General features: G+C 72.6%; 33 protein-coding genes, 6 tRNA genes and 1 riboswitch (1 of these 40 cut by a window edge). Of the genes, 23 read left to right on the plus strand and 16 right to left on the minus strand.

The window, feature by feature from the left end:
- Together purF and purM are read left to right on the plus strand one after the other, a co-directional pair.
- On the plus strand, nucleotides 1-418 hold the 3' portion of the coding sequence (purF, locus tag ACFWV2_RS23540; RefSeq protein ID WP_384407325.1) for an amidophosphoribosyltransferase. The gene continues 1,109 nt to the left of window position 1, outside the view; the window shows 418 of its 1,527 coding nt (coding positions 1,110-1,527); its start codon lies off the left edge, out of view; it ends in the stop codon at nucleotides 416-418.
- A 46-nt stretch (nucleotides 419-464) separates the two neighbouring features.
- Entirely contained in the window at nucleotides 465-1,532 is a 1,068-nt protein-coding gene (gene purM / locus ACFWV2_RS23545; RefSeq protein WP_384407327.1) for a phosphoribosylformylglycinamidine cyclo-ligase, read from the plus strand.
- A 162-nt stretch (nucleotides 1,533-1,694) separates the two neighbouring features.
- Here purM and ACFWV2_RS23550 read toward each other — a convergent pair whose 3' ends face one another.
- On the minus strand, nucleotides 1,695-1,949 hold the full coding sequence (locus tag ACFWV2_RS23550; protein WP_030221379.1) for a DUF3073 domain-containing protein: 255 nt from the start codon (nucleotides 1,947-1,949) through the stop codon (nucleotides 1,695-1,697).
- Nucleotides 1,950-2,272: 323 nt separating this feature from the next.
- A complete protein-coding gene (locus ACFWV2_RS23555) occupies nucleotides 2,273-3,364 on the minus strand; it encodes a Leu/Phe/Val dehydrogenase (RefSeq protein ID WP_384407329.1) in 1,092 nt (363 codons plus the stop codon).
- A gap of 155 nt (nucleotides 3,365-3,519) precedes the next feature.
- Between ACFWV2_RS23555 and ACFWV2_RS23560 the strand changes: the two genes are divergently transcribed.
- Both ACFWV2_RS23560 and bldC read left to right on the plus strand, forming a co-directional pair.
- Entirely contained in the window at nucleotides 3,520-4,380 is an 861-nt protein-coding gene (locus ACFWV2_RS23560; RefSeq protein WP_384407331.1) for a hypothetical protein, read from the plus strand.
- Nucleotides 4,381-4,961: 581 nt separating this feature from the next.
- On the plus strand, nucleotides 4,962-5,168 hold the full coding sequence (bldC, locus tag ACFWV2_RS23565; protein WP_003949541.1) for a developmental transcriptional regulator BldC: 207 nt from the start codon (nucleotides 4,962-4,964) through the stop codon (nucleotides 5,166-5,168).
- 331 nt (nucleotides 5,169-5,499) lie between these two features.
- On the opposite strand, the gene ACFWV2_RS23570 is transcribed toward bldC, so the two are convergent.
- The 3 genes from ACFWV2_RS23570 to hrpA form a co-directional block, all read right to left on the minus strand.
- Nucleotides 5,500-5,709: a DUF6274 family protein gene (locus tag ACFWV2_RS23570; protein ID WP_384407333.1), complete on the minus strand. Its 210-nt coding sequence runs from the start codon at nucleotides 5,707-5,709 to the stop codon at nucleotides 5,500-5,502.
- A 127-nt stretch (nucleotides 5,710-5,836) separates the two neighbouring features.
- Nucleotides 5,837-5,910: transfer RNA gene (locus ACFWV2_RS23575), tRNA-Asp, on the minus strand.
- Nucleotides 5,911-6,017: 107 nt separating this feature from the next.
- Nucleotides 6,018-9,956, minus strand: coding sequence for an ATP-dependent RNA helicase HrpA (gene hrpA / locus ACFWV2_RS23580; RefSeq protein ID WP_384407335.1), 3,939 nt, complete (start codon nucleotides 9,954-9,956; stop codon nucleotides 6,018-6,020).
- Between the two features lie 164 nt (nucleotides 9,957-10,120).
- Between hrpA and ACFWV2_RS23585 the strand changes: the two genes are divergently transcribed.
- The 3 genes from ACFWV2_RS23585 to ACFWV2_RS23595 are packed head-to-tail and all read left to right on the plus strand — an operon-like array spanning nucleotide 10,121 to nucleotide 12,093.
- Complete coding sequence (locus ACFWV2_RS23585) at nucleotides 10,121-10,468, plus strand: hypothetical protein (RefSeq protein WP_384407337.1); 348 nt, start codon at nucleotides 10,121-10,123, stop codon at nucleotides 10,466-10,468.
- 57 nt (nucleotides 10,469-10,525) lie between these two features.
- Nucleotides 10,526-11,254, plus strand: a complete 729-nt coding sequence (locus ACFWV2_RS23590) for a DsbA family protein (RefSeq protein ID WP_384407339.1) — start codon at nucleotides 10,526-10,528, stop codon at nucleotides 11,252-11,254.
- Nucleotides 11,251-12,093: a cytochrome c biogenesis CcdA family protein gene (locus ACFWV2_RS23595; protein WP_384407341.1), complete on the plus strand. Its 843-nt coding sequence runs from the start codon at nucleotides 11,251-11,253 to the stop codon at nucleotides 12,091-12,093. The genes ACFWV2_RS23590 and ACFWV2_RS23595 overlap by 4 nt, the downstream gene beginning before the upstream one ends.
- 98 nt (nucleotides 12,094-12,191) lie before the next feature.
- On the opposite strand, the gene ACFWV2_RS23600 is transcribed toward ACFWV2_RS23595, so the two are convergent.
- The 3 genes from ACFWV2_RS23600 to ACFWV2_RS23610 all read right to left on the minus strand — a co-directional run bounded on the left by ACFWV2_RS23600 (nucleotide 12,192) and on the right by ACFWV2_RS23610 (nucleotide 12,473).
- Nucleotides 12,192-12,265: transfer RNA gene (locus tag ACFWV2_RS23600), tRNA-Phe, on the minus strand.
- Nucleotides 12,266-12,287: 22 nt separating this feature from the next.
- Nucleotides 12,288-12,361: transfer RNA gene (locus ACFWV2_RS23605), tRNA-Asp, on the minus strand.
- A gap of 39 nt (nucleotides 12,362-12,400) precedes the next feature.
- Nucleotides 12,401-12,473: transfer RNA gene (locus ACFWV2_RS23610), tRNA-Glu, on the minus strand.
- Nucleotides 12,474-12,577: 104 nt separating this feature from the next.
- Here ACFWV2_RS23610 and ACFWV2_RS23615 point away from each other — a divergent pair.
- The 7 genes from ACFWV2_RS23615 (at nucleotide 12,578) to ACFWV2_RS23645 (ending at nucleotide 22,179) form a co-directional block, all read left to right on the plus strand.
- Nucleotides 12,578-12,928, plus strand: a complete 351-nt coding sequence (locus ACFWV2_RS23615) for a metallopeptidase family protein (RefSeq protein WP_033208941.1) — start codon at nucleotides 12,578-12,580, stop codon at nucleotides 12,926-12,928.
- A gap of 165 nt (nucleotides 12,929-13,093) precedes the next feature.
- The gene (locus ACFWV2_RS23620; protein WP_384407343.1) at nucleotides 13,094-13,816 is read left to right on the plus strand and encodes a hypothetical protein; all 723 of its coding nucleotides are present in this window, start codon (nucleotides 13,094-13,096) and stop codon (nucleotides 13,814-13,816) included.
- Nucleotides 13,817-14,014: 198 nt separating this feature from the next.
- Nucleotides 14,015-16,174, plus strand: coding sequence for a DEAD/DEAH box helicase (locus tag ACFWV2_RS23625; protein ID WP_384407345.1), 2,160 nt, complete (start codon nucleotides 14,015-14,017; stop codon nucleotides 16,172-16,174).
- Nucleotides 16,175-16,380: 206 nt separating this feature from the next.
- A complete protein-coding gene (locus ACFWV2_RS23630; protein WP_384407347.1) occupies nucleotides 16,381-19,506 on the plus strand; it encodes an FG-GAP-like repeat-containing protein in 3,126 nt (1,041 codons plus the stop codon).
- Nucleotides 19,507-19,646: 140 nt separating this feature from the next.
- Nucleotides 19,647-19,719: transfer RNA gene (locus ACFWV2_RS23635), tRNA-Lys, on the plus strand.
- Nucleotides 19,720-19,927: 208 nt separating this feature from the next.
- On the plus strand, nucleotides 19,928-21,577 hold the full coding sequence (locus ACFWV2_RS23640) for a diacylglycerol/lipid kinase family protein (RefSeq protein WP_384407349.1): 1,650 nt from the start codon (nucleotides 19,928-19,930) through the stop codon (nucleotides 21,575-21,577).
- Nucleotides 21,574-22,179: a phosphatase PAP2 family protein gene (locus ACFWV2_RS23645; protein ID WP_384407351.1), complete on the plus strand. Its 606-nt coding sequence runs from the start codon at nucleotides 21,574-21,576 to the stop codon at nucleotides 22,177-22,179. The genes ACFWV2_RS23640 and ACFWV2_RS23645 overlap by 4 nt, the downstream gene beginning before the upstream one ends.
- Before the next feature lie 127 nt (nucleotides 22,180-22,306).
- Here ACFWV2_RS23645 and sigJ read toward each other — a convergent pair whose 3' ends face one another.
- Nucleotides 22,307-23,212, minus strand: coding sequence for an RNA polymerase sigma factor SigJ (sigJ, locus tag ACFWV2_RS23650; protein ID WP_384407353.1), 906 nt, complete (start codon nucleotides 23,210-23,212; stop codon nucleotides 22,307-22,309).
- A gap of 263 nt (nucleotides 23,213-23,475) precedes the next feature.
- Between sigJ and ACFWV2_RS23655 the strand changes: the two genes are divergently transcribed.
- The 5 genes from ACFWV2_RS23655 to ACFWV2_RS23675 all read left to right on the plus strand — a co-directional run bounded on the left by ACFWV2_RS23655 (nucleotide 23,476) and on the right by ACFWV2_RS23675 (nucleotide 27,919).
- Nucleotides 23,476-23,970 (plus strand): rhodanese-like domain-containing protein, encoded by a 495-nt coding sequence (locus tag ACFWV2_RS23655; RefSeq protein WP_360787710.1) that lies wholly within the window; start codon nucleotides 23,476-23,478, stop codon nucleotides 23,968-23,970.
- 181 nt (nucleotides 23,971-24,151) lie between these two features.
- Nucleotides 24,152-24,225 (plus strand) — tRNA-Met (locus ACFWV2_RS23660).
- A 121-nt stretch (nucleotides 24,226-24,346) separates the two neighbouring features.
- Nucleotides 24,347-25,087 (plus strand): MerR family transcriptional regulator, encoded by a 741-nt coding sequence (locus tag ACFWV2_RS23665; RefSeq protein ID WP_384407355.1) that lies wholly within the window; start codon nucleotides 24,347-24,349, stop codon nucleotides 25,085-25,087.
- Nucleotides 25,088-25,212: 125 nt separating this feature from the next.
- The gene (locus ACFWV2_RS23670) at nucleotides 25,213-26,424 is read left to right on the plus strand and encodes a PP2C family protein-serine/threonine phosphatase (RefSeq protein WP_384407357.1); all 1,212 of its coding nucleotides are present in this window, start codon (nucleotides 25,213-25,215) and stop codon (nucleotides 26,422-26,424) included.
- A 201-nt stretch (nucleotides 26,425-26,625) separates the two neighbouring features.
- Nucleotides 26,626-26,771: riboswitch (cyclic di-AMP (ydaO/yuaA leader) on the plus strand.
- An 11-nt stretch (nucleotides 26,772-26,782) separates the two neighbouring features.
- A complete protein-coding gene (locus tag ACFWV2_RS23675) occupies nucleotides 26,783-27,919 on the plus strand; it encodes a M23 family metallopeptidase (protein WP_384407359.1) in 1,137 nt (378 codons plus the stop codon).
- Between the two features lie 110 nt (nucleotides 27,920-28,029).
- Here the strand turns inward: ACFWV2_RS23675 and ACFWV2_RS23680 are convergent, their stop codons facing one another.
- From ACFWV2_RS23680 to ACFWV2_RS23695, 4 genes are all read right to left on the minus strand, one after another.
- On the minus strand, nucleotides 28,030-29,361 hold the full coding sequence (locus ACFWV2_RS23680; RefSeq protein WP_384407361.1) for a PrsW family intramembrane metalloprotease: 1,332 nt from the start codon (nucleotides 29,359-29,361) through the stop codon (nucleotides 28,030-28,032).
- A 67-nt stretch (nucleotides 29,362-29,428) separates the two neighbouring features.
- Complete coding sequence (trmB, locus tag ACFWV2_RS23685; protein WP_384407384.1) at nucleotides 29,429-30,193, minus strand: tRNA (guanosine(46)-N7)-methyltransferase TrmB; 765 nt, start codon at nucleotides 30,191-30,193, stop codon at nucleotides 29,429-29,431.
- 73 nt (nucleotides 30,194-30,266) lie between these two features.
- Nucleotides 30,267-31,451, minus strand: a complete 1,185-nt coding sequence (gene lhgO, locus ACFWV2_RS23690) for an L-2-hydroxyglutarate oxidase (protein WP_384407363.1) — start codon at nucleotides 31,449-31,451, stop codon at nucleotides 30,267-30,269.
- Between the two features lie 100 nt (nucleotides 31,452-31,551).
- Nucleotides 31,552-32,994: an MFS transporter gene (locus ACFWV2_RS23695; protein WP_384407365.1), complete on the minus strand. Its 1,443-nt coding sequence runs from the start codon at nucleotides 32,992-32,994 to the stop codon at nucleotides 31,552-31,554.
- Between the two features lie 537 nt (nucleotides 32,995-33,531).
- Between ACFWV2_RS23695 and ACFWV2_RS23700 the strand changes: the two genes are divergently transcribed.
- Entirely contained in the window at nucleotides 33,532-35,853 is a 2,322-nt protein-coding gene (locus ACFWV2_RS23700; protein WP_384407367.1) for an asparagine synthase-related protein, read from the plus strand.
- A 38-nt stretch (nucleotides 35,854-35,891) separates the two neighbouring features.
- Here the strand turns inward: ACFWV2_RS23700 and ACFWV2_RS23705 are convergent, their stop codons facing one another.
- Complete coding sequence (locus ACFWV2_RS23705; protein WP_384407386.1) at nucleotides 35,892-38,027, minus strand: sigma-70 family RNA polymerase sigma factor; 2,136 nt, start codon at nucleotides 38,025-38,027, stop codon at nucleotides 35,892-35,894.
- 255 nt (nucleotides 38,028-38,282) lie between these two features.
- Nucleotides 38,283-39,074, minus strand: coding sequence for a TetR/AcrR family transcriptional regulator (locus tag ACFWV2_RS23710; RefSeq protein ID WP_384407388.1), 792 nt, complete (start codon nucleotides 39,072-39,074; stop codon nucleotides 38,283-38,285).
- A gap of 353 nt (nucleotides 39,075-39,427) precedes the next feature.
- Here ACFWV2_RS23710 and ACFWV2_RS23715 point away from each other — a divergent pair, with 353 nt between their 5' ends.
- Complete coding sequence (locus ACFWV2_RS23715; protein ID WP_384407369.1) at nucleotides 39,428-40,792, plus strand: NAD(P)/FAD-dependent oxidoreductase; 1,365 nt, start codon at nucleotides 39,428-39,430, stop codon at nucleotides 40,790-40,792.
- A gap of 106 nt (nucleotides 40,793-40,898) precedes the next feature.
- Complete coding sequence (locus ACFWV2_RS23720) at nucleotides 40,899-42,611, plus strand: SpoIIE family protein phosphatase (protein WP_384407371.1); 1,713 nt, start codon at nucleotides 40,899-40,901, stop codon at nucleotides 42,609-42,611.
- Here the strand turns inward: ACFWV2_RS23720 and ACFWV2_RS23725 are convergent.
- Nucleotides 42,608-43,876 (minus strand): MFS transporter, encoded by a 1,269-nt coding sequence (locus ACFWV2_RS23725; RefSeq protein ID WP_384407373.1) that lies wholly within the window; start codon nucleotides 43,874-43,876, stop codon nucleotides 42,608-42,610. The genes ACFWV2_RS23720 and ACFWV2_RS23725 overlap by 4 nt on opposite strands.
- Nucleotides 43,877-44,031: 155 nt before the next feature.
- Here ACFWV2_RS23725 and ACFWV2_RS23730 point away from each other — a divergent pair, with 155 nt between their 5' ends.
- On the plus strand, nucleotides 44,032-44,598 hold the full coding sequence (locus tag ACFWV2_RS23730; protein ID WP_360787673.1) for a MarR family transcriptional regulator: 567 nt from the start codon (nucleotides 44,032-44,034) through the stop codon (nucleotides 44,596-44,598).
- Nucleotides 44,599-45,056: the final 458 nt, after the last annotated feature.

A 45,056-nucleotide genomic window follows, 5' to 3' on the forward strand; every position in this document is an offset into this window, starting at 1 on the left:
CAAGCGCCTGGTGGTCGTCGACGACTCGATCGTCCGCGGCAACACCCAGCGCGCCCTCGTCAAGATGCTCCGTGAGGCCGGCGCGGCCGAGATCCACATCCGCATCTCCTCGCCGCCGGTGAAGTGGCCCTGCTTCTTCGGTATCGACTTCGCCACCCGCGCGGAGCTGATCGCCAACGGCATGTCGATCGAGGAGATCGGCAAGTCGCTGGGCGCGGACTCGCTCTCGTACATCTCCATCGACGGGATGATCGAGGCGACGACCATCCAGAAGCCGAACCTCTGCCGTGCCTGCTTCGACGGCGAGTACCCGATGGAGCTCCCCGACCCGGAGCTGCTCGGCAAGCAGCTCCTGGAGACCGAGCTGGCAGCGGGACCGGCCGCCACCGCGGCCGCCGACGCCCTCCGTCGCCCGTAAGAACCCGCTGCGACCCGCAGTACGACGACACGAAAGCTCTGAACCCATGTCTCAGACCACCGGTGCCAGCTACGCGAGCGCGGGCGTCGACATCGAAGCGGGCGACCGCGCCGTCGAACTCATGAAGGAGTGGGTGAAGAAGACGCAGCGTCCCGAGGTCCTCGGCGGCCTCGGCGGCTTCGCCGGCCTCTTCGACGCCTCCGCCCTCAAGCGCTACGAGCGTCCGCTCCTCGCCTCCGCCACCGACGGCGTCGGTACGAAGGTCGACATCGCCCGCCAGATGGGCGTGTACGACACGATCGGCCACGACCTGGTCGCGATGGTGATGGACGACATCGTGGTCTGCGGCGCCGAGCCGCTCTTCATGACCGACTACATCTGCGTGGGCAAGGTCCACCCGGAGCGGGTCGCCGCCATCGTCAAGGGCATCGCCGAGGGCTGCGTCCTCGCCGGCTGCGCCCTGATCGGCGGCGAGACGGCGGAGCACCCGGGCCTCCTCGGCCCGGACGACTTCGACGTCGCCGGCGCGGGCACGGGTGTCGTGGAGTACGACCGGCTGCTCGGCGCCGACCGTATCCGTACGGGGGACGCGGTCATCGCGATGGCGTCCTCGGGTCTTCACTCGAACGGGTACTCGCTCGTCCGGCACGTGGTCTTCGACCGCGCCGGGATGACCCTCGACCAGCAGGTCGAGGAGCTCGGCCGGACCCTGGGCGAGGAGCTCCTGGAGCCCACGAGGATCTACTCGCTCGACTGCCTGGCCCTCACCCGGACCACGGACGTCCACGCGTTCAGCCACATCACGGGCGGCGGCCTCGCGGCCAACCTGGCCCGGGTCGTCCCGGACGGTCTGCACGCCACGGTCGACCGTTCGACCTGGGCGCCGGGCGCGATCTTCGACCTGGTCGGCAAGGCCGGCCAGGTCGAGCGCCTGGAGCTGGAGAAGACGCTGAACATGGGCGTCGGCATGATGGCCGTCGTGCCGGGCGACTCCGTGGACGCGGCCCTGACGACGCTCGAGGACCGGGGCGTCGAGGCCTGGGTCGCGGGCGAGATCACCGAGCGCGGGGCGCACACGACCGGCGCGGAGCTGGTCGGGGACTACGCCCGGTAGGACCGGCGACGCGGACAGTACGACGGCGGGCGCTCCTGAGGGGGCGCCCCGTCCTCGTCCCGCCGTCGGCGCGGTCCGCGCGCGGACAGCACAGAAACCCGGCCGGGAGATCCCGGACCGGGTTTCTGAGGTGCGCTTCAGAAGGTGATGCGATTCAGAAGGTCAAGCGCGACGGGGGGACGACGCGGGACCGGACTCGTCGTCCTCGTCCTCGTCGTCCGTGTTGTAGAGATCCGCGTACTGGGCGTACGGGTCGTCTTCCTCGTCGTCGTCCTCGAACGGCTCGCCATTAGGCGGCTGACTCGAAGTCGAAGCGCCCAGCTCATTGGCCAGACGCGTCAGGTCCGTCCCGCCGCTGCTGTACTTCAGCTGGCGGGCGACCTTGGTCTGCTTGGCCTTTGCCCGGCCGCGCCCCATGGCTCGACCCCCTCGGTGACGGGGCTCGATGGCCCCAGAGTCTTGACACGCGTTCATGAGTCGGAACGGACTCTCGACAGAGAGACCGGTCCGTAGAGCTTCAACGGTACCTGTTTCCGCGGGTCTACGGTACGCCGCGCGCATCACATACCCCGGTACAGAACCATCGAGGTGCCCTTTCCTCGCTGGTCAACCGCGATTTTAACCTCTTCTGGGGGGCCGACCCGCCGAGGGGCGTGAGCGAAGTCTCCCCGTGGGGCGCCACCGGGGCGCCCACGTGCTCTCCGCGCTCACCCCTTCGGCGGCCCGTCCCCCCGCACGGCTCAGCGGCGCCGCGCGTCCGCCATCCGCTGCTCGGCGATCCGGTCGGACGCCGCGGCCGGCGGAATCCCGTCGGCCTTCGCACGTGCGAAGATTTCGAGGGTGGTGTCGAAGATCTTCGTGGCCTTCGCCTTGCAGCGGTCGAAGTCGAAGCCGTGCAGCTCGTCGGCGACCTGGATCACGCCACCGGCGTTGACCACGTAGTCGGGCGCGTAGAGGATGCCGCGCTCCACGAGGTCCTTCTCGATGCCCGGGTGGGCGAGCTGGTTGTTGGCCGCGCCGCAGACGATGCTCGCGGTGAGGAACGGGACGGTCTCCTCGCTGAGGGCGCCGCCGAGCGCGCAGGGCGCGTAGATGTCGAGCCCCTCGACGCGGATCAGCGCGTCGGTGTCGGCGACCACGGTGACCTGCGGGTACTTCTCGGTGATCCGGCGCACCGACTCCTCGCGCACATCGGTGATCGCGACCTCGGCGCCGTCCTTGAGGAGGTGCTCGACGAGGTAGTGGCCGACCTTGCCGACGCCCGCGACGCCGACCTTGCGGCCGCGCAGGGCGGGGTCGCCCCACAGGGTCTGCGCGGAGGCGCGCATGCCCTGGAAGACGCCGAAGGCCGTGAGGACGGAGGAGTCGCCGGCGCCGCCGTTCTCGGGGGAGCGGCCGGTGGTCCACCGGTTCTCGCGGGCGACGACGTCCATGTCGGCGACGTAGGTGCCGACGTCGCAGGCCGTGACGTACCGGCCGCCGAGGGAGGCGACGAAGCGCCCGTAGGCGAGGAGCAGCTCCTCGGTCTTGATCTTCTCCGGGTCGCCGATGATGACGGCCTTGCCGCCGCCGTGGTCGAGACCGGCCATGGCGTTCTTGTACGACATCCCGCGGGCCAGGTTCAGCGCGTCGGCGATCGCCTCGGCCTCCGTGGCGTACGGGTAGAAGCGGGTGCCGCCGAGGGCCGGGCCCAGGGCGGTGGAATGAAGGGCGATGACGGCCTTGAGGCCGGTGGCGCGGTCCTGGCAGAGCACGACTTGCTCGTGGCCACCCTGCTCCGAGTGGAACAGAGTGCGCAGTACGTCAGCAGGAACGCCGGTCACATCGGTCACGGTGGTGACTCCCAAGTACGAAGCGGCGGTTTCGGGCCCCCCTGCGGGTGGGGGAGGACCAGTTCGGCACGAGGGTAAGTCCTACCTGCGCGTAGATCGGGCGCAGTGCTCAGGATCACCCCCTCCTGGAGTACCTCCGTGGAAGGATTCGCGACATGTCGGTCGCCTCCTCGGTCCCCATCCCCTACGCGTCCTATCTGCGGGTGTACGAGCCGCTGACCGCGTTCCCCGAGCCGGAGCGGACCCACTGGGCCCGGTACGCGCGCCGGCCGCGGACTCCCGGGGCCCAGGAGGAGCTGCGGCGTTCGCTGGCGGACCTGCTGGCGACGCCCCCGGTCCCGGTGCCCGTCCACGAGAGCGGGGACGCCTTCGTCGCCCATGTGGACGGGGTGGTGGTGATCTGCCCGTGGCGGACCCGGCTGCGGGCGTGGCTGGCGCTCCAGGACCTGTCGGAGCAGTTCCCCGAGCCTGTGCTGGACGCGATGCTGCCGCCGGTGGTGCGCGTCCAGGTGGCGAGCGACTACGAGCGGTGGCTGAGCGCCAACCCGGACGCGCGGCCGTGGATCCGTACGGCGGTCTGGCAGGTGCCCCTGCGCTGGTTCGCGCTCTTCGGGGACGAGGACCGCCATTACGAGCCGGGAGAGGCCGGGAGCGCGGAGGGGGCGGGCCGGGCGCCGGTGCTGCGCTACCGGACGACGATGGCGCAGGCGCGCCGGCGGCTCGCGCGGGCGCTGCGGGCGCTGCGGGAGTCGATCGACGAGGGTCCGATGACGGAAGGGCTGGTCGAGGTGGGGCGCTGGCTCGAGGAGTTCCATCCGCGGGCGCTCGTGGAGCTGGACTTCGGCGGGCTCGTGCACGCGGTCACGGAGGAGTGGCTGGCCGAGGACCGGTCGGCGGCGCAGATGGCGGAGGGGATCGCGGCGCTGCGGGCCGGCGACGGCGAGGCGGCGGGTGACACGTACGGGCGGCTCGCGGAGCGCTGGCGGGCGGTCAGGGACCTGCGCTTCGCGAATTGACATCAGTCCGGCATCTTCGTCAGGTCGGTATCGACAAGACATGTCCGACCGGTGTAAATGATCTTCATGGGTGTCCGGATCTCGCCTGCCCGAATCTCGGCGCTGGGGTGGGCGGGTCTTTCGGCACCCGTCGGGCGGGGTCATAGGTCCCGATCCGGGCCTTTGGCTCAAGCGTGACGGACAGCACGTAACGCACCCTTGCGCCCATCGCCCATCCTCGTGCCAAAATAGGACAAGGAGTCCGGGGAGGGTTCCTTCCGTCCATCTATGGGCGGATCGCTCGACATTGCACTCTATGGGGGGTCTGGGGACTCCTGATCGCTCTGTGACTGATCGTCACAGACGCGTGACTGTCCGTTATGGCATGGTCCATCGACTTCCGCCGCTGATGAACACCTGCGAGGGCAATTCCATCGGTTTGGCCGACGTGGCTGGACGGATGGTGTAGTTGTAGTGCCGAGGACAAGCCGTTCGTCCTATAACCGACTCGGCCCGCTTCTGCCATTTCGGGCAACGCGGGTCAAGGTGCAGAATTTAGAGGAAAGAACCGAGAAGGTTCGGTTCTCCCGAGGAGGCCGCTCATGACCGCTCGCACCCCTGATGCCGAGCCGCTGCTGACCCCTGCCGAGGTTGCCACGATGTTCCGCGTGGACCCGAAGACGGTGACCCGTTGGGCGAAGGCCGGGAAGCTCACGTCCATCCGCACGCTGGGTGGACACCGCCGCTACCGCGAGGCTGAGGTTCGCGCGCTGCTGGCGGGTATTCCGCAGCAGCGCAGCGAGGCCTGAGGTCGCGCTGACACCCCGCAGTACCCCGTAACACCGGGTCTGTCCGGATCCCCCAATCCGGTCGCCCACCCCTAGCTCTGCCGACGGATTCCTGCCCCAACAGGCCTTCGTCAACGATCGCGCTGGACTCCGCCGGGTCTGGCGCGATCTTCTTTTGTGTCCGGCGCCACTCGTCGCCCGGTGGTGCAATTGCACATATTAAATTGGCCCGGTGTAGGGAGGGTGTAAGTGAAGCGGTTTCTGAAACCACCTCAGTGACTCCCGTCACACCGGTGAAGTCTTGCCAAGGAACAGCCTGCCACTTCCCGGAACGCTCCCAAGCCGCCGTTGGTCATGGGTCGGTGGGACTTTCGTCCTCCGGGGCCGCGGCGGGCTCGTCGGGCCCCTGGAGCTCCTCGGGCTCCGGGAACTCCATGGCGAGCCGCAGGAGGCGATGGCAGACCACGCAGTGGCGCGTGAGGTGCCCGTAGCGCGACGCGGCCGCCAGATGGGCGCGCAGCAGTGCTCGTGTGTCATGCCGTGCTGCGGACGCCGCGGCCATGCGCGACCACCTCCGGTGTGGGCCCCCGATTCCCTGATGTCCGGGGTACCGGCGGACGCGTGGCCACGTCAAGACACGGGAACACAACGAAAGGCCCGCATCTCGCGATGCGGGCCTTTCGTGGAGGCGATCCTGACGGGACTTGAACCCGCGACCTCCACCTTGACAGGGTGGCGAGCTAACCAACTGCTCCACAGGACCTTGCTCGCAGCCCCGTTAAGTGGCTGCGAGGAAGACTGTACAGCAGGTCAGCGGTCGGGTCGAACTCACCGGCGGCCGGGCCCGCCAGGCCCGTTCGAGAAGGCCCGTCAGGGGGCCGCCGCGTCGATGGCCTTCACGATCCGCTTGTCCGACACGGGGTACGCCGTGCCCAGCGCGTGCGCGAAGTAGCTCACCCGCAGCTCCTCGATCATCCAGCGGATGTCGGTGACCTCGGACGGCACCGGGCGGCCCTTCGGGAGCTGTTCGAGGAGCCAGGCGTACTCGTCCTGCATCTCCTGGACCTTCTCCATCCGGGTGGTGTCCCGCTGCACCCCGCTCGGCATCTGCTGGAGCCGCCGGTCCACCGCCACCAGATAGCGCATCAGGTCCGGGAGCCGCTTGAGCCCCGTGCGGGTGACGAAGCCGGCCGGCATCAGCCAGGCGAGCTGCGCGCGCACGTCGGCCAGGTTGGCGATCAGCGCCGGGCTGTTCGTCGACTTCAGCCGGCGCTCGCAGGCCTGCCAGGCCGCCAGGATCTGCTGCACCTGGCCCACCGTCCGTACGGTCGTGTCGACGAGGTCCGCGCGGACCTTGTCGTACAGCTTCCGGAAGGACTCCTCGTCCCACGCCGGCCCGCCGTGGTCCGCGATCAGCCGGTCGGCGGCGGCCATGGCGCAGTCGTCGAAGAGGGCCTGGATCGAGCCGTGCGGGTTCGAGGACAGGGCCAGCTTCTGCTGGTTGGTCAGCTTGTCCGAGGCGAACTTCGCCGGATTCACCGGGATGTTCAGCATGATCAGCTTCCGGGTGCCCCGCCACATCGCCCGCTCCTGCTCGGCCTCCGTGTCGAAGAGCCGTACGGCGACGGTCACGCCCTCGTCCACGAGCGCCGGGTACGCCTTGACCGGCTGGCCGCCCCGCTTGGTCTCGAAGACCTTCGTGAGACTGCCGATCGTCCAGTCCGTGAGCCCCGTGCGCTCCAGGGAGGGCCCGGAGCCGTCCGGGCCGCCCGTGGCGGCCGCGGCGGCCTGTGAGAGGGCCTTACGGGCCTTGGGGCGCAGCTGCAGCCGCAGGGTCTCCAGGTCCTTGTCCTCGGCGAGCTTGCGACGTCGCTCGTCGACGATCCGGAACGTCACCTTGAGGTGGTCGGGGACCTTCGCCCAGTCGAAGTCCTCGGCGGTGAGCGGCACGCCGACCATCCGCTGGAGCTCGCGGGCGAGCGCCCCCGTCAGCGGCTCCTGCACGGGCACGACCGCGTCCAGGAAGCGGGACGCGAAGTTCGGCGCGGGGACGTAGTGCCGGCGGATCGGCTTCGGCAGGGAGCGGATCAGCTCCGTGACGACCTCCGCGCGCAGCCCCGGGATCTGCCACTCGAAGCCCTCGTCCGTGACCTGGTTGAGCACCTGGAGCGGGACGTGGACGGTCACGCCGTCGGCGTCGGCGCCCGGCTCGAACTGGTACGTCACCCGGAACTTCAGCGCCCCCTGCCGCCACGAGTCCGGGTAGTCGTCCTTGGTGACCGCCCCCGCCTTCTCGTTGATGAGCATCTCGCGCTCGAAGTCGAGGAACTCCGGCTCCTCGTGACGCTTGTGCTTCCACCAGGAGTCGAAGTGGGCGCCCGACACGACGTGTTCGGGGACGCGCCTGTCGTAGAAGTCGAACAGCGTCTCGTCGTCGACGAGGATGTCCCGGCGGCGGGCCCGGTGCTCCAGCTCCTCGACCTCGGTGAGGAGCTTGCGGTTGTCCGCGAAGAACTTGTGGTGGGTGCGCCAGTCGCCCTCGACCAGCGCGTTCCTGATGAACAGGTCGCGGGAGACCTCCGGGTCGATCCGCCCGTAGTTCACCTTGCGGTCGGCGACGATCGGCACGCCGTACAGCGTCACCTTCTCGAAGGCCATCACGGCCGCCTGGTCCTTCTCCCAGTGCGGCTCGCTGTACGTCTTCTTCACCAGGTGCTGGGCGAGCGGCTCGATCCACTCGGGCTCCACGCGCGCGTTGACCCGGGCCCACAGCCGCGAGGTCTCCACCAGCTCGGCGGACATGACGAAACGCGGGGGCTTCTTGAAGAGCGCCGAACCGGGGAAGATCGCGAACTTGGCGCTGCGGGCGCCCAGGTAGTCGTTCTTCGCGCCGTCCTTGATGTCCTTCATGCCGATGTGGCTGAGGAGACCCGCGAGGAGGGACACGTGCACGGACTGCTCCGGCGCGTCCTCCTCGTTGAGGTGGATGCCCATCTGCTTGGCCACGGTCCGCAGCTGGGCGTAGATGTCCTGCCACTCGCGGATCCGCAGGAAGTTCAGGTACTCCTGCTTGCACATCCGCCGGAAGGAGCTGGAACCGCGCTCCTTCTGCTGCTCGCGGACGTACCGCCAGAGGTTCAGGTACGCGAGGAAGTCGCTGGTCTCGTCCTTGAACCGGGCGTGCTGCTGGTCGGCCTGCGTCTGCTTCTCCGCCGGCCGCTCGCGCGGGTCCTGGATGGAGAGCGCGGCCGCGATCACCATGACCTCGCGGGCACAGCCGTTCTTCTCGGCCTCCAGGACCATCCGGGCGAGCCGGGGGTCGACGGGCAGCTGGGACAGCCTCCGGCCCTGCGGGGTGAGGCGCTTCTTCGGGTCCTTCTCGTCCGGGTCGATGGCGCCGAGCTCCTGGAGGAGCTGCACGCCGTCCCGGATGTTCCGGTGGTCCGGCGGGTCGATGAAGGGGAACTTCTCGATCTCGCCGAGGCCGGCGGCGGTCATCTGGAGGATGACGGACGCCAGGTTCGTCCGGAGGATCTCGGCGTCCGTGAACTCCGGCCGCGAGAGGAAGTCGTCCTCCGAGTACAGCCGGATGCAGATGCCGTCGGACGTACGGCCGCACCGGCCCTTGCGCTGGTTGGCGCTGGCCTGGCTGACGGGCTCGATCGGCAGCCGCTGCACCTTGGTCCGGTGCGAGTAGCGCGAGATGCGGGCGGTGCCCGGATCGATCACGTACTTGATGCCGGGAACGGTCAGGGAGGTCTCCGCGACGTTCGTGGCGAGGACGATCCGGCGGCCCGAGTGCGCCTGGAAGACCCGGTGCTGCTCGGCGTGGCTCAGCCGGGCGTAGAGGGGGAGCACCTCGGTGCCGCGGAGGTTGCGCTTGAGGAGCGCGTCCGCGGTGTCGCGGATCTCGCGCTCACCGGAGAGGAAGACGAGGACGTCGCCGGGGCCCTCCGCCTGGAGCTCGTCGACGGCCTCGCAGATCGCGGTGATCTGGTCGCGGTCGGACTCCTCGGAGTCCTCTTCGAGCAGGGGCCGGTACCGGACCTCGACGGGGTACGTGCGTCCGCTCACCTCGACGATCGGGGCGTCCCCGAAGTGCCGGGAGAAACGCTCCGGGTCGATCGTCGCGGAGGTGATCACGACCTTCAGGTCGGGGCGCTTCGGCAGCAGCTGGGCCAGATAGCCGAGCAGGAAGTCGATGTTGAGAGACCGCTCGTGGGCCTCGTCGATGATGATCGTGTCGTACGCGCGCAGCTCGCGGTCCGTCTGGATCTCGGCGAGCAGGATGCCGTCCGTCATCAGCTTCACGAAGGTCGCGTCGGGGTTCACCTGGTCGGTGAAGCGGACCTTCCAGCCGACGGCCTCGCCCAGCGGGGTCCGCAGCTCCTCGGCCACCCGCTCGGCGACCGTACGGGCCGCGATCCGGCGGGGCTGGGTGTGCCCGATCATGCCCCGGACGCCCCGGCCGAGCTCCAGGCAGATCTTGGGAATCTGGGTGGTCTTGCCGGAGCCCGTCTCACCGGCGACGATCACGACCTGGTGGTCGCGTATCGCCTCCAGGATCTCGTCCTTCTTCTGTGAGACGGGCAGCTGCTCGGGATACGTGACCGGGGGCACGCGGGCGGCGCGCCCGTCGACCCGCTCCTTGGCCTTGGCCGCCTCGACGGCGATCTCGTCCAGGACGGCCGCGCGGGCCTCGGGCTTGCGGATGCGGCGGGCGCCTTCGAGACGGCGGCCGAGCCGGTGGGAGTCCCGCAGCGAGACCTCGGCCAGGACGGACTGGAGGGCGGCGAAGGAAGTAGACATACGGGATCCAGGATCGCACCTGTGGCCGAGAAGCGGCGAACCGATTTACGAGTGGCCGCTCCGGAGCCGATGACGGCCGGTCTCCGGGACGGCTTCCACGGGGCCGCCGGACTCGCGGAGTGCGTACTATTTCGGGCACGTCGTCCGGACCGGAGAGGTCTCGCATGTTCCGCACCACCCGCGCGCTCGCGGCGTTCGCCGCGCTCGCGGGACTGGTGCTGGGCCTCCTGGTGTGCGGAGCGGCGGCCCAGGCCGCGCCCGCGCCGGGCCCGCTCCTGGTGGGGGCCGCCGTCCCCGGCTGCGATCCCGGTCACCCCGCCGACGAAGGGGCCGCGGGTCCCGCCGTACCGCCGCGGGCGCACGGCGTCGCGGAGCTGCTGCCCGCGCTCGCCGCCGACCGGACGCCGTGCGGGGCCCGGCCGGACCCGGACGTGCGGGCCGCGGCACCGGGGCGGGAGCCACCCGCGCGCGTACCGCCGTCTCCCGTGGAGCTGTCGGTCCTGAGGGTGTAGACGGACGGCCGCCCTCCGTCCCTCTTCTCCGTACCGCCCTTCCAGGAGCACGTCCGCATGCCCAAGTCCAAGCCGGTCGTCATCGTCTCCGGCGTCGCCGTCGCCGCCGCGCTGCTCGGCTTCGTCTCGTTCACCGCCACCAAGCCGTCGTCACCCGGCGCCTCCGGCTCCCCGGCCGTCGCCGAGGTGTCCGTCGACCCGTCCGCCGGCGTCTACCCCGAACTGGAGGCCTACGCCCGCCGCGACGCCTCCGACAGGCTCGCGATCGGCCGGGCCGACGCACCCGTCGTCCTCATCGAGTACGCCGACTTCAAGTGCGGCTACTGCGGGAAGTTCGCCCGCGACACCGAGCCGGTCCTCATCGACAGGTACGTCGCCGACGGCACGCTGCGCATCGAGTGGCGGAACTTCCCGATCTTCGGCGAGGAGTCGGAGGCCGTCGCCCGCGCCTCCTGGGCGGCCGGGCAGCAGGGCCGGTTCTGGCAGTTCCACAAGGCCGCCTACGCGGAGGGCGCCAAGGAGAAGGGCTTCGGCAAGGACCGGCTCGCCGCCCTCGCCGAGGAGGCGGGCGTCCCCGACGCGGCCAGGTTCGCGAAGGACACCGACGGGCCCGCGGCCCGCGCGGCCGTCCGAGAGGACCAGGAGCAGGGGTACGCCCTCGGCGCCACCTCCACCCCGTCCTTCCTCGTCAACGGCCGGCCGATCGCCGGCGCCCAGCCCCTGGAGACCTTCACGGAGACGATCGAGGCGGCGGCCAGGAGCGCCGCCGCGAAGGGCAGGCCGTGACCTCGGGCATCGGCTATTTCGCCGCCTTCCTCGGCGGGCTGCTCGCCCTCCTCAGCCCGTGCAGCGCCCTGCTCCTGCCCGCCTTCTTCGCGTATTCGATCGACACGCGCGCGAAGCTGACGGCGAGGACCGCCGTCCTCTACGCGGGCCTGGCGACCACCCTCGTCCCGCTCGGCGCGGCCGGCTCCTTCGCCGGCCGCCTCTTCTACGGCCACCGGGACCTCCTCGTCACCGCCGGCGGCTGGCTGATCATCGGTCTCGGCGTCCTGCAGATCCTCGGCCTCGGCTTCGCCTCCCGCCGGATCGCCGAGGCGAGCGGCCGGATCCGCCCCACGTCGGCGCTGTCCGTCTACGCCCTCGGCCTGGTCTACGGACTCGCGGGCTTCTGCGCGGGCCCGATCCTGGGCAGCGTCCTGACGGTGGCGGCGCTGAGCGGCAGCCCGGCGTACGGCGGCCTGCTCCTCGCCGTGTACGCGCTCGGCATGGCGGTCCCGCTGTTCGTCCTGGCGCTGCTGTGGGAGCGGTACGACCTGGGCCGGCGGTCCTGGCTCCGCGGCCGCCCGGTCCGGCTCGGCCGGCTCACGCTCCACTCGACCTCACTGCTCTCGGGCCTGTTCTTCGTCGCCCTCGGGGCGCTGTTCCTGGGCTTCGACGGGACGACCGCCCTGCCGGGCCCGCTGTCGGTGGACGACTCGTTCGCGGTGGAGCAGCGGGTGGCCTCACTGGGCCGCGCGGTCCCGGACTGGGCGCTGCTGGTCGCCGTGGTGGCCGTGGTGGCGCTGGTGCTCACGGTGCGGGGCAGGAGGGGGAACCGGACGCGGGAGGGCGAGGAGGTGTGACGGTACGGGGGAGGGGCGCGGGCCCCTCCCCCGGAGACCCGCCTTCTCTCCGGACGCACGACGAAGGCCCCGCTCTTTCGAACGGGGCCTTCTGTTTGTGGCTGGGGCCGGGGTCGAACCGGCGACCTATCGCTTTTCAGGCGATCGCTCGTACCAACTGAGCTACCCAGCCACGAAGCCGTTTCCAGCTTCAGCGATCCTGACGGGACTTGAACCCGCGACCTCCACCTTGACAGGGTGGCGAGCTAACCAACTGCTCCACAGGACCTTGCTATGTGCGAGCACTAGTCTCGCACACGGTAATGCGTACCCCCAACGGGATTCGAACCCGTGCTACCGCCTTGAAAGGGCGGCGTCCTGGGCCACTAGACGATGAGGGCTGGAGACCCACCTTCGTGCTTCTCAGCGCGTCGGGGACGTGAGAAGCATATGGGATCCCGGCCGCTATCGCCAAAACGGTTTCCCCCCGGGGGAGAATGGGCGCGTGCTGGAGATGACGCGTGAGGAGTTCGAGGAGCTTGTCGCCGAGGCCCTGGACCGGATCCCGCCGGAGTTGACGCGGCTGATGGACAACGTGGCCGTGTTCGTGGAGGACGAGCCCGCCCCCGACGACCCCGAGCTGCTCGGGCTCTACGAGGGGACGCCGCTGACCGAGCGCGGTGAGTGGTACGCCGGTGTGCTGCCGGACCGGATCACGATCTACCGGGGGCCGACGCTGCGGATGTGCGAGTCGCGCGAGGACGTGGTCGCGGAGACGGAGATCACCGTGGTGCACGAGATCGCCCACCACTTCGGCATCGACGACGAACGGCTCCACGCGCTGGGCTACGGCTGAGCCGGCACGGCCCCGGGGCCGTGACCCCCGGGGCCGTGCGGCCGCGCGTCGCGGGTCGCGGTCGGGCCGAGCGCCCGGTGGGGGGCCGTGTCCCTTGCGACGCCGGGGGAGTTGGGCAGTGTGACGCGTTCCGTTCCTGCCTGTTGTGTCCCTGGAGGTGCCCCCGTGCGCCATTTGCCCACCCCGGTGAGATGGGCCGCCACCGCGCTGGCCGTCGCGGCCTGTGCCGGTCTGAGCGGCTGTATGAGTGTGAGTGACGACGCGAAGCCGACGCCCGGCGCGTCCGGCGGGAAGCGGGGCGTGGCGACCGAGTCCGGTGGCGGTGACGCCGGAGCCCCCGGCGGCGACGGCGGCTCCCGGGGCGGCCGGCCCGACGCGGGCGGACCGGACGCGGCCGGCGCGGGTACGGCGTCCCCGGTGCCGAGCGGCTCGTCCTCGGGCACCGCGAAGCCCTCCCCGGGCGCCGTCCTGCCCGTGGAGGGCCCGGACGGGCGCGGTGGGCCGTCGAAGCCGCAGCCGACCGGCGGTGGCCATCACGGTCCGGGCGGCGGCGCGGGCGGTGCCTCGGGGGGGAACGGGAGCGGCGGCAGCGGCGGCGGGAACCACGGCGGGGGCGGCGACGGCGGGAGCGGAGGCGGTGGCGGCAGCGCCGGCGGCTCCGGCGCTCCGGGTGGCGGGGTCACGCCCACGCCCGAGCCGACCGAACCGAGTCCGGAGCCGACGCCGGAACCGACCGTGCCGACCCCCGAGCCGACGCCGGAACCGACCTCGAACCCCACCGATCCGCCGACCCCCGGGCCCGAGCCCCAGCTGGGTGCGATGCGGGCGGCGGAAGGGCTGGAGATGCACCCCGAGCCGACGGCATCTCCGCAGGTCGGACCGGTGTGACGGAGTCCGGTTTGCCATAGGCGGGGGAGGGTGCGTATGGTAGTAGATCGTTTGATCCCATTGCCCGGCGCCGACACAGAAGAGCGCCGTGTGGCGCGTACTCTCCCTAGCCGTGGCTGACCGCATTGAGGCGGTCGATTTGCGAATTCACGGAGTTGACGGGCGCGTGCCGAGACTCCGGAAGGTTTCGCATTTCGCATGTCCATTTTCAGTTCTGACCACGCCGTCATGCTCGAGAACGACGAGATCGTCGAGGCCGTAGAGGTCACCGAGATCGTCCAGTTCGAGGCCGACGACCTCGTCGACACGGTCGACACCCTCGACGCGCTCGACACCGACGCCGACCTCGACGACTCCGTCGAGGAGCCGGCCGAGCCCACCGTCACCTTCGGCGACCTCGGTCTGCCGGAGGGCGTCGTGCGCAAGCTCGCGCAGAACGGCGTCAGCACCCCCTTCCCGATCCAGGCCGCGACCATCCCGGACGCCCTGGCCGGCAAGGACATCCTGGGCCGTGGCCGCACCGGCTCCGGCAAGACCCTCTCCTTCGGTCTGCCGCTGCTCGCCACCCTGTCCGGTGGTCACACCGACAAGAAGAAGCCCCGCGGCATCATCCTCACGCCGACCCGTGAGCTCGCGATGCAGGTCGCGGACGCCCTCCAGCCGTACGGCGACGTGCTCGGCCTCAAGATGAAGGTCGTCTGCGGCGGTACCTCCATGAGCAACCAGATCTACGCTCTGGAGCGCGGTGTCGACGTCCTCGTCGCCACCCCGGGCCGACTGCGCGACATCATCAACCGCGGCGCCTGCTCCCTCGAGAACGTCAAGATCGCCGTCCTCGACGAGGCCGACCAGATGGCCGACCTGGGCTTCCTGCCCGAGGTCACCGAGCTGCTCGACCAGATCCCCGGCGGCGGTCAGCGCATGCTCTTCTCCGCCACCATGGAGAACGAGATCGGCACCCTGGTCAAGCGCTACCTCACCGACCCCGTCACGCACGAGGTCGACAGCGCGCAGGGCAACGTCACGACCATGACGCACCACGTCCTCGTCGTGAAGCCGAAGGACAAGGCGCCGGTCACCGCCGCCATCGCCGCCCGCAAGGGCCGCACGATCATCTTCGTCCGCACCCAGCTGGGCGCCGACCGCATCGCCGAGCAGCTCCAGGACACCGGCGTCAAGGCCGACGCGCTGCACGGCGGCATGACGCAGGGCGCCCGCACCCGCGTCCTCGAAGACTTCAAGAAGGGCTACGTCAACGCGCTCGTCGCGACCGACGTCGCCGCCCGAGGCATCCACGTCGACGGCATCGACCTGGTCCTCAACGTGGACCCGGCCGGCGACCACAAGGACTACCTGCACCGCTCGGGCCGTACCGCCCGTGCCGGCCGCTCCGGTGTCGTGGTCTCCCTGGCCCTGCCGCACCAGCGCCGCCAGATCTTCCGTCTGATGGAGGACGCGGGCGTCGACGCCTCGCGCCACATCGTCGGCGGCGCCGGCGCGTTCGACCCGGAGGTCGCCGAGATCACCGGCGCCCGTTCGCTGACCGAGGTCCAGGCCGACTCGGCGAACAACGCCGCCAAGCAGGCCGAGCGCGAGGTCGTCGACCTGACCAAGCAGCTGGAGCGCCTCAAGGGTCGCGCCGTCGAGCTCCGCGAGGAGGCCGACCGTCTGGTGGCCCGCGCCGCCCGTGAGCGCGGTGAGGACCCGGAGGCGGCCATCGCCGAGGTGACCGAGGCCGCCGAGGCCGAGGTCGCGGCCGCCGCCGTGGAGGCCGAGCGTGCCGCGCGTGCGGAGGAGCAGCGCCGCGAGGAGCGCCCGGCCCGCGACGACCGGGGCAACTACGAGCGTCGTGACCGTGGCGGCTTCAACCGCGACGACCGCGGCGACCGCGGCGGTGACCGCGGAGGCTTCCGTGGCGGCGACCGTGGCGGTTTCCGCCGTGACAACGACCGTCCGTCCGGTGGCTTCCGTGGCGGTGACCGTCCGTCCGGTGGCTTCCGCCGTGACGACCGTCCGTCGGGCGGCTTCAACCGTGACGACCGTGGCGGCCGTTCCTTCGAGCGTCGCGACAACGACCGTCCGTCCGGTGGCTTCAACCGTGACGACCGTGGCGCGGGCCGTTCCTTCGAGCGCCGTGACAACGACCGTCCGGCCGGCGGCCACCGCGGCAGCGACCGTCCGTTCAACCGTGACCGTCGCGACGAGCGCCCGGCGACCGGCGGCTTCCGCTCGGGCGGCGACCGTCCGTTCGCCCGTCGTGACGACCACCGTGGCGGCGACTCCCGCGGCACCGGCTCGACCGGCGGCTCCTCCTTCGGCCGCCGCGACGACAAGCCGCGCTGGAAGCGCAACGGCTGATCAGGCCTGAAGCACTGAGCAGGGCCCGTACGACACTTCGGTGACGTACGGGCCCTGTCCCGTTCCGGCCCCCCTTCCCCGTCTCGTACCGCCGTTCGACCGGATACGCTCAGCCGGTCGACGTGGGCGAGAGGTGCCGGCCAGGGGGCCCGGCGCAGGTCTCTCCCCGCATCCCGCACCTCAGGTTGCCTCGGGGAGGGACCTCTTTGTCTCGTTTCACCCGCGCGCGGTATCCCCGCGCGCGTATCGCCGTCCTCGCCACCGCGCTCGTCGCCACGGCGGTCGGCCTCTCACCCGCCACGGTGGCCCAGGCCTCGCCGGTCGTCGGCATCGACCAGCTGGACATCACGCCGAACTGGCGGACCGTCCCGCGGCAGGAGACCGTTCTCGCGGTGGGGCCCACGGGCTATGCCCACCGCACGGAGGACTCCGACGAGCACAGCGGTGAGGAGCCGCTGTGGACCGACTTCGCGAGCGGAGCGACGGTGCCGCTGGGGTACGGCAGCGGTAACGAGGCCTTCGGTGAGCGGGGGACCGGCGGGCGGTACGTCTACCTCCAGCACGGCATCGGCACCCACTACCTCCGTGACGTGGAGACCGGTGAGGAAAAGCCGCTGACCATCCCCGAGGACACCGGCTACCGGGGGATCCTCGGCGAGACGCTGCTCTTCCAGCAGTACGAGCCCGGCTCGTCGTACGGCACGACCACCGGGTACCTCCTCCGGCGCGCCGGAGACCCGGACGGGACGCCGATCCCCGTCACCGGCTGGCCCGAGGGCGCCGACCTCCACACGGCGCGGCTCGTGGCCGGCGACGGCGCCACGGCGGTGCTCCGCTTCAAGAGCTCGGCCTCGTACGCGTACACCGACCTCGCGGTGGTCGACCTGCGGACCGGCGCGATGCGGGTGATCGCCTCATCCACCCCGTCGGCAGGCGTGCTCGTCGGACCGGTCGCGGTGACCTCGGAGCGGATCGCCTGGGTCGACAGCGCCCGCACGGTCCACATCCGGCGACTGTCCGACCTGGACACCCCCGGGACGGTCTACCCACTGCCCGAGGGATTCGCGGCCGGCCGCATCGGGCTCGCCGGCGAGTGGGTCATCGCCGTCGGAGAGGCCGGGGGTACGGATGCGGCTCTGCACCGTCGTCTCGTCGCGTTCTCCCCGACGGGGGCGCCGCACCCGCTCCTGGAGCGGGCCGAGGGGGAGATCAACCAGATCGGCGACGGCTCCGGCGTCGCCGTGGTCGGCGGGACCTCCGCCACCGACTGGTCCCTCCTCAAGGTCGTCCCGGGCAAGGGCGGCGGCGCGCCCGCCCTGGAGAAGCTGCGTCGGCTCGAGCCGCTCCCGGCGAAGATCGACGGGCTCGCCCTGGGCGCCGGCCGGCTCACCACCCTGGAGTACGACGGGCCGAAGGGGCCCGGGTTCTACGGCAGGACGCTTCCGGTCGGCCCGGTCCACACCGGGCAGGGCACGCCGGCGTGGCAGGGCGTCGAGACGAACGCCGAGTGGAGGAGGACGCCGCTCTTCGACAGCGGCGACGGCCGCACGGTCTCCCTCCCCCGGATCCCGTACACGGCCCGAGCGGTCGTCTCCCGCGCCGGCACGGGCCGGACGACCAGGGTCGCCGTCGACCAGGACGGCCGCATCGGTGACGCCTTCGGCCGATGGGCGGTCTTCCAGAGCGGGACGCCCACGTTCCCCGGGACGCTCGTCTCCGGCGGCGAGACGGTCGTCGTCAACCTCGACGCGTCGACGGTCGTGTCGCGGCAGTCGCAGACCGCCGCCGCCCTGTGGGGCGACACGCTCTTCACGGGTACGGCGACGGTCGGCGAGGTCGCCCGCAAGGACCTGGCCTCCGGCAAGGACCTCGGCAAGGTCGCGACCGGCTCCGGCTGTCCGCTGACGGAACTCCAGACGGCCGGCGGGCGCTGGCTGTACTGGGCCTGCGGCCAGTTCGCCCAGCAGGGCGTCGTCGATCTGAAGAGCGGCGCCAGGATCGCGCTGCCCCGTTCGTACGGGGAAGGCGGGCTCCTCGGCGACGGCTACTACGTGGACCAGTACAGCTCGTACCTCCGCATCACCGACTTCTCCGGCGGTACGGCGAAGGCGGCACGGCCCCTCGTCGACACGCGGCCGGTGTACGGCGCCCGCCGCGAGGCCTGGACCGTCGACCGCTTCGGCGGCGCCGTCGCCTACCAGGACGCCGAGCACCGCGTCCATGTGGTGTGGCCCGGTGTCCCCACGTCCGACCTGGCCGCGGCCTCGGCGAGCGTGCCCGCGTCGATGCGGATGCAGGAGGGCTGGAAGGCGTCCTGGGCGCTCTCCAAGCCCGCGTCGATCTGGCGGGTGACGGTCCGCGACCGGCACACGGGCAATCCCCTCCGCAGTTTCGGGGCCGACGAGACCCGGGGCCGTATCGACGCCTCGTGGGACGGCAGGACGGCGGCCGGGAAGCCGGTGGCGAACGGCACGTACAGCTGGCACCTGCAGGCGAACTCGGCGGACGGGCAGGGCCGGGACCTCAGTCTGACCGGCACCGTCACGGTCACCGGCGGCAAGCCGGCCTTGCGGGACATGGCCGGGAACGACACACAGGGCGACCTGCTGGCGATGGACACGGCGGGCCTGGTGTCCATGTACCGGGGCGACGGGTACGGCGGTCTTTCGGGGCGGTACGCGGGCACGGGCGCGAAGTTCGCAACCACGTCCGTCCTGGTGCCCTTCGGCGACGTGAACGGCGACGGCTGCGCGGACGTCCTGGCCCGGGTGGGCGACCAGCTGCGGGCGTACCGGCCCGGGTGCGGAAAGGTGGTGTCGGCCTCGTCGCCGTACACGCTGATCGGCTCGGGCTGGAGCCAGTACGACGTCCTGACGTCCCCCGGTGACGCGAACGGCGACGGGTTCACCGACCTGATCGTGCGCCAGGCGTCGAGCGGGGACATGTACTTCTACGCCGGCACGGCCGATCACCGGATGAAGTCCCGCGTCCGGATCGGCACCGACTGGAAGCTGTACAGGAAGATCACCGGCGTTGGTGATCTGAACGGCGACGGCCGCGGCGACCTGCTCGGCGTGGACGCGTCCGGCGCGCTGTGGCGGTACCACGGCACGGCGACCGGCGGCGTGACGGCCCGGGTGAAGCTCGGCCACGGCTGGAACATCTACTCGTCCCTGGTCGGAACAGGCGACATCTCGGGCGACGGCTGCCCGGACCTGGTGGCGCGCGAGACCTCGGGCACGCTCTACAGCTACCTGGGCACGTGCCGCGGCACGTACAGCTCCCGCATACTGATCGGCGGCGGCTGGAACATGTTCAAGGCGCTGTTCTGATCCTCGCGGCGGATCCCCCGCCCCACGCGCCGCACCGCGGGCCACGACGGCCGCGGTGCGGCGCGCGGCCCGGCCCGTGTCGGATACCCGATCGGTTCGGTGGATCTCTCGGGCTATGCTGCACGGGTGTGCTTGTCCACGGGCCGTTAGCTCAATTGGCAGAGCAGCGGACTTTTAATCCGTTGGTTGTGGGTTCGAGTCCCACACGGCCTACGTGTGGCAGGGGAGGGAAACCCCTCTGACCTGCTGCGGAGCGCCCCGACCGGTTTCGGCTGGTCGGGGCGCTCCGTCGTTCCCGCCCGGCGGGTGCGGGGGCACGCACCGGGGGACGGGTCGTACTGTGACGTGACGTCAGGCCGGGCGCGTGGTGCGGCACCGTGGCGCGTCCGGAACGAGGGCGCCGAGCGTGGAGGTGGGGACGGTGACGGAGAACGGATCCCGTGATCCGATCGGGCAGGCCCGGCTGCTCGCCCGGTGGGCGCTGGTCGCCGCCGCGGCGACGGTCGTGCTCCTGCTGACCGGACTCGGCGCCGGGGGGCTGCTGATCCTGTTCAGCGGGCTCGTCGGGATCGCCTGTTCGGCCGTGGGGATCTGGTGGTTCCTCGCCCACCGCGGGCCCCTGCGGCTCCTCGGGGGGCTGCTCGCCGTCGGCGCGCCCCTCACGGTCCTCAGCCTTTACATCGTCGGCGGCCTCTGGCTGACCGCGCTCCTCGCTCTCGGGCTGTGGGCGGTGGCCCTGCTCTGCGCGCGAGCCGCCCTCCGCCGTCTCCGCGACCTGAACGGGGGCGGCAGGGGCCAGCGGACCGACCTGGCGCGCGGCGAGCGGAGGCCCCGGCCCCGGCGGGCCGTGCTGATCATGAACCCTCGGTCCGGTGGCGGTAAGGTCGCCCGCTTCGGCCTCGTCGAGCGCGCCGAGAAGCTGGGCGCCCGGGTCATCCTCCTCGACCCGGCCGTCGAGTCCGACGTCACCGCGCTCGCCCAGGCGGCCGTGGCCGACGGCGCCGACCTGCTCGGAGTGGCCGGCGGCGACGGTACGCAGGCGCTCGTCGCCGCCGTGGCCGCCGAGCACGACCTGCCCTTCCTCGTCATCTCGGCCGGTACCCGCAACCACTTCGCCCTCGACCTGGGCCTCGACCGCGCCCACCCGGCCACCTGCCTGGACGCCCTCGTCGACGGCGAGGAACTCCGGATCGACCTGGGCTCCGTCTCCGGGCGCGCCTTCGTGAACACGGTCTCCTTCGGCGTGTACGCGGACGTCGTCCAGCACCCCGAGTACCGCGACGCGAAGGCGGGCACCGCGCTCGACGTCCTGCCCGATCTGCTCCAGGGCGGCGAGGGCGACCGCCTCGACGCCATCGCGGACGACGTACGGCTGCCCGCGCAGCAGGCGATCCTCGTCAGCAACAACCCGTACGCGGCGCCCGATCCGTTCGGAGCCGCCACGGCCCGCAGACCGCGGCTCGACGGCGGTCGGCTCGGGGTGATCGGCGTCCGCGTCGACGGCGCGGCCCGGGCCGCCGAACTGGCCGTACGGGGAACCCAGTCGACCGGCCTGAACGTTCTGACGGCGGCGCGCGTCGAGGTGACGGGGAAGGCGGTCGGTGGGGTTGGCGGGGCTGAGGGGGCCGATGGGGTCGATGGGGCCGATGGGGCTAATGGGGCTAGCGGGTCCGGTGGGTCTGGGGACCTTGGTGGGTCCGGGGCGTCCGGTGGGTCCCGTGGGTCCAGTGCGTCTCATACATCCAGTGCGTCCGGTGGGTCCGGTGGCTCTCCTGAGTCCGGTGAGGCTGATGGGGACAGTGGGGTCAGCCCTGCCAGGGGGTCCCGCAATGACCCCGGATTCCCCGCCGCCGGCGCCCTCGACCCCGACTCCATCGCCGTAGCCGTCGACGGCGAGGCGCTGATCCTGCCCACCCCCGTCGTCTGTACCCTCCGACCCGGTGCCCTGCGGGTCCTGGTGCCCCGCGACCGGCCGGGAGCCAGCGACCCCGTGCCACCGATGAACTGGCGGCGCGTCATCGAACTCGCCTTCCACCATCCTTCCCACCCCTACCCGAGGAGCGGCGCATGACCGGGACGACCACCCAGACCCCCTTCCAGGCCGTACTCCGGGACCTCCGCGCGATCGACGGCGCCGTGTACGCCGCCGTGGCCGCCACCCCCAGCCCCGCGCTCGACGCGGGACTGCGCAGGCTCTCCCACACGGCCGACCACTCCAAGATCTCCTTCACGGTGGCGGCGGCCCTCGCCCTGGTCCCCGGCCGGCCGCGCCGGGCGGCCCTCGCCGGGGTCGGGGCCATCGCCGTGGCCTCGGCGGCGGCGAACCTCCTCGGCAAGCGCCTGGTGCGCCGGGACAGGCCGGACCGCGAGGCGGCCCGGGTGGTCGCGGGCCGCCATGTGCCGATGCCGGACTCGGCCTCGTTCCCGTCCGGGCACACCGCGTCGGCGGTCGCCTTCGCCACCGCCGTCGGAGTGGTGCTGCCCCCGGCCGCGGTGCCGCTCCAGGTCCTCGCGATGGCGGTGGGCTACTCCCGGGTCCACACCGGCGTCCACTACCCCGGCGACGTCGCCGCCGGCGCCGTCCTCGGCATCGCCAGCGCCGGCCTCGCCCTGGCGGCCGGAGCCTCCTGGTCCGCCGCCCGCGGATCCGCCGCCCGGGGACCGAGCGCCTGAGGCTCCGCCCGGCGGCCCCAGGCCCGCGGCCGGTCGGGGACCGAGCGCCTGAGGCTCCGCCTGGCGGCCCCAGGCCCGCGGCCGGCCGGGGGCGGACCGCCCGCCTGAGCCTCCGCCGGCCCGGGCGTCAGTACCTCGCTCGGCCGAGGTCCTCCTCCGAGAGGTCGAGCGCGGCGAGGCGCTCCGGGTCCGCCAGGATGTGCAGCTCGACGATCCGGTCCCCGGCGATCGTGAACACCATGAGGGCCGCCGGGCGTCCGTTCGCGACCGACAGGACCGCGGGCGCGCCGTTGGCCAGGAGCGGCAGTGCCCCCGTACGGAACTTGGCGTACGTGAGGGCCTGGGCGACGACGGCCTCGGCGCCCCGGACGATCTTGGAGACGGCCGCGAGGGCCTTGCCCCCGTCGGCGCGCAGCACCACGTCCGGGTCAAGGACCGCGAGCAGTCCCTCGAAGTCGCCGCCCTGCGAGGCGGCGAGGAAGGCGTCGGCGATCTCCCGCTGCCTCCGCGCGTCCGGTCCGGCGGCCGGGGAGGCGTCCCGCACCCGGCGGCGGGCGCGGCTGGCGAGCTGGCGGGTGGCGGCCGGGGTGCGGTCGACGATCCGGGCGATCTCGTCGAAGGACACGGCGAACATGTCGTGCAGGACGAACGCGAGCCGTTCCGCCGGCGAAAGGCTCTCCAGGACGACGAGCAGCGCGAGACCGACGGATTCGGTGACCTCGGCCGCGTGCTCGGGGTCGGCGGTGTCGGGGAGCCGGACGACCGGTTCGGGGACGTAGTACTCCAGCGGGTCCTCGCGGCGCGAGCCACGGGCGCGCAGCATGTCGAGGCAGACGCGGCCGACGACCGTGGTCAGCCAGCCGCTGAGGTTCGTCACGCCGCTGACGTCGCTGCGGTTCAGCTTGATCCAGGCCTCCTGGACGGCGTCCTCGGCCTCGCCCAGCGAGCCCAGCATCCGGTACGCCACCGCTCGCAGGTGCCCCCGGTCGGCCTCGAAGCGCCGGGCCAGCAGTTCCTTCTCGTCGTGGTCCACTCGTCGCTCTCCCCGTCCACGTCCCGTCACGCCGTCACCTCATCACGCCATCACCTCGTCATGCCATCTCCTCTTCATGACGTCATGACGGACGAAACCTCGTCGATGTGACACGGCAGGCGCGACGGTGGTCCGGCCGTACGGTCCCGAGGCGTGAGATCCGCGCCGTCTTCCGGTCGACGCGCGGGATTCCCCGGTCTACACCCCCGACCGCCGTGGATCCTCACTTCAGCGCGGTGGTCCTCCTCCGTAGATTGATCACCATGACGACGACAACGACGCAGGTCAACCCGGTACTCCGCACCCCGCCCGCCTCCCCCGCCGCCGCTGCCGCGTACTTCTCCGCGAGCCTCGCCTTCCACGCCGACGTCTCCGACGTGGCCTCCGCGCTCGCCACGGCCGCCGCCGAGGGAACCGACCCGGGCTTCGTGGTCATCGACTCGCGTTCGACCGCCTCCTGGGACCAGGGGCACGTCCCCGGCGCGCTCCACCTGCCCACCGCGCTCATCGCCGAACAGGCCGAGCAGCTGCTCGACCGGTCCGTGCCGGTCGTCACGTACTGCTGGGGTCCCGGTTGCAACGGTGCGACGCGCGCCGCGCTGGCCCTCGCCGAGCTGGGCTTCCAGGTGAAGGAGATGCTCGGCGGGTTCGAGTACTGGGTGCGCGAGGGCTTTGCGTACGAGACCTGGGAGGGGCCCGCGGAGAAGGCGGCGGACCCGCTGACGGCGCCGATCGACTCGGACGACTGCGGCTGCTGACCGCGTGCCCACCACCACTGACCGTGCCCACCGCCGCTGACCGGCACCGATCCGTTCCCGGTCCCGCCGCGCGCCGGCGCCGATCCGCCCCCGGCCCCGCCGACTGACCGGCCGCCGATCGTTGCCGACGTAAACCGATTTCGTGATCGCACCGGTCATGGCGTACAGTCGTGTTTACCGACGCGGGGTGGAGCAGCTCGGTAGCTCGCTGGGCTCATAACCCAGAGGTCGCAGGTTCAAATCCTGTCCCCGCTACTCAGTAGCAACGAAGGCCCGGATCCGAGATCGATCGGATCCGGGCCTTCGTCGTATCCGCGGCACCCCGCGGCCGCGTCGGCTTGACCTTGACGCGACGTCAAGATCTAGCGTTCTCGGTATGGAGTGGTCGATCCAAGAGGTCGCCAAGAAGGCCGGCACCACCAGCCGCACCCTCCGGCACTACGGAGAGCGCGGACTGCTGGAACCGAGCCGGATCGGCGCGAACGGTTACCGGTACTACGACCAGGCGGCGCTCGTGCGTCTGCAGCGCATCCTGCTGCTGCGCGAGCTGGGGCTCTCGCTGCCCGCCATCGCCGAGGTCCTCGCGGGGCAGCGGGACACGTCCGCCGCCCTTCGCACCCATCTCGCCCTCCTGGAGCAGGAGCGGGAGCGCATCGGACGCCGGATCGCGTCGGTGTGGACCACTCTCCACAAGACGGAGAACGGAGAAGAACTCATGGCCGACGAAGTGTTCGACGGTTTCGACCACACGGCGTACGAGGGGGAGGTCACCGAGCGCTGGGGCCGCGACGCGTACGAGAAGGGCGACCGCTGGTGGCGGTCGCTGGACGCCGGGCAGAAGAAGGCGTTCATGGACGAGCAGTCCGGCATCGCCCGCGACTTCGGGCGGGCGCTCAGGGACGGCCTGGCCGCCGGCAGCGACGAGGTGCAGGCGATCGCGCGCCGCCAGGTCGCCTGGCTGACGCACACCACGGCGGTGACCAAGGAGTACGTGATCGGTCTCGGCCGGATGTACGTCGACGACCCGCGGTTCACCGCGAACTACGACAAGCACGGTGAGGGGACCGCGGTCCTCGTCCGGGACGCGATGGAGATCTACGCGGAGCGGAACCTCTGACGGGGGCGGGCGCCCGCCCGTACGCCAGTCGGCCCCGTGGGAGTCGCCGCCCGGCGGGGCGGCGGCCACCCTGGTAGGGCGCGGTACCGACCGCGGCCGGGTACGGACCGGGCAGGAGAGCACAGGTGGGGCACCCCCTAGGAGCGGGCGGCGGTGAGCGGCGGGGCGGTGAGGGCCGCCGCTCGTACGGGCGTGCCCGGCGGTTCATCCGGGCGCTGCCTCCGCTGGTCATCGCCGGCGGGGTCGTGTTCGACCTGCTGACACCGCCCGAGTACACCGCCGCGCCCCTCTTCTCCGCCGCCCCGCTGATCGCCGCCCCCTTCTTCTCCACCCTCACGACGCTCCTGACGGGGATCGCCGCCGTCCTCGCCTCCGTCGGGCTGCACCTCTACAACGGCACCGCCGACGAGATCCCCACCCTGACCGAGACCCTGACCGTGGTCACCGTCGCCGCGCTCGCCCTCCTCATCAGCCGGGTCGTGCGCAGGAGCGGTGAGCGGCTCGCCTCGGCGCGGGTCATCGCGGAGACCGCGCAGAAGGCGGTGCTGCCGACGCCCGCCGAGCGGATCGGGGGTCTGCAGTGCGCGGCCCGCTACGAGGCGGCGCAGGCGGACGCCTTCATCGGCGGCGACCTGTTCGCCGTCCAGGACACCCCCTACGGGGTGCGGCTCGTCGTCGGCGACGTCCGGGGCAAGGGGATGGAGGCGGTCGAGGCCGTCGCCGTCGTCATCGGGGCCTTCCGCGAGGCGGCCGAGCAGGAGCGGAGCCTGGAGGGCGTGGCGCAGCGCCTCGAACGGGCGCTGACCCGTGAGGGCACCCGCCGGGACGGGCTCGACGCCGTCGAGGGGTTCACCACCGCCGTCCTGGCCGAGATCCCGCGCGGCGACGGGAACGGCACCTTCGACGGTTTCGTGCGGGTCGTCAACCGCGGGCACCCGTCGCCGCTGATCCTGTACGCCGACGGGCGTCTGGACACGCTGGAGCCGACCGAGCCGGCCCTGCCGCTCGGCATGGGCGATCTGGCGGCGTGGCCGGACCGGGCCGAGGGGCGCCCCTACCCGCCGGGCGCGACGCTGCTCTTCTACACCGACGGCCTCTCGGAGGCCCGGAACGCGGCGGGTGTCTTCTACGACCCGGGGGAGCGGCTCGCCGGGCGGATCTTCCCGGGGCCGGAGGAGCTGCTCGACGCGCTGGTGGACGACGTACGGCGGCACACGGGCGGCGGGACGACGGACGACATGGCGCTGCTCGCCCTGAGCCGTCCGGCGACGGGGCAGCCGGAGCGGCGCCGCACGATGCCGGTGGTGCCGCCGGGCGGCTCCGGTCACCGGTCGTAGTCGGAAGGTGTCGCTGCGATAACAATTGACATAACGTCAGATCGCAGGGGTTTGGGCTGCTCCCGCTGAAGGACGGTCAACTCGGGCCATTCTCGCCCAATTCCATGAATGATCAAGAGGAACGGCTTGGAATCGGGACCCCCTGTCTATTAACGTTCGATAACGCAGCGCGGTCGTCCCAGCCGCCGCAAGAGGCGGCACCGTGCGCACGCGCCGAATCCTGAAAGGGAACCGGGGAACCACCAATTGGGGTGAATCGGGCTCATCGCATCGCTGCGACGTGCCCGTAGGAGACCTTCCTGCTCCGAACCCGTCAGCTAACCCGGTAGGCGAGAAGGAAGGAAAGGAGCGCCCCTTCGTGGCGTCCAACACCCCCGCACCCGAGGCACCCTTCGACGCCTTCGGTGGTGGTGCGGGTCCCGCCGCGCCCGGCACCGAGTGGAATCCCACCGAGGACTCCCTCCGTGCCCAGAGCCGCTCCGGCGGCCGGCACCGGGTCGTCAAGCAGCGTTCCCACTTCGCCCGCTCCTCCACCGTCCTCGGCGTCGGTGTCATCGCGGCCGTCGGCGCCGGCGGCCTCGCCACCGCCCAGGAGAGGCCGCCCGTAGCCATCTCCTTGCCGGACCTCCCGGACCTAAACCTGCCGGACGCCCACGACCTTCCGGGCGTCGGCGACCTTCTCCCGGACGAGGACGCCGACACGGCCTCGGACATGGATCTGGCGGCCGCCGAGGCCCCCCGCTCCAACCCGAACCCGCTCACCGCCGCCACGTACACCACCCCCGACGACGAGCGGGGCGCGACGGCCGCGCAGGCCGCCACGGCGGCCACCGGCACCGCCGACGCGGGCGAGGCCCTGCGCGCCCGCATCCTCCAGCAGGCCGAGCAGCAGCAGGCGTCCGCCGACGCCGCCGACAAGGCCGCGGCCGAGAAGGCGGCGGCGGAGAGGGCCGCGGCGGAGGCCGCGGCCAAGGCCGAGGCGGCGGAGAAGGCGGCCGCCGAGGCGAAGGCGAAGGCCGAGGCGGAGGCCAAGGCCAAGGCGGAGGAGGAGGCCAGGGCGAAGGCCGAGGCCGAGCGCCTCGCGCAGCTCGCCGCGAGCTACTCGATGCCCCTCTCCTCGTACTCCGTGAGCGCCACCTACATGCAGTCCGGCTCGATGTGGTCCTCCGGCCACCACACGGGCCTCGACTTCGCCGCCCCCACCGGCACCCCGCTCAAGGCGGTCCACGGCGCCACCGTGAAGTCGGCGGGCTGGTCCGGCTCGTACGGCTACCGGATCGTCCTGGAGCTGGAGGACGGCACCGAGGTCTGGTACTGCCACCTGTCGTCCATGACGGTCGGCGTCGGCCAGACCGTGGGCACCGGCGAGACGATCGGCCGCGTCGGCGCCACCGGCAACGTCACCGGCGCCCACCTCCACATGGAGGTGCACACGCCCGGCGGCTCCGGCATCGACCCGGCGGAGTGGCTCCGCTCGAAGGGCCTGACGGTCTGAGGGCCCTGACGGCTGGGGACCCTGACGGTCCGAGGGCCCTGACGGCTGGGGACCCTGACGGCTGGGGACCCTGACGGTCCGAGGGCCCTGAGGACGGGGGAGCGGGGCCTTCAGCTCCGGTACGGGTTGTAGCCGTCGTAGTCCAGGTACTGCGGGGGCGCCCACACCCGGCCCGTCGCCCTGGCCGCGTACGTGAGCGCCGGGGAGGCGACCTCGCGGCGCTGCCACAGGTGGTGCAGCAGCTCCTGTTCGCGGGCCGGGAAGTCGGGCCCGGCCGTGCCGCGCCGGGCCCGGTCCCGGAGCAGCGCCAGGGTCGTCGCGAAGGACTCGTACTCGCCCACCGTCCGCGCCGCCGCCGGACCGTACGTCCGGGCGGCGAACGAGCGGGCCAGCTGACGGGCCCGCATCGAGGAGAGCGCCGGCGGCTCGGCGGGCGAGAGCCAGCCGGCCGCCGCGTACGCCGGGAGCTCCCCGGATATCGTGCGCAGCTCCCGCTGCCGGCCCCACACCGCGAGCCAGGTCAGCAGGCCGAAGACCGGGACCATCAGCGCCCCGTACACCGCGAAGAAGGCCCAGGGGCCGCCGAAGGTGGCCGAGCCGTTCCAGGCGGCGTGCAGGCCCATGGCGAGCAGGAGGCCCGCGAGCGGCAGCAGCACCTTCCGGAGGCGCTTGCCGCGGGGGGCGAGCGCGGCGAAGCCGAAACCGATGCCGCTGAGCACGGTGAACAGCGGATGCGCGAACGGCGACATGACGACCCGTACGAAGAAGGTCGCCGCGGTCACCGAGCCCAGACCGGAGGAGCCGAACTCCTGGTCTTCGCCGAAGGCGTTGCCGAGGTAGAGGATGTTCTCGGTGAAGGCGAAGCCGGTCGCGGTGAAACCGGCGATCACGACCCCGTCGACGAGACCGCCGAAGTTCCTTCTGCGGAAGAGGAACAGCAGCAGGATCGCGGCCGCCTTCGCGCTCTCCTCCACCACCGGGGCGACCACCGTCGCACCGAGGGTGTCCGCCGAGTCCGGGTCCGCGGTGGCCGTCGCTATCCAGCGCACCGCGAAGGAGTTCGCCAGGATGGCGACGAGCGCGGCGGCGAAGGCGCCCCACGCGAAGGCGAAGAGCAGGTTCTTCCACGGCCCCGGCTCGACCCGGTCGAGCCAGCGGAACGCGGCCATGAGCAGCGGTACGGGAAGCACGGCCAGCCCGAGGCCGACGAGGAAGCCCTCGGTGCCGGTCTGCTCGCGGACGAGGGCCAGGATGAACAGGGCGCAGATCGCGAGCACGGTGATGACGGCGACGGCCCGGACCAGCCGGCTGCGCCAGAAGGCCCGGTGTGGCCGGTACCGCCACTGGGACCGGTCGGCGGCGGCGGGGAAGGCCGGCTCCTCGGTGTCCCGGTGCGGGACGGGAGCGGTCTCCGGCTGGTCGGCGGGGGCGGGGTTCGACACGTGAGCGACCCTAACGACCCCCACCGACAGCGGGCGACGGGGTTACCGGATCAGGAGCGCCGCGCGGTCACTTCCGGCGGAAGAGAAGGTCGTGCACGACGTGGCCCTTGTCCAGGCCCTGGCCCTCGAAGCGGGTGAGGGGCCGGAAGTCCGGGCGGGGGGCGTAACCGCCGTCGGCCAGGGTGTTCTCGAAGTCCGGGTGCGCGGAGAGCACTTCCAGCATCTGCTCGGCGTACTCCTCCCAGTCCGTGGCGCAGTGCAGGACGGCCCCGGGCTTCATCCGGGTCGCGAGGAGGCTGAGGAACTCGGGTTGGATGAGCCGCCGCTTGTGGTGGCGCGCCTTGGGCCACGGGTCGGGGAAGTAGACCCGGCAGCCGTCGAGCGCGTCCGTGGTGAGCATCTCGCGAAGCAGGATGATCGCGTCGCCGTTGGCGACCCGGACGTTCGTCAGGCCGTTGCGGTCGGCCAGGCCGAGCAGGTTGCCCTGGCCGGGCGTGTGCACGTCGACGGCGAGGATGCCGGTGCCGGGGTCGGCGGCGGCCATCTGCGCGGTCGCCTCGCCCATGCCGAAGCCGATCTCCAGGACGACCGGGAGCCCGCCGAACATCTCGCCGAGGTCGAGGACCCGCTTGCCGTCGATGTCGAGACCCCAGTCGGGCCACCGCTTCAACATGGCCTCGGCCTGACCGGTGGTGACGCGGCTGCGGCGCGGCTGGAAGCTGCGGATCCGGCGCTCGTGATGCGACCCGGCGGGGTCGGGCAGGGGGCCCTCGCCGGGGGCGAACCTCTGGCTGCCGCGTCGGGCGGGGGGCTGGGCGGGGTGCGGGGTCATCTCAGGCTGCTCAGACACAATGCCCCGATTCTACGGCGCGCCCACCCCCCACCGGGCCCGGCGCGGGGCCGGGTCACAGCAGGGCCAGCGCCCGGCCCGCCACCTCCCGGCCGATCGGCAGGGACGCCGTCGCCGCCGGCGACGGCGCGTTCAGCACGTGGACCGTCCGGGCGGCCTCGCGGATCAGGAAGTCGTCGACCAGGGTCCCGTCCCGCAGCACCGCCTGCGCCCGCACCCCCGCCGCCGCCCGGCGCAGGTCGGACTCCTCCACCACCGGAAGCAGCCGCCGCACCGCCTCGGTGAACGCCCGCTTCGACAGCGACCGGTGCAGCTCCCCCGCCCCGTATCGCCAGTGCGCGCGGGCGATCGACCACGAGCCGGGCCACGCCAGGGTGGCGCCCAGTTCGCGCGGGCGGACGACGGACCAGCCGTACCCCTCCCGCGCGAGCGCCGGGACCGCGTTCGGCCCGATGTGGACGCCGCCGTCGATGCCCCGGGTCAGGTGCACCCCGAGGAACGGGAAGGCCGGGTCGGGCACCGGATAGACCAGCCCCCGCACCAGCGAGGGGTCCGCGAGCTCGTAGTACTCGCCCCGGAAGGGGACGATCCGCATGCCCGGGTCGTCACCCGCGAGGAGCGCGATCCGGTCGCAGTGCAGCCCCGCGCAGTTCACCAGGACCCGCGCCCGCACCACCCGGCCGTCCGCCGTCCGCACGGCGACCCCCCACGGCCGCCGGTCGATCGCGGTGACCTCCGCCCCGTACAGGATGCGGGCCCCGGAGGCCTCGGCGAGCCGCTCGGACACCGCCCGGTAGTCGCAGACGCCGGTGGTGCCGACGTGGATCGCGGCCAGGCCCCGCACCCGGGGCTCGTACTCGCTGATCTGCGCCGGTCCCAGCTCGCGGACCGGAATGCCGTTCTCCCGGCCGCGCTGCACGAGCGCGTGCAGCCGGGGCAGCTCCTCGCGCGCGGTGGCGACGACGAGCTTGCCCTTCACCTCATACGGAATGTCCCACTCCGCGCAGAACTTGACCATCTCGGCCGCGCCCTCGACCGCGAACCGGGCCTTGAGCGAGCCCGGCCGGTAGTAGATCCCGCTGTGGATCACCCCGCTGTTGCGTCCGGTCTGGTGGCGCGCGAGGGCGTGCTCCTTCTCCAGGACCGTGACCCGGGTGCCGGGAGCGGCGCGCGTCAGGGCGTACGCCGTCGACAGACCGACGATCCCGCCGCCGATCACCAGCACGTCACAGTCAAACACCAGCGCCACCTCCCACCCCCGATAGTGCACTGGCCCACTGACAATCCCGTGAAACCTCGCGCGAGGGCACGAGACGCAGGTCACGCCACCGGGGCGGGCGTCACGCCGGGGCGACGAGCAGCGGCCTGGCCCGTTCCCGCAGCTCCATGACCCGCGGCTCGTCCCCGTACGGCTCCAGCCGGTGCAACAGGTCCCGCACGTACTCCGTCGTCCGCGCCGAGGAGATCCGGCCGGCCACCTCCACCGCGCGCGTACCCGCCGCGCAGGCCGCGTCCAGGTTCCCCGACTCCAGCTCGGCGACGGCGGACACCACGAGCCGCAGCCCGTGCGAGCGGACGAACTCCTCGGTCGGCCGGGAGAGCGCCTGCTCCGTGAAGCGGCGCACCTCGTGGGGCGCCTTCAGGTCGCGGTAGCACTCCGCCGCGTCGGCGCAGAACCGGTCGTACGAGTAGAAGCCCAGCCAGGTCGGGTCGGCGTCGCCCTCCCGGGAGCGCTCGAGCCAGCCCTCGGCGGACTTGAGCGCGGCCGCGGCGGCGACCCCGTCCCCGGCCTTCGCGTGCGCGCGTGCTTCGACGAGCCGGAAGAAGGACATGGTGCGGGCGGTGGCCAGGCCCCGGTTCCGCTCCAGCGCGGCCTGGGCGAGGTCCACGCCCTCGTCGGCGAAGCCCCGGTACGTGGCCTGGAGGGACATGGAGGCGAGGACGTAACCGCCGAGGGGCACGTCGGCGGCGGCGCGGGCGAGCCGCAGCGCCTGGATGTAGTAGCGCTGGGCGGCCTCCTGCTGTCCGGTGTCGAAGGCCATCCAGCCGGCGAGCCGGGTGAGCTCGGCGGTCGCGCCGAACAGGGCCCGGCCGACCTCGTCGGAGTACGAGGCCAGGAGGAGGGGCGCGGCGTCCACGCGTAAGCACTCGGGGACCATGGACGACCGCCAGTCCCCGCCGCCGTACTTCGAGTCCCAGCGGCGCGCGTCCTCGGCGGCCTCGCGGAGTTTGGCGACGTCACTGTGGCCCACGCGCGCGTGCTCCGTGACGGTGGCGGCCGTGACGCCGCCCGCCGGGCGGGGCGCCTCCCGCTCCACCGACGGGTCGGCGGGCGTTATCAGCCAGCGGGACGCGGGCGTCGCGTACGCGCTCACCGCGAAGGACCCGGCGAGCGACTGCCAGATCCCGCCACCGCCGGCCCGCCGGCCGGCGAGGTCGAGCCGGTACAGATCGGTGGCCGAGCGCACCGCCTCGCCCACGTCACGCGGGAAGGCGAGACCCACCTCGGGCGCCGGGTCGGCGTCGGCCAGCCCGATCTCGTGCAGCGGCACGGGCCGGCCCAGCTTCTGCCCGATCGCGGCGGCGATCAGGTGCGGGGCGGCGCCCTGCGGCACCATGCCCTTGGCCACCCAGCGGGCGACCGAGGTCTTGTCGTACCGAAGCGTCAGACCCCGCTGCGCACCGAGGTCGTTGACGCGCCGGGCGAGCCCGGCGTTGCTGATTCCCGCGAGGGCGAGAACCGTGCCGAGCTTTTCGTTCGGCCCGCGTTGCTCCCTGGACATGACGCCACCCCTCGACCACCCAGCCGGCCGCCACGACGCCGGGCATAGGCGTGCGGCATTCGTCAACACAGCGTAGTTCGCCGCATCCCTACCGTTAAGGGGCAGAGTTCCGTATGGCGAGATTGTTGTGTGAAAGGCCGACGGGTCGGACCGGTGGCCAGGATCGTGCTCCCGCCGTGTGGCCGTGCGCCCGGCCGTGCGCTCTCCAGAGGCCGCCCGGGGAGCGCTTCCATGAGGAGCGCGTGGGTCGGCCCGCTCGGCCGGGATCGGTGTCCCGGACCGGTGGGCTGGGGGATACCGCCGCCCCATTCCCCGCGGGCGGCGGCCGGCACCGGGAGGCGCGAGCGCCTCCCGGGCTGCCGGTGACCTGTGGGAAGCGGTGTGCGCGGGCGGAGGCCCGGACACCTTCCACCCCCGCCGGGGAGGGTCGATATTTGGCCGAATGACGCCGGTGTCCAACTGGCCCATGCCAGGGGCGCATTCGGCTTTCGCGCGCGTGCACCCGGACCCCGCCCCGTGCGCCGTTGTCGTGGCAGCATGTCTCCCACCGGAACGGACGTGGAGGCGCCGATGCGATGGCTGGTGGGCTGGAGCAGCGTCGCCGCGAGCTTCGCAACGACGACCGGCACGCGGGCGGGGTCGGTGAGCGGCTCGTACGGCGGTGGGTACGGCCGGCGGAGCTCGTACGACGGCGGGTACGAGAGCGGCCACGGCGGCGGCTACGGCGGCGGGTACGAGAGCGGCTACGACGGCGGCTACGGCGGCGGGCACCGCGACGGGTCCGGCGGCGGGCACCGCGGTTCCTCCCCCTCCGCCGCCACCGAGGGGCGCGCGGTGCAACCGGTGGGCGCACAACTCCTGTGGGGCGACCCCGATCCGCTGTGGGCGGTCGGCGACTGGCGCCCGGACGAGGTGCGGGTGGTGGCCGTCGACGACCACACCCGCCTCGCCGTCCTCGGCTGTTGCGGCGCGAGCGACGAGGAGCTGCGGATCGGCCTGCTCACCGCGCGCGGGGGCGCGCTGCGGCACCTCACGGCTTGGCCGGGCAGCTACACGGCGGTCGTCAAGGCCGGCCGCCGCGTCACCGTCACGGGTGATCTCGCGGGCGCCCGGCCGGTGTTCCACACCCCGTGGCAGGGCGGCACCGCGTACGCCACCGCCGCCCTGCCGCTCGCCGACCTCGTCGAGGCCCAGCTCGACATCGGCCATCTGGGCGCGCTGCTCGCCTGCCCCGAGACCCCGGAGGCGCTGCGCGACTCCACCCCGTACGAGGGAGTACGGCGGGTGCCGCCCGGCCACGCGCTGATCCTCCGGGAGGGCTCGCGAGAGATCACCGGGTACGAGCAGGTCGCCTCGCTCGCGGTCGCGGCGGCCCAGACCGACCCCCGGCAGGCCGTCGACGGGGTACGGGACGCCCTGATCGAGGCCGTACGCGCCCGGCTCACGGCCCCACGGCACGCGCCGGAGACCTCGCTTCCCGACCCGGGCCCCGTCCCCGGCATGGGGCCCGCCGACCGGCGTGCGGCCCGGGGCGCGGGCCCGGCGCCCGGCATCGGCGCCGACCTGTCCGGCGGCAGCGCCTCCGGCACGCTCGCGCTGCTCGCGGCAGGGCTCCCGGGAGTGCCCGGCACGATCACCGGACACGGCACGGGCGCGGGGGAGCGGCTGCTCGCCGTCACCTTCAACGACCTGGTGACACGCACTGGTTCGGGCCGTGCGGACGAACTGAAACGGGCCGGGGAGATCGCGGCCGACCCGCGCCTGCACCACGTGGTCGTCGCCGGGGGCGAGGAGGCGCTCCCGTACGCCGTTCTCGACGGGCCGCTCACCGACGAGCCGGGGCCCGCGCTCGTGACGGCCGAGCGGCACCGGAGACGGCTCGCGGGCGGCAGCGCCGACCACTTCACCGGCATGGGCGCCAAGCAGGTCCTGGACGCGCACCCGGCCCGCCTTGCCGACCTCCTGATGGACCGCAGGCGCCGCTCGCTCGTGCGTCCCGTGACGGCCCTCGCCAAGGCGTCGGGGCCGTCGGCGGGTTCGCTGCTCGTGCCGCTGACGGTGTACCGGGCGGCGCGGAAGCTGGCGCGCACCCCCTACCGGGCCGGCCTGGAGTCGGCGGCCCAGCGGGTCCTGGAGGCGAACCGCACGGCGCCGGACGGCTTCGGCCCCCTGGAGGCGTCCCTCTCCGCGCTCGCCTGGTCGCGGCCGGGGCCGGCGGCGCGGTGGCTGACGGGGGAGGCGCTGGCTGAAGTATCGGTTCGCCTGAACCGGGCGGCGACCCTGCCGACCTCCGTCCAGCGTCCGGGCGAGGCACGCGCGCGTGCGGCCCTCGCTCGTGCGGCGGCCGACCACCGGGTCCTGGAGCAGGCCGCCGAGATCCGCGGCCAGCGCCTGCACGCCCCCTTCCTCGACAACCAGGTCGTACGGGCCTGCCGCCACCTCCCGGAATCGCTCCGGGTCCAGCCGGACGCGCGCGCGGGAGTCCTCCGTACGGTTCTCTCCGGCGCGGGCGTCCACGACCTCCCGCCCGGCTGGGGCGCCTCCCACCCCGCGGTCCCGGCCGCCGCCACACGCGCGGGGCTGCGTGCGGCGCTGCCCGACCTCCTCGCCCTCTTCGACGCCCCGCTCCTCGCCGACGCCGGCCTGATCGAGGCCCGTGTGGTCCGCAAGGCCCTCCGCGCGGCGGCCGAGGGCGAACCGGTCCCCCTGGACGGCCTCGCCGACCTGGTCTCCACCGAACTCTGGCTCCGCCGCCTCATGTCCCGCCGAGGCTCCTGCTGGACCAACACGACGGAACCCCGCGCCCACCGAGCGGTCCAGGGCCCCCTGATCCCGGCGTCGAGGTCGCTGCCGGCGTAAGGGGCGGCCCGACACGGGCAGGGTCGTCCCCGACCTCGTCAGGAGCAGCTGATCCGCGAGTCGGCCCAGTCGGCGACCGCGGCGCGCCCGAACGGCGTGTGCTCCTCGACCACGAGCCGGAGCGTGCCGCGGCCGGTGATGTCGACGTGCACCGGGATCGGCGGGTCGCCCGGCCGGACCACGCCGGACCGCCAGAGCCGCTCCTCGTCCCCGTACACGGAGAAGCGGACACCGCCGAGGCCGAGCGGGGCGCTCAGGTCGTCGACGCCGACGACCGCGTCGTAACCCGTGCACCGCCGGTTGAGGTCGATGAACAGCGACGACGGGGCCTGGACGCTCACCCCGTGCGCGTACGGCGTGCCGCCGATCGAGAGGCCCTCGCGCTGCCACATCCAGCTGCTGTCGGAGAGGGCGACCTCGGGCTTGGTGCCGTCGCCGAAGATGCCGTACTCCAGCTCGTTGACCTGATAGACCGACGGCGGCGCGGGCGGGGGTTTCGGCTTCGGCTTCTGCGAGGGCTTCTCCGGGCTCGGTGTCGGCGTCGGCGCGGGGGTCGGCGAGGGGGGAGGCGGAGGGCTCGGCTTCGGCGGCGCCGGCGCCGGTGACGGCTTCTCGGGACTCGGCGTCGGTGAGGGCTCAGGGGGATTCGGCGTGGGGGCCGGCTCGGGCGCTTCGACCGTCACCGGCAGGGGCGGCGGTACGGGCTTCGGTGGCGGCGTCGGCTTCGGCGGGGGCGCGGGCTCCGCCGGTACGACGGGGGTGACGACCGGCTGCGTCGGCTTGGGCGCGGCCACGGGCTGGGGATCGCCCACCATGGCCCAGACGAGCCCGGCGGCCGCGGCGACGGCCATGGCGGCCGCGAGGGCGGCCTTCGCGGGTGCGCCGAGCCCTTCGGCGGCGGCCCCCCCGGAGGCAGCGCCACCGGAGGAGCCCGAGGCGGCGGCCGCGGCACCCGCACCGGCCGCGCCTACCGCGCCACCGGCGACGACACCGGCGGCCTTGAGCGAGTAACCGGCGGCGAACCAGCCGATGACGGCGATCGGCAGCAGGGCGGGGATCCCGGCGTTGACATGGGCCAGCTCACCGGCGGCGAGCCGGCACCTGGCGCACTCGTCGAGGTGCTTGCGCAGTCCGCGTTCGGCGCGCATCCGCAGGCCACCGCGCGCGTAGGCGCCGAGCCGGTCCGCGTACCTGGCGCAGTCGCCGCCCGCCGTCAGGGACTGGCTGACGTGCGCCTGGAGGTACGCCTGCTTGAGTCCCTCGCGGGCGCGGCTCGCGAGCACGGCCGTGGCGTTGGCGGTGAGCCCGAAGAGCGGGGCGACCTCGCTCGGCGACTCCTCCTCGACGGTGGTGTGCCACAGGACGGCCTGCCAGCGCTCGGGCAGCGAGCGGAAGGCCTGCATGGCGAGCGACTGCTCGGCGTCGTGCATGGCCCGCACCTCCGCGCCGAGGTCCATCGTGTCCTGGTCGGACACCTCGGAGGAGCGTGCGGCGTCCGCCGCGAACACGGCGAAGTCCTCGACGAGGTGTTCCCGCTTCTGGGTCCTGGCCCAGTTCGCCGCGACCCGCCGGACGGTGGTCATGAGGTAGGCGCGCACGGCCTGTTCGGGCCCGGCGCCGCCCCGTACCGCCTGGAGGGTACGGGCGAAGACCTCGGCGGTGAGGTCGTCGGCGGTGTGCGCGTCCCGGCAGCAGGTCCTGGCGTAGCGGCGTACGGCCTCGGAGTGGCGGCGGAACAGCTCCTCGTACGCGGAGCCGTCGCCGTCCCGCATGAGCTGGACGAGCTCCGAGTCGGAGGGCGGCAGCTCGACGGGCGGCGGGAGAACGGAGCCGTGCTCGTCGCCCTCGTCCCCGGCCCCGCCCCAGGCATCGTCTCCTGACGGCGGTGCCGCGCTTCCCGCCCCGGCGCCGTCCTCTGACGGCGGTCCCGCAGCCCCGGCGTCGTCTCCCGACGGCGGTCCCGCGCTTCCCGCCCCGGCGCCCGTCGCCCACCCGTACGCCTTGCCCTCGCGCTGCGGCGGCACGCTCGCGTCCAGCAGGTCCGCCGCCGTGTCCGGCGCGCCGGGAAGGCCTCCCGGCCCGCCCTGACTCGGTACCACCTGCCCCGGGGGCAGGCCCCCGGTCTCGGCGGTGCCGCTGTCGCCCAGCGGCTCGTCCCGACCGTCACCGCTCATCGCGGAAGCCCCCGTACGCATGCTCAGACCGAACAGCGGCCAGCCTGCCACAGAGCGCGGGCACGCCGGAGCGCCGCGTCCACTTACCACTCGTCCGGGGCGACTTCACGGATCCGGGCGCAACCGCTCGCACGTTCGTGTCATGCTCGTCGGTCCGCCCGGACCACGAAACGCCATCACCGCACACGCGGAATCCCGTGAACGCGGAACCCGTGAACGCGGCGACGCGGTTCCCCGAGCCGGGACGAGCGAGACCTACCGGGAGCGCAACCCCTCGAGCAGGATGTCGAGGAGCCGGGTCGAGGCCGCCGCCTGCTGCACCGCGTCCGGCAGGGCCGGGGCGGCGGTGGCGATGACGAGCAGGACGTCCGCCACGGTCACGTCGGCCCGCAGCTCACCCGCCTCCCGCGCCCGGTCGACGAGCCGCCCGACCACCTCGAGGAGCTCCGCCGCTCCCGCGTCGTCCCGCTCCTCGGCCGGTACGGCGCGCGGCGACACCACCCGTGCGTCGGCCGGCTCGGCGACACCCCGCTGGTACGGCACCCGGGCCGCGTCGTCCGCGTCGTCACCGAAGGACGGCACCGCGGCGTCGTCCACCCGCACCCGCAGCACCTGCGGCGGAAGGAGACGCCCCGCGCCCGAGGCCACCGAGGTCCGCAGGAACCGGGAGAGCGCCGACCACGGCTCCTCCTCCTGGCCCAGCGCGGTCCGCGCCTGCTCGGTCAGCCGGGAGGTCTCCTCCTCGGCTATGCGCCGCACCAGCACGTCCTTGCTGGGGAAGCGCCGGTAGACGGTGCCGACGCCGACACGGGCGCGGCGCGCCACGTCCTCCATCGGAGCGCCGTAGCCGAGCTCGCCGAACACCTCACGCGCGGCGCGCAGGACATGCTCCAGATTGCGCTGGGCGTCCACCCGCAGCGGCGCGGACCTGCCGCCTGTCACCACCGGTGCGCCGTTGCGCTCGGGGCCGACGGCGCCCGCGTGGAGGCCGCCGTCCACGGTCGCCGTGCCGGCGCCCGTCTGCCATCGTGAATCCTGCATCTGCATAAGCGTTCCCCCGCTCATGATGTCTCCCCCCGGAGACTCCCCGCCCTGACACGGGGCTCCGGCCGGTGAGCGCTTCGGTCCACGCGCTCCCCTCCGACACCCCGATGAACTACGAACATAGTTGAGTCCGGGTCAATTCAGAAGGGGGAGTTCCGTACGGTGCGCCCCCCGATCGGAGCAAGGACCGGAACACTCCCGATTCCGACCCGCCCTCGGGCCCGTTCCGGCCACCCTGACCTGCGCCGTTTCCCCCGCGCCCGACCGGCGCGCCACCCCACGCCTCCGTACCCTTCCGGTCACACAATTTGTCGAGGCTGTGGACAAACCACGGACGGGGGGTGCGTCATGGGACAGTGACCGAACCTGCGCGCATTCTCGTCGTCGGCGGTGGCTACGTCGGCATGTACACCGCGCTGCGCCTCCAGCGGCAGCTCAGGGCCGAGCTGAGAGCCGGCGCGGCCGAGATCGTGGTGGTCACCCCCGAGCCGTACATGACGTACCAGCCGTTCCTGCCCGAGGCCGCGGCCGGTTCGATCTCCCCGCGCCATGTCGTCGTGCCGCTCCGCAGGGTCCTGGACCGCTGCCGGATCGTCATCGGCGAGGTCCGGTCCGTCGACCACGCCAAGCGGACGGCGTCCCTCGCGACCCTCGCCACCGCCGAGGAGGGCACCGGCACCGTCGACCTCACCTACGACGAACTGGTCATCGCGCCCGGCTCCGTCTCGCGCACCCTCCCCGTCCCCGGACTCCTCGACCACGGCATCGGCTTCAAGACCGTCGAGGAGGCCATCGGGCTGCGCAACCACGTCATCGAGCAGATGGACATCGCCTCCTCGACCCGGGACCCCGGGCTGCGCGACGCCGCCCTCACCTTCGTGTTCGTCGGCGGCGGGTACGCGGGCGTGGAGGCGCTCGCCGAGCTGGAGGACATGGCCCGCTACACGGCGCGGTACTACCACAACATCAAGCCGGAGGACCTGCGCTGGGTCCTCGTCGAGGCCTCGGACCGGATCCTGCCCGAGGTGGGCGAGGAGATGGGCCGGTACGCGATCAGGGAGCTCCGCGGCCGGAACGTCGACGTACGCCTGGAGACCCGCCTGGAGTCCTGCGAGGACCGGGTCGCCGTCCTCAGCGACGGCACCCGGCTGCCCACCCGCACCGTCGTCTGGACCGCCGGCGTCAGACCGGCACCCGTCCTCGCCGCCACCGACCTCCCGCGGAACGAGCGCGGCCGGCTCCGCTGCACGGCACAGCTCGCCGTCGTGGGCGCCGCCCACGCCTGGGCCGCGGGGGACGCCGCCGCCGTACCGGACGTGACCGCGGAGGAACCCGGCGCTGAGTGCGCGCCCAACGCGCAGCACGCCGTCCGCCAGGCCAAGGTCCTCGCCGAGAACATCGCGGCCTCCCTGCGAGGCCGACCGCTCAAGGAGTACGCGCACGCGTACGCCGGTTCCGTCGCCTCCCTGGGCCTCCACAAGGGAGTCGCCCACGTCTACGGACGGAAACTCAAGGGATATCCGGCCTGGTTCATGCACCGCGCCTACCACCTCAGCCGGGTGCCCACCTTCAACCGCAAGGCCCGGGTCCTCGCCGAATGGACCTTGTCCGGCCTGTTCAAACGGGAGATCGTCTCCCTGGGATCACTGGAACACCCCCGCGCCGAATTCGAACTCGCCGCCGCACCCCCACCGGACCCCGGCCACAAGCCGTCGTCCTGACATCACTGTCAGTGCGCTCGTCCACACTGGACGTGTGACCATAGGTGGGCCCACACCTGCACAGCGTGACTCTGCACGGCACCGACACCACGAGGCATACAGATCCGTGAACTTCACCCGTTGGAGCGCCCGGCTCCCCGGCACACAGCGCCGCGCGGCGCGGGGGAGCGAAGGCTCCGTGCCCGCCGCCCGCGGTGAGTACGCGCGGCAGCTGGGGCGTCTCATCGACGACGCGGCCGACGCGGCCGACGCGACCGACGCGGTCGACGCGCCCCGGGCGACCGAGGCGTCCGGCGCAGCCGGCACGTCCGGGACCGCCGACGTCCCCGCCCTCGAGGACTTCTCCGTACGGGAGCTCCTCGGCCGTCTCCCCGGCCTGGTCGCGCTGGTGTACGGCCCGGAGCACCGCATCGCGTACGTCAACGACGCCTACGCCGCCGCCTTCGGGCACCGCCCCCCTGGCGGCACCGTCGCCGACTCCTGCCCGGAGGCGGAGGACCTCGGCCTCGGACCCCTCATCGACCAGGTGCTGCGCAGCGGCAAACCGCGCACGGTCAAGTCCCGCCGCACCCAGGACGGCGGCTCGTTCACGGTGACGTGCCTGCCGGTGGACAGCCCCCACCTGGACGGCGGCGGGGTCCTCGTCCACGCCGCGGACGTCACCGACCACGCCGAGGCCGCCGAGCGGCTGCGGGCCAGCGAGCGCCGCCACCGCGAGACCGCCGTCACCCTCCAGCGCTCCCTGCTTCCGCAGGACCTCGAACAGCCCGACGACCTGCGCATCGCGGCCACCTACCAGCCCGGTGGCACCGACGCGGCCGTCGGCGGCGACTGGTACGACGTGATCACCCTCGGCGCCGGCCGCACCGCGCTCGTCATCGGGGACGTGATGGGCCGGGGCGTGCGCGCCGCCGCCGTCATGGGCCAGCTCCGCACCGCCGTCCGGGCCTACGCGCGCCTGGACCTGCCCCCGCACGAGGTCCTCCAGCTCCTCGACGGCCTCGCCGCCGAGATCGACGCCAGCCAGATCGCCACCTGCGTGTACGCGATCCACGACCCCAGCGAGGGCAAGCTGGTCTACGCCTCCGCCGGTCATCTCCCGATCCTCGTGCGTGACGAGGACGGCACCGTGCGGTGCGCCGAGGACCCGACGGGACCGCCGCTCGGCACCGGCGGCTGGCTCCACACCTCCGGCTCCATCGCCCTGCCGCCCGGCTCGACCGCCGTCCTCTACACCGACGGCCTGGTCGAGCGCCGCCGCGAGGACATCGACGAGGGCGTCGCCGCCCTCGCCCGCGCCCTCTCCGGCGCCAGCGGCACTCCGCAGGTCGTCTGCGACCGGCTGCTCCGCTCGCTGGGGGTCACCGCCGAGCACGACGACGACGTCGCCGTCCTCGTCGTCCAGCACCCCTCCCGCACGGGCCCGGACGCGGAGCTCTTCCACAACGCCGCGCTGGAACTCCTCGGCGGAGTGGAGGCCGCTCCCCGCGCGCGTGCCTTCGCCTCGGGCGTCCTGTCGTCCTGGCGCTTCCCGGTCGAGCTGCGGGACCTGGGTGTCCTCGCCACCAGCGAGCTCGTGGCGAACTCGCTCCAGCACGGCTCCCCGCCGATGCGGCTGCGCCTGCGCCGCACGGACCGGCGCCTGATCATCGAGGTGACGGACGGGGACGACCATCTGCCGCGCCGCCGCAGGGCGGAGACGGAGGACGAGGCGGGTCGCGGTATCTCGATCATCGCGACGATCGCCTCGTCCTGGGGAAGCCGCCGCACGCCGGGCGGCGGCAAAGCGGTCTGGTGCGAGTTCGCCCTGCCCGACTAGGCGGTGGCGGTCTCCTTCTCCGGCAGGTGCTGCGCCACGACCCTGGACGGCTTCACGGCGAGCGACGGCTGGTTCTGCTCCGGGGTGAGCTGCCGGCCGAGCCGCACGGCGAGGAAGGTGATGCCGAGCGAGAACAGCACGAAGGTCACGATGTACGGACCGTGCAGGGCGGCTCCCATGGGCCCGCCCACGGCCGGCCCGACGGCCAGCGCCAGCTGCTTGACCAGGGCGAACGCCGAGTTGTACTGCCCGACCATCGACTCCGGTGCCAGATCGGCCACCAGCGGCGCCACGGTCGGCGACAGCATCGCCTCACCGAGCCCGAAGAGGGCGTACGTGGAGACGAAGGCCGCCGTCGCCATGGCCTGGCTGCCGTGCCCGAGGCCCGCGTACCCGGCGATCAGCCAGGCCACGGCCCAGATCAGGCCCACGGCCGCGATCACCCGGGACCGCTTGCGGCGCTCGACGAACCTCAGCACCAGGAACTGGGCGGCGACGATCACCGCCGTGTTGGCGGCGAGCGCCATGCCGAGCGTCGACGGCTGGATGCCGGCGGCCTCGGTGCCGTAGGCGGCGAGACCCGACTCGAACTGGCCGTAGCAGGCGAAGAAGAGGACGAAGCCGAGGACGCACAGCTGCACCATCGCCTTGTGCCCCAGCAGCGCCCGGAGACCGCCGCCCTTGGCGCCCTCGGCGGGACGGGCGTCCCGGAGCGCGGGGGAACCGGGCATCCGGACGGTCCCCACGACCGCACCGAGCACCAGGAACATCGCCGCCTCGATCGAGAACAGCAGGATGAAGCTGCCCGGCCGGCTCGTGTCGACGAGCAGCCCGCCGATCAGACCACCGACACCGAGACCCAGGTTCTGCAGGAAGAACTGCATGGCGAAGGCCCGGGTGCGGCCCGCGGGCGTCGAGCACCAGACGATCATCGTGGCGAGGGCCGGCTGCAGCACGGCCGTACCCGCACCGAGCAGCGCCGCCGCCCCCACGGCCGGCGACACGCCGGACGCGAAGCCCATGCCCACCGCGCCCACCGCCGCGAGGACCGAGGCCACGAGAAGGACGGGCACGGGCCCGCGACGGTCGATGGCCCGCCCGCTGAACGGCAGCACCACGAGCGCGGCCATGGCGAAGACGGCCAGGACGATGCCCGCCGTGGCCGCGCCCAGATCCCGCACCTGCGCCACATACACATAGAGGTACGGCACGGTGAAGCCGAGTCCGAACGCGCTCAGCGCGCTGCCTGCCTGGATACGGCGCATCGCTGCGCCCCTCGCCTTGGTCACACTCACCCACTTCGGTCGCAGGTTCAGAGGTGTACCCCTGAACCTTGAAGACTTCAACACTAAAGTTAACGGCTTAACAGTACACACCGAAGGACTTCAACGCCAACGAGACGCATGGGATACTCGCCTGCATGTCCGACAACCCCGAGCGACCCGGCCCGCAGGCTCCCCAGGAGCCGAGCCTCGACGAGCAGATCGCCGCCTACCAGCGCGAGTTCCGCGACCTCGACCCCCAGGTCGAGAAGGTCGTCTCGGCCCTCGGCCGCCTGAACCGCCGGATGAACGTGGCGTACGGACGCCAGCTCGCCGACCTCGGCATCAGCAACGCCGAGTGGGAGGTCCTCAAGACCCTGGTCCTCTCCGGAGAGCCCTACCGGCTGGGCCCCGGCGAGCTCGCCAAGCGGCTGGGCCTCACCCCGGCCGCGATGACCCACCGCATCGACCGCATGGCCGGCGAGGGCCTGGTCACCCGCGACCGCGACGAGAACAACCGGGTCCGCGTGATCGTCGAGCTCACCGACGAAGGCCGCTCGAAGTGGCTGGAGGCCATGCGCATGGCCACGGACTTCGAGGAGGACCTCCTCCAGGACCTCACGGCGGAGGAGAAGGGCGTCCTCGGCGAGGCCCTCATCCGCCTCCTCCGGCGCGTGGAGCTGACTCAGCCGGACGCCGGCGGCCGCCTGACGGACCTCGACTGAGGTCCCGAACGGGGGTTGACACCCCCCTGCCGGATGCGTAGTGTTCTCCGAGTTGTCACAGAGCCGGAACGGTTCTTCGGCGACCACTCCGCCGCTGATAGCGGCACCCCTACTCAGCACGATCTCCCCAGCGGGATGAATATCGGCATGCCGAAATTCATTTCGAAAACCTCGATTATGAGGCACCGGGGAAATCCGCTAGAGTCCGGGACGTCGGAACGGCCCAACAGCCGCGAGGACAAACCCCGCTGACTGGGAATCAGACACCGAAAGGTTCTGATAGAGTCAGAACCGCCGGAAGGGCCCGGAGCGAAAGCGAACGGGACCGGAAAGCACCGAGGAAATCGGGTCGGAAAGATCTGATAGAGTCGGAAACGCAAGACCGAAGGGAAGCCCGGAGGAAAGCCCGAGAGGGTGAGTACAAAGGAAGCGTCCGTTCCTTGAGAACTCAACAGCGT

It is taken from the genome of Streptomyces sp. NPDC058671 (assembly GCF_042716475.1).
In the GTDB taxonomy this organism is placed as follows: Bacteria; Actinomycetota; Actinomycetes; order Streptomycetales; family Streptomycetaceae; genus Streptomyces.

Excerpts from the sequence above, each read along its gene's own strand:
- ACFWV2_RS23665 (WP_384407355.1), top strand. The coding sequence starts at position 24,347 with ATGGAGTGGTCGATCCAAGAGGTCGCCAAGAAGGCCGGCACCACCAGC.
- ACFWV2_RS23655 (WP_360787710.1), top strand. The coding sequence starts at position 23,476 with ATGACGACGACAACGACGCAGGTCAACCCGGTACTCCGCACCCCGCCC.
- ACFWV2_RS23560 (WP_384407331.1), top strand. The coding sequence starts at position 3,520 with ATGTCGGTCGCCTCCTCGGTCCCCATCCCCTACGCGTCCTATCTGCGG.
- ACFWV2_RS23570 (WP_384407333.1), bottom strand. The coding sequence starts at position 5,709 with ATGGCCGCGGCGTCCGCAGCACGGCATGACACACGAGCACTGCTGCGC.
- ACFWV2_RS23695 (WP_384407365.1), bottom strand. The coding sequence starts at position 32,994 with ATGTCCAGGGAGCAACGCGGGCCGAACGAAAAGCTCGGCACGGTTCTC.
- ACFWV2_RS23550 (WP_030221379.1), bottom strand. The coding sequence starts at position 1,949 with ATGGGGCGCGGCCGGGCAAAGGCCAAGCAGACCAAGGTCGCCCGCCAG.
- trmB (WP_384407384.1), bottom strand. The coding sequence starts at position 30,193 with ATGACCCCGCACCCCGCCCAGCCCCCCGCCCGACGCGGCAGCCAGAGG.
- ACFWV2_RS23710 (WP_384407388.1), bottom strand. The coding sequence starts at position 39,074 with ATGCAGATGCAGGATTCACGATGGCAGACGGGCGCCGGCACGGCGACC.
- purM (WP_384407327.1), top strand. The coding sequence starts at position 465 with ATGTCTCAGACCACCGGTGCCAGCTACGCGAGCGCGGGCGTCGACATC.
- ACFWV2_RS23585 (WP_384407337.1), top strand. The coding sequence starts at position 10,121 with ATGTTCCGCACCACCCGCGCGCTCGCGGCGTTCGCCGCGCTCGCGGGA.
- ACFWV2_RS23625 (WP_384407345.1), top strand. The coding sequence starts at position 14,015 with ATGTCCATTTTCAGTTCTGACCACGCCGTCATGCTCGAGAACGACGAG.
- ACFWV2_RS23645 (WP_384407351.1), top strand. The coding sequence starts at position 21,574 with ATGACCGGGACGACCACCCAGACCCCCTTCCAGGCCGTACTCCGGGAC.
- bldC (WP_003949541.1), top strand. The coding sequence starts at position 4,962 with ATGACCGCTCGCACCCCTGATGCCGAGCCGCTGCTGACCCCTGCCGAG.
- ACFWV2_RS23725 (WP_384407373.1), bottom strand. The coding sequence starts at position 43,876 with ATGCGCCGTATCCAGGCAGGCAGCGCGCTGAGCGCGTTCGGACTCGGC.
- ACFWV2_RS23700 (WP_384407367.1), top strand. The coding sequence starts at position 33,532 with ATGTCTCCCACCGGAACGGACGTGGAGGCGCCGATGCGATGGCTGGTG.
- ACFWV2_RS23730 (WP_360787673.1), top strand. The coding sequence starts at position 44,032 with ATGTCCGACAACCCCGAGCGACCCGGCCCGCAGGCTCCCCAGGAGCCG.
- ACFWV2_RS23705 (WP_384407386.1), bottom strand. The coding sequence starts at position 38,027 with ATGAGCGGTGACGGTCGGGACGAGCCGCTGGGCGACAGCGGCACCGCC.
- ACFWV2_RS23590 (WP_384407339.1), top strand. The coding sequence starts at position 10,526 with ATGCCCAAGTCCAAGCCGGTCGTCATCGTCTCCGGCGTCGCCGTCGCC.
- hrpA (WP_384407335.1), bottom strand. The coding sequence starts at position 9,956 with ATGTCTACTTCCTTCGCCGCCCTCCAGTCCGTCCTGGCCGAGGTCTCG.